Consider the following 54,021-nt stretch of genomic DNA (forward strand, 5'->3'; position numbering starts at 1 on the left):
GAGGCGCCGCTCGCCCTGGTCCGGGGCCGCTACCGCTTCCGGCTGCTGGTGAAGACCGAGCGCAACATCGACATGCAGACCTATCTGCGCGCCTGGATCGCCCGCGGCCCGAAGGTGCGCGGCAACGTCCGGGTCGCGATCGATGTCGACCCGCAGAGCTTTTTGTAAGACAGTGCGGCCACGGGCAGCGGACCCGCGGCCGGAACCCGGCGGCGGGACGCGTGCGGTTCCCGGAGGAGCGATCAGTGCTGAGCTATACCAAGACGCCGGACTCGAACGTCGCCGAGATCGTGGTCGACGGCAAGATCTCCGACGAGGAGATGAACGCCGCGATGAATGCCATGAAGGCGGACCTCGACAAGGGCGGCAAGATCAAGCTGCTCGAGGATATCCGCGCCTTCGAGGGCATGGAGCCGGCGGCCTTCTTCAAGGACCCGCGCTTCGGCATCTCGATGATGAAGAGCGTCAGCCACGTCGCCCTGGTGACGGATGCGCCCTGGCTGAAGGCGTTGGCCGAGACCTTCAACTTCGTCTCGCCGACCCAGATCAAGGTGTTTGAGCGCGCCCGCCTCGCCGAGGCGCGGACCTGGCTCGCCGGCGCCGCCTGACCGTCGTCAGTCGGCCTGCGCGGTGCGGTCGTTCCTGCGCCGCGCGGTCCAGCGGCCGGAGCACAGGGTGGCGACCTTCCAAGTGCCCGAGCCGGTGCCGGCCTGAAGCCGCCCGGTTCCAGTCCCGCTCGCCGTCCCGTTGGTGACGGCGAGCCCGACGCTGCCGTCGGCGCCGACATGGCCGCTCACCCGGGCCCCCGCCTCGCCCGAGACCAGCTGCACTTGGCCCCCGCGGATCGCCAGGGCGTAGGTGTAGCGGGCGCTGCACAGGCCGCTCTCGGTCACGAGTTCCACCGACCACGTCCCGTTGTTCGCGCCCTGTGCGGCATGGGCCGACGGCGATACGCCGGAGGACAGGCCGGCGGCGAGAGCCGCGGCGGCGACCAGCTTGATCATGCAGGTATCTCTTTCAGCAAAGCGCGTGCCGCCCGTCATGGCGCGCCGGGTCACACTCGTCGATGGAGGATGACACGATGCTGAATGAGAGAAGCGGCAAGAGTATGGCCGCACGTATTTTTGAGGTGAGATCAGGATCCGCGGGCGGATGGCGCAGGAATAGCCACGCTGCGTTTTGCGATTGCTTGGCGGTATTGGCGCAGCGGGCGGGCGTTCATGCGAACACCGTATCGTGAGCGATGCACATCCTGACTCGCGGCAATGGTCCGCCAGGTCAGCTCTCAGAGCTCAGATCGCTGATGGATGAAAGCCGTTGAGGCGCCCGCGTACCAACCTCCGGGGTTCCCGGTCGCACGCATCTCAGGATGCGGCGTGGGTCCCCCTCCCGTGCGGGAGAGGGACAGGGCGAGGGATGCGCCTTTTCCGGAAAGATTTCGTCTCTTACCCCAACCTTCTCGCGCACGGGATAAGGGGCACCCCGCGGCTGGCAGGAGCGCCTGTGCTTCAAGACCTGCTAGGCTGTAGTTCGAACAAGAAGCGAGAAGGAAACTGAGGCTCAAAGAGTAGCGCGGCCAAACCGATCCAGTTGCGTAATCCTGACCTCGGCCCTCAATCCGTCAGCGAGCGCGCCTCTTCCGGCAGCATGATCGGGATGCCGTCGCGGATCGGGTAGGCCAGCTTGGCCGAGCGGCTGATCAGCTCCTGGCGGGCGGAATCGTATTCGAGCGTGCCCTTGGTCAGCGGACAAACCAGGATCTCGAGGAGCTTGGGGTCCACGCGGGTCGCCTCGACGGTGGTTGTGAGGTCGTTGGTCATCGGTCGTGCGAGCCTATTGCATCGTCGGCTCGGGGCCGGAGCCGCGAACCAGTTCCATCTGCGTGACCGCGATCAGGATTTCCGCCCGGGTTTTCAGGTCGGGGGCCTCCAGCATCGCTTGCTTTTCGCGGACGCCGAACGGGCTCATCATGCAGAGGGCGTTGACCAGCGCCTCGTCCGGCGCTTCGTCGATCCCGTCCCAATCCACCTTCAGATCGTTCGATTCCACGAAGTCGCGCAACGCCTTGAGGACGCCGTCGCGGTCGACCTGTTCCTCGCCCGCCCGCGGCTCGAAGTCCACCGCGAAGTCTTCGTAGGAGACATGGCAGCGGCGGTAGGTGCTGGTGGAGGCCAGCTCGCTCTCGACCCGGAACCGGCTGATACCGGTCAGCGAGACGAGGTAACGGCCGTCGCCGGTCTCGGCGTATTGCGTGATCCGCCCGGCGCAGCCGACACGGTAGAGCTTGGGGTTCGCCGCCCCCGACCCTTCCGGATCGGGCTGGATCATCCCGATCACCCGATCCGTGCGCATCGCGTCGTCGATCATCGACAGGTAGCGCGGCTCGAAGATGTTCAGAGGCATCTGGCCGCGTGGCAGCAGCAGCGCGCCGGGTAGCGGAAAGACCGGGATGACGGCGGGGCAATCCGCCGGGCCCTTGTAGCTCGCATGGGTGCTCATGGCGCCTCCCGGATGGGCCTGATGCTGGGGCGGCATATCCGCCCCAGGGCGAGCCGTAATGTTACGAAAACAGGAGTGCCGAGAGCTTGCGCCGGCCCCGGATCGTGTCGGGATCCATCACGCCCCAGGCCTCGAAGAACTGCAGGAGCTGCTTGCGCGCCGCATCCTCGTTCCACTCCTTGTCGCGCTTGCGCAGCTCGATCAGGTGATCGACCGCCTGTCCACGCTCGCCCGCGGCGGCGAGACCCAGGGCGAGGTCGAACCGTGCCTGGTGGGCGTCCGGATTGGCCTCGACCTCCCGCTGCAGCCCCGCAAGGTCGCCGAGCGAGGCAGCCTGCTCGGCGAGTTCCAGGGCGGCACGGACGCCGGTGAGGGCCGGGTCGGCGGCCTTGGCCTCCGGGACCATCGCCAGCACGCGCTTGGCGTTCTCGATCTCGCCCGCGTCGAGCTGCATCTTCGCCAAGCCGGCGAGCGCCGCGACGTTGTCGGGCTGCTGCTCCAGGATTGCGGCGTAGATCTCGGAGGCGCCCGCGAGGTCGCCCTCCTCGATCAGGGCGGCGGCGTCTGCGAGCGCCAGCTCGACCGGATCCTGGGCTGGGCCCGCGACGCGGTCGATCAGCTCCTTGATCTGGCTCTCCGGCACCGCGCCCATGAAGCCATCGACGGGCTGGCCCTTCTGGAACACGATCACCGCCGGGATCGACTGGATTCCGAGCTGGCCCGCGATCGAGGGATGGTCGTCAATGTTCATCTTGACCAGGGCGACGGCGCCCTGAGCCGCCTTGACCACCTTCTCCAAGACGGGCGTGAGCTGCTTGCAGGGGCCGCACCACGGCGCCCAGAAATCGACCAGGACCGGCCGGTGCATCGACTCGGCGATGACGTCCTGCCGGAAGCCCGCGGTGGTCGTGTCCTTGATCAGGGCATCGGTGTCGCCGGCCAGGGCGGGGCCGCCGGCAAGGGTGTCATTCAGCATTGGCCTGGCTTCGGAACTTTTTTCGTGGAGCGCCTTAGATGGGGCTTCGAACGGGGTCTGACCAGCCCAAACTCACCGGGCAGGCGCCCCGGGTGTCCCCTTCTCCGCAGCTTTGGCGGCCGTCACGAAGGTTCCCGCGAAGGTGCGCCCGTCCGACGTGCTGGCCTCGCAGGTGATCGCGGTACGGCCCGGCTCCGGGGCGGAGAAGCGGCAGGCGCCGATCGCCAGCGTCGGCGTCCCGTCCTTGCCCACCATCACCAGGTTGATCGGCTGAAGCGGGTCGGTTTCCTCGGTCGCCTCCTGCTGGGCACCGTTGCCGCTGAAGCTGACGGTCTGGCCATCCTTGGCGGAGAAGTCGAAGCTCGTGCGGTTGCGGTTCACGGCGTTCATCAGCACGCCGCTGCAAGACGCGCTGAGATCCTGCCCGTTGACGATGAGCTTCTCGCACGACCCTTCGAGCCGGAGCGCGGCCTGCGCGTGCGCCGTACAGGGGAGGCCGAGGAGAGCGCAGAGCAATGCGAGGCGCAGTCGGTTTCTCATGGCGGGCAGGGTCTCCTCCGTTTGCCGTCGAACTAGGCGTTCGGAGCGGTCTGTCGAGGGAGGCGGGTCTGCCGGGCGTGATCGGTCTCCGTTCAAGCGAACCGAAGAGCACGATCGTTGGGCGTTGTAAGATCCAGTTCCGGACCGAGCGGTACGATCCTGGTCGGATTGATGCTCGGGTGGCTCTCGTAATAATGCCGTTTGATGTGCCTGAGATCGACCGTCGAGGCCACACCAGGAAGCGCGTAGATGTCGCGCAGATAGTTCGAGAGATTTGGATAATCCGCGATCCAGCGCCGGTTGCATTTGAAGTGCCCGACATAGACGGCATCGAACCGCACGAGCGTCGTGAACAAGCGGATATCGGCCTCGGTCAGCCTGGCGCCGCAAAGATAGCGGCCCCGATCGAGGCGCTCTTCCAGCGCGTCGAGTTCGGCGAACAGCGCCTCGAAGGCTGCCGCGTAGGCGTCCTGCGCGGTGGCGAAGCCGGCCTTGTAGACGCCGTTGTTGACCCGGTCGTAGACCCGCTCGTTGATCGCGTCGATCTCGGTGCGCAGGTCGTCGGGGTACAGGTCCGGCCCGGTTCCCCCGAACGCACCGTTGAGCATGCGCAGGATCTCGGCGGATTCGTTCGACACGATGGTGCCGCGCTCGCGGTCCCATAGCACCGGTACCGTGACGCGGCCGGTATAGGACCGATCCGCCGCCAAGTAGACTTCGTAGAGGCGGTTGGCGTGATGGATCGGATCCGGCGTCGCCCCCGGGGTGTCGCCGAACACCCAGCCCTCGGCGCCCATATGCGGATCCACCACCGAGACGGTGATCGCCTCCTCCAGGCCTTTGAGCGCGCGCCCGATCAGGGTGCGGTGGGCCCACGGGCACGCCAGCGAGACGTAGAGGTGGTAGCGCCCGGGCTCGCCCTTGAAGCCGCCCTCCCCTGAAGGACCAGGCGCGCCGTCGACGGTCACCCAATTGCGAAAGGACGAGGCCTTCCGCTCGAACCGACCTCCGGTCGAGGCGGTGTCGTACCACTGGTCGCGCCAGACGCCGTCGACGAGGAGGCCCATGGTGATGTCCCGGTTCAGATGGTCACCAGGGCGAGATGGGAGCCCGTGCGTCTGCGGAAAGGGGCAGGCGGCGTCCTCACGCCCGGTTCCGGTCTGCGCCCGAGCCTCGTGCAACGCAGGCTTGCGCACTTCCTTCTGTTGCAGCGCAACATAATCCGCCATTTTCCGGCCACCCGCCCGCTGCTGCGCAATCGCAGCGCTCATGGCCCGGCGGGAGACTGGATGGAGCTGAGAGATGTCGTTCGCGCTGGTGCCCGTCGCTGAGGCGGCCCTGTTCACCCTGGGGTGCCTGCTGATCCACACCCTTCGGCGGCATGCGGACGTGGTCACGGCGACGCTCGCCTGCGTTGCCACCCTGCTTGTGCTGATGATCGGGATCGCCTGCGCCCCCGAATCCTTCGTCAAGTATCAGGGGGCCAGCATCACCGAGTTCGCTAGACTGGATCCGGCGATCTACTGAGCTGCGGCGGCGCGCCCGGCGCCGTTCATCTGGGCGAGGCGCCCGCCGGTCCCGCGCTGGCCCGAGACCGCCACGTCGAAATCGTCCCGCGGGAGCCGCGCCAGGAATCGCTCGGCCAGTTCGAACAGCAGGATGTCGGGGCGCACGCGTTCGATGTAGCCCCAATCGAGGCTGGCCGACCAGACGAAGTGAACCTCGCGGAAGCTTTCGGCCAGCAGCCCGGTCAGCAGGAACGGGTCGAAATGTGCGCAGGAATCGCCGAACAGCACGAGGCGGCGTGGGTCGGCGTCCTCCGTCTCGTTCCGGAAGACGACGTGGGCGCCGACATGGGCTTCCCGGTCGCGCCCCTGCGCCTCGTAGGCGGCGAGCAGCGGGCCGATCTCGACCCGCTTGGCGTCGCGCAGCAGCATGAACCGCTCCAGCCGCTCCCGCGGACGTTCGCTGAGCTTCTCGCCGAGATCCATCACGGCTTCGGTGACGAGTTGCGGGCGCGCGCCGATATCGGCCGGCGGGATCGACCCGAGCGCGCGCATGATCTCGCGATAGGCCAGGAGGCAGCCCTGGATGGTCCAGTGCGTGTCGGTCCGGAGGTAGAGCGGAACCGGGCCGTCGCGCCCGGCCCGGAGGGGCGCCAGGAGATCGAGATAGGCCGGATGCCGGGCCAGGCGCCGAGCTAGGCGGCGGGTGGAAGCCTTGCCCGGGGCGTAGCGCAGCCCGTCGGTCTTGTCGTCGTAGACCGACAGCTTCTCCGGAACGATCACATGCAGGCAGCGGATCCCGAGGCGCTCCGCGCGCCGGGCCCGGGCTTCGATCAGTCGCGTCCAGCCGCGCAGCAGCAGCCAGTGCCGCAACCCGCCCCGGTAGCGGTCCAGGACGCGGTTGGTGCCGCCGATGAGGAACAGCCATCCGTCGCGGCCGACATGTACGCTCTCCCTGCCTGCAGCCATGGCGGTGCTTTAGAGCCGTTCCCGACCACCTTGCAATCGGGAACGGTGCCGGGCCGACGGCCCGACGAGCGCTTCGGCCGCACGCTGCCGGGGCGCCGAGGCCGGACCCGTCCGGGATCGCACGCGTTCGACCGACATGTCGTCCAGCGCCGCCCTGATGCCCGCCCCCTCGCCGGCCGAAAGCCGAGACTCGGCCCATACCCGTCCGGCCCGCCTCTGGCGTCCGCGCCGGGTGCTGGTGACCCCGGCCGCGCTGGATTTCGCGCATGGGCGTGCCATTGTGGCGCGGGCCGAGGCGATGGGGCTGCCGGTTGAGCGGCTCGCCGCAAACCGCCTCACCGGCCTACGCGACGCAGATCCGCGCCGGGCCTACACCGCCGCCAAGGCGACCCTCGCCATCACGGTAGCGCCGCCGACGAAGCTGCGGCTGCAGCCGATCCCGCCCTCGGCCGACTGGCGCTTCGACCTCGCGGAGGGCTGCCCGGCCCATTGCCAGTATTGCTACCTCGCCGGCTCGCTCCAGGGGCCGCCCGTGACCCGGGCCTACGCCAATCTCGATGCAATCCTGGACAACCTGGCGGCCTATGCCGGCCAGGGCGCCGTGACCTCCGCCTCAACGGAGCGCGCCCACGAAGGCACGACCTTCGAGGCGTCCTGCTACACGGATCCTCTGGGCATCGAGCATCTCACCGGCTCGCTCTCGGCGGCGATCCGGCATTTCGGTGCCTGGGACGCGCCGGTGCAGCTGCGCTTCACCACGAAATTCGCCGCCGTCGCCCCACTCCTCGACCTGCCGCACAACCGGCGCACGCGGATCCGCTTCTCGGTCAATGCCCGTCCCGCTTCCCGCTACGAGGGCGGCACCGACCCGCTCGACGCGCGGCTGGCCGCCATGGGCGCGATGGCCCGGGCCGGCTATCCAGTGGGCCTGACCATCGCGCCGATCATTCCGGTGCCCGATTGGGAGGCGGCCTATGCCGGACTGATCCGCGATGCCGCCGACGCGCTGGCCGGCATCCCTGATCTGGACCTGACCGCCGAACTCATCACCCACCGCTTCACGCCGATCTCGAAGGCGGTCCTGCGCGGCTGGTACCCGGGCTCGGACTTACCCCTCGACGAGGCCGACCGCGTGGAGAAGCGCACCAAGTTCGGCACCGTGAAGCACGTCTTCCCGAAGCCCCTGATGCAGGCGATGCGCGCGCATCTCACGGATCGCCTCGCCCGCGATCTACCGGCCGCGCGGGTGCTCTACTGGACCTGAGCCGGTTCGGGCTCCATGTCGCGTCTCATGCATGACGCGGCCCCCCTGATCCTGACGCTCGCCTTCGACGAGCCGACTTTCGCGCGATTCGACGGCGAGCGCCGACGCAACTTTCCGGAGGCCCTGAACTTCATTCCCGCTCATGCGACGCTGTTCCACCACCTGCCGGGGGACCGGGAGCGCGGCGTGATCGAGGCGGTGACGACGCTCGCCCGCACGGTTCCGGCCCCGGGAGTCGCCGTCACGGGTCTGCGCTTCACTGGCCGGGGCGTGGCCTACGTCCTCGAATCCGAGTCGTTGTCGCACTTCCGGGCGCGGCTGGCGAAGACGTTTGAGCCCTACCTCACCGCGCAGGACCGGCAGGGCTGGCGGCCGCACGTGACCGTGCAAAACAAGGTCACCCCCGACAAGGCCCGGGCGCTCCACGCCGACCTGGCGGCCGGCTTCGCGCCGTTCCACTTCACCGCGCCCGCGACGCGACTGTGGCGCTATCTCGGCGGTCCCTGGGAGCCCGTCGCCACGCTGGCCTTCGGGGAGAATGCCTGATGGTTCTCACGCTGACCGGCAGGGGAGCGCCATGAGGGCGCCGGGTGGCCTGCAGCGCAATCCGCTGACCGGACGTGCGATGTCGGTCTGGCTGCGCCTGCGACTGAACGAGGTCGGGCCCCTCGTGGCTCTGCTTGGGGTCAGCATCCTCGGCTACGGCTTCTTCTACCTCGCCCACGAGGTCGGCGAAGGTTCGACCGCGGCCCTGGACCGCAAGATCCTGCTGGCCCTGCGCAATCCCGCCGACCTATCCGATCCGATCGGGCCGCCCTGGCTCGAAGAGACGATGCGCGACATCACCGGGCTCGGCAGCGTCTTCACGGTGCTGTTCCTGACCTGCGCGGTGGCGGCCTACCTGGCGGTTTCCGGACGCCGGCGGATCAGCGTGTTCGTGCTCGCCGCGGTCGGCAGCGGTGAGCTGATCTCGACGGTGCTGAAGCTGTTCTACCAGCGGCCCCGGCCGGACCTTGTCCCGCACGGCATGGAGGTGTTCACGGCGAGCTTCCCGAGCGGCCACGCCACCATGTCGGCCATCGCGTACCTGACCCTGGCGACCCTGATCGCCCGGCTCGACCGCAATCGCAGCGCGAAGGCCCTGGTGCTCGGGCTCGGGGTCGGCCTGACGCTGCTGGTCGGGCTCAGCCGGATCTATCTCGGCGTGCACTGGCCGAGCGACGTCCTGGCCGGCTGGTGCATCGGCGCGGCCTGGGCATCGCTGTGCTGGTTCGTCGCCCTCCAGCTTCAGCGGCGGGGCGAGGTGGAGGCGCCCGATCCCCCGCCGCCCGCCTGACCGGGCGATTAAAGGAAACCGGAGGTTAAGGTGGGCCTCAGGGTGCCCTTGGGCCTGAATCGAGGTTGTCGGAACGACCGATAACCTGAGGACGGCGATCGTGATCGAGCGTCGCCAAACCGCCAGCCGCCGCGTCTGCCTGGGCGGACGCGTCCGGGTCGTCGCCTTCCTGCCAGACATCGACTGCATCGTGCGCGACGTTTCCCTCGGCGGTGCCAAGATCGGCATCCTGCCCGAGGTAAGGCTGCCGGATTGCTTCGACCTGTTCATCCCCTGCCGCAACGAGACCCGCCGCGCCTGGGTGGCGTGGCGGGCGGGCACGATGATCGGCCTCGGTTTCGAGGCGACGCGGGCGGCGTCCGAGCCGGAGGTCGTCGCCCGTCGTCTGGCCGACAGCGAGTCGGAGGTCGCGCGTCTGCGCGCCGCGCTGCTGTCTGGAAACGACCGGGCACCAGCCGGCGTTCACTGACGGGACAGCGTCGATCGCGGACGTTCGTGCCACGCGGCGGCGATTCGGTGTCGTGACCAGGATTCAGCGAAACGGCGAGGCTCATGGCGGACGACACCCGGCTCTCACGACGCACCCTCCTGGCCGCGGGAGGCGCCCTGGCTGGTGCCGGCCTCGGCAGCCCGGCCCAGGCGGCCCAGCCCGGCCCGGCGGTTCCGGCGGATACCGGGGCGGTTCAGGGCGGGCGCGTGATGTTCCCGAACTGGCGCGGCCCGGCCGATCGGCCGCCGGCACCGAGCCCGGCGCCGCAACCTCCGGGTCAGCGGGTCGGCTATTGCGTCGTCGGCCTCGGGCGTTTGAGCCTCGACGAGATCCTGCCGGCCTTCGGGGCTACCAAGCGCTCGCGGCTGGCCGCGGTGATGTCGGGCACCCCCGACAAGGCCAAGCTCGTGGCACGACAATACGGGCTGCCCGAGGATGCCGTCTACGGCTACGATGAGTGGGACCGGCTGAAGGCCAATGCCTCAATCCAGGCGGTCTACATCGTGACGCCCAACAGCGTGCACCGCGACAACGTCCTGGCCGCGGCGGCGGCCGGAAAGCAGGTGCTTTGCGAGAAGCCGATGGCGGTCGCGTCGCAGGAATGCCGCGACATGATCGCGGCCTGCAACCAAGCCAACGTCAAGCTGATGATCGCCTATCGCTGCCAGTACGAGCCGCACAACCGCGCGGTGATCAAGCTCGCCCGCTCAGGCGAGTTCGGGCGTCCCCGGATGATCCAGGCCTTCAACGGCCAGACCAGCGGGCTGCCCGAGCAGTGGCGGCTCAAGAAGGCGCTCGCGGGCGGCGGCTCGCTGCCAGATATCGGGCTCTACTGCCTCAACACCACCCGGGCGGTGCTCGGCGAGGAGCCCGACCTGATCCAGGCCCAGATCCACTCCCCGCCCGACGACCCAAAGTTCCGTGAGGTCGAGGAGACGGTGACCTTCACGATGCGCTTCCCGTCCGGGGTGATCGCGCAATGCACGTCGAGCTACGGCGTGTACGAGGCCCGCAGCCTGACTTTGCACACCGGCAGCGCCACGGTCGATCTGCAGAACGCCTTCGCGTACGAGGGCCAGCGCCTGTTCGTGTCCCACCGCGACGGCAAGAACGGCGCCCGCGACGAGAAGGTCTTGAGCCCCAAGAACCAGTTCGCCCTCGAGATCGACCACTTCTCCCGGTGCATCCAAGAGAATCTGCGGCCCCGCACCCCCGGCGAGGAGGGGCTGCAGGACCAGGTGCTGATGGAGGCGATCTACGAGGCCGCCCGCACCGGCGCGCCGGTGAAGGTCGGACCGCCCGCGGGGGCCGCCTCGGGCCTCGACGTGACCCGCGGGCCGGAGCCGGAGGAGGCGGGCTGAGCGCGTTCAGAACGGCAGCAGGATATCCACGATCTGCTGGCCGTAACGGGGCTGCTGCACGTCGGTGATCTGGCCGCGGCCGCCGTAGGCGATGCGGGCCTGGGCGATCTTGGTCGAGTCGATGGTGTTGTCGGACTCGATGTCCTCCGGCCGGACCACGCCGGCCACCACCATCTCGCGGACCTCGAAGTTGACGCGGATTTCCTGCTTGCCCTCGACCACCAGGTTGCCGTTGGGCAGCACCTGCGTGACCACCGCGGCGACGTTGGTGGTCACGGTCTCGGCCCGCTGGACCGAGCCGGCGCCGTCGTTGGCCGTGGCCGAGGTGGCGGCGAGCAGCGCGGTGCTGCCGACGCCGAAGGACTTGCCGACGGCGTTGTTCTCCAGCCCCAGGGCGTTCGGCAGGCCGAAGCTCTCGGTGTTGGCCCGGGACCGCTTGGTCTCGTTGTTGATGTTGGCCTTGTCGGTGACGTTGACCTTCACGGTCAGCAGGTCGCCGAGCCGGGCCGCGCGCTGATCCTTGAAGAACGCCCGGGAGCCGGTGCGCCAGAGCGAGTTCGGCGCGTAGGAGACCGGCTGCACGTCGGGCATCGGCATCCGGACCGGCTTGTAGCCCGGCTGGGTGGTCGGATCCTCGATCGCCGACAGCGCCGGGGTGGCGCCGACCTGGGACAGCCGGTCGGCGGTGTTGCAGGCCCCGAGGCCGGCAAACAGCACGGCGACGAGCGGGGTCAGGGCAAGGCGGCTGGTCATCGGGAAACTCGTTGACGCATCGGATAGGCGATCAGCGCAGGGACGCCGTCGCCTGGACTTGCGGGGCCGCGGCGGCCTGCTGAGCCGTGGGGGCGGGGCCGACCGAGACCCGGCCGGGGCCGATCACGGTGGCCTGGAGGACCTTCTTCGAGGCCACGTTCACGACGTTGACGACCGCGCCCATCCGACCGGCCTCGTTGGCGAGCCCCCGCATCGAAAGGCTGACGCTGGCGGTCTCGTACACGATGGTCACGCTCTCGCCCCGGGCGACCAGCTCCGGCAGGGCGGTGTCGGAGACCCGCAGTACCGTGCCGGCCGGGAGCGCGTGCTGGGCGACCTCACCCAGGACCGCCGCGGCGCCGGCCTGCGCGTCGGCCGCGACCATCTCGCGGGGGCGGCGCTCGACGACGAGGTCGCCGTCTCGCACCGGATCGCCCCGGTTGAGCGATCGGGTCAGCACCGCCACCTCGCGCAGTTCGACCACCACGCCCGAGACCCGGAGCGAAGCCTGCCGCTCGCCGAGGCTGACGAGCCCCGTGACCCGGCGGGAGCGCGGATCGTAGGTCAGGTCGAGGGCCGTGGCCTGTCCGGCGAGGTCGACCGGCGCCAGCAGGGTCGGGCCGTCGCCGTCGAAGCGGACGGCCACGCTGCGTGGATCGAGGCCGTAGCCCGTCTCCAGGGCGCGCTTGAGCGCGGCTTCCAGATCCGGCGGTCCCAAGCGTCGCGCGGCGCGCTGCACGGCGATCTGCATCCGGCCACCGGTCTCCAGGCCGGTGAGGCCCAGGGCGGCGGCGGCCTCGACGATGCGGCGGGTCTGGATCGTGCCGGTGGCGCCCAGCGCAGGCGAGCGGAACAACGGCCGCGCGGCGAGCGCGTCCGGCGCACCCTCGACGAGGTCGGACAGGGCGAGCACGTCGCCACGGGCGGTCACGTCGCCGCGCAGGCGCGGCTGCGCCTTCTGAGACTCGCTCTGCGGCGGTACGGTCTGGGCCATCGCCGGGATCGCCAGGGCGCCGATCGCCGCGAAGGTCAGGAAGGCGAGCGCCGCGCGCATCAGAACCGCGGCGCCGGGGAGCGCCACCCGCGGGCGGGCCCGGCGGACGATCGGGCTGAGGTCGCTCTCGTCCGTCGCCGTGCTGACGAGGGGCAGGTCGGCAAGATCGATCTGGGAGCCGGCATACATGATCGGAGACCTGAAGTGAGGGCAGGACGCGCGGTCAGCTGCGGAACATCTGCGAGGTGGTGGAGAGCATCTGGTCGGCGGCGGTCACGACCTTCGAGTTCATCTCGTAGGCGCGCTGCGCGGCGATCAGCGACGAGATCTCGGTGACGGCGTTCACATTCGCCTCTTCCAAATAACTCTGCTGAAGGTTACCGAACCCTTCCGCTCCCGGCAGGCCGCTGATCGCCGGCCCCGAGGCCGCCGTCTCGATGAACAGGTTGTCGCCGATCGATTCGAGGCCGACCTTGTTGACGAAGCGCGAGAGCTGGAACTGGCCCAGCGCCTGCGGCGCGGTCTGCCCGGGCAGCGTCGCCTGGACGGCGCCGGTGGCGCTGATCGTCACCGCGGTCGCAGTCTGCGGCACGGTGATCGCCGGATCGAGCAGGTAGCCGTCGCGGGTGACGAGCTGGCCGGTGGCCGACAGGTCGAACGAGCCGTCTCGGGAATAGGCGGTGCGGCCATCCGGCAGCGTCACCCGGAAGAAGCCCTCGCCGCGGACCGCGACGTCGTAATCCTTTTCGGTCGAGCTCAGCGTGCCCTGCGACATCACGCGGGCGGTCGAGGTCGTCTTCACGCCCGAGCCGAGGGCGAGGCCGGCGGGGAGCTGGGTGTTCTGCTCCGAGGTCGAGGAGCCGGCCCGGCGCAGGTTCTGGTAGAGCAGATCCTGGAAGTGCACCTGCTGGCGCTTGTAGCCGGTGGTCCGCAGGTTCGCGATGTTGTTCGAGATGACCTGGACGTTCAGTTCCTGGGCCGCCATGCCGGTGGCGGCTGAGTAGAGGGCGCGCATCGGTCGAGCCCCCCTTACGCGACGTCGGCGAGGCGGCGGATCGCCGTGCCCCGCAGGTCGTCGAGCCGGCTGATCATGCTCGACACCATGGCGTAGGAGCGGTTCACGTCCATCAGCCGGGTCATCTCGATCACCGGGCGCACGTTCGAACGCTCCAGCGCGCCGGATTCCAGGCGACCGTCGAGCCCGGCCGCGCGCGCCGGCTCGGGCGACGCGTAGAGGTTGCCGCCCTCGTTGGTGAGCCGCTGCGGGTTGGCGAAGGTGACGAGCTTGATTTTGCCGCGGATGCCGAGGTTGGTCGACACGGTGCCGTCGAGGCCGATCGTCAGCCCGGTCTCCTGCTGGTTGATGGTGATCGGCCCGCCGTCGCCGACGACCTTGTAGCCGTCGCTGGTCACCAGCGCGCCGGTCGGGTCGATCTCGAAGGCGCCGTTGCGGGTGTAGCGCTCGCCCTGCGGCGACTGCACCGCGATGAAGGCCGAGCCCTTCACGGCGACGTTGAGCGGGTTGCCGGTCTGCTCGATCGGCCCCTGCCCCAGGTCCAGGGTCGTGCCCTGGTCGATGACGTAGGAAAGGCGCCTATCGGGGCGGGCGAACGAATCCGCGCTCGCCACCGGCATCAGGTATTCCTGGAACCGCGTGCTCCGGCCCTTGAAGCCGGTGGTCGAGACGTTCGCCATGTTGTTGGAGATGACGTCCAGCTCGCGCTGAAGCGCCACTTGGCTCGACACGCCGACGAAGAGGGCATTCTGCATCGTGGACTCTGACACTCGCGTGCCGCGGTGGCGGCAACGATCCATTCAGCATCCGCTGTGCCAACGTCCGAAAAGACAAATTTGCTTGCAAGTGGAGCGATTTGCGCGAGGCGTCGGTAACCACCCGGATAGGTCGGGGCTGCGCCGCGGCAATCCTGGCCCGGCAGGATTTGCCCGCTTAACGACGCGTTAACCGTAATGCTCCGATATCCGGTCATACCCGGCACGCGGATATCCGCGAGAGAGTATTATTTCCCATGGCCAAGACGCCCAAAAAGGCCGCCGAAGAGGGCGAAGCCGGTGCCGACGCCGCGCCGAAGGGCAAGAAGAAGCTCATCATGATCGGGGCGGCCGCGTTGCTGGTCGTCGTCGGCGGCGGTGCCTTCATGATGATGGGTCATGGCGGCGGCGGTGAGGACAAGGAGGCTGCCGCGGGCGGCGGGCATGGTGGTGGTCACGGCGGCGGGCATGGTGACGCCGCCAAGGGCGTCGGCCCGGACGGCAAGAAGCCGATCGTGTTCGTCGAGATGCGCGAGATGCTGCTGAACCTCAGCCCCGACGCGCCGCAGGAGAAGGCCAAGTACGCCAAGCTGCGGCTCGCCCTGGAACTCAAGGATGCCGGGGTCGAGGACGAGGTGAAGCCCCTGATGCCGCGCATCGAGGACACCCTGCAGGTCTACATGCGCGAGCTGCGCGCGAGTGATCTCACCGGGTCGGTCGGGCTCTACCGGCTGCGCGAGGAGTTGCTGCGGCGCGTGAACGTCGCCGTCTATCCCGCCAAGGTCGAGGCGGTGCTGTTCAAGGACGTGATCGTCCAGTGACTCACCCGATGACCCTGGCGGTCACGGCGAACCAGGCCTTGAACGGACGCGCCTGATGGAACCCGAGGACGAACTTCCCGAAGACGATTGGTCGGCCGCCCTCCTGGAGCAGGGCGCCGAGGGCGGCGACACGTCGCTCGCCGAGGAATGGGGCGCGGCCCTCGCCGAGCAGGGCACCACGCGCAACGCTGGAGACGTCGCCGCCGAATGGGCGACGATGATCGAGGATGGGGAGAGCGACAACCTCCCCGAACTCGCCGGCAACGACCGGGTGCTGAACCAGGACGAGATCGACGGCGTCCTCGGCTTCTCCATGCGCGAGCTCTCGGCCTCAGGGGCCGGGGGCGTTCAGGCCATCGTCGATTCGGGCGTCGTCCAGTACGAACGCCTGCCGATGCTGGAGATCGTCTTCGACCGGATGATCCGGTTGCTGTCGACCTCGCTGCGCAATCTGTTCCAGGACAACGTCGAGGTGACGCTGGACAACATCACCTCGGTGCGCTTCGGCGACTATCTCAACGCGATCCCGCTCCCGACCCTGCTGGGCGTGTTCCGCGCCGAGCAATGGGAGAATTCCGGCCTCGTTACGGTCGATTCGAACCTCGCCTACGCGACCTTCGACCTGCTGCTCGGGGGCAAGCGCGGCGGCTCGTCGAGCCGTCTCGACGGACGGCCGTTCACGTCGATCGAGATGACGCTGGTGCGCCGCCTCGTGGAGATCGTGCTCGGCGACCTGGAGATGTCGTTTCAGCCGCTTTCGCCGGTGACCTTCGGCATCGACCGGATCGAGACCAACCCCCGCTTCGCCACCATCACCCGCCCCGGCAACGCCGCGATCCTGATCAGCCTGCGCCTCGACGTCGACGGGCGTGGCGGCATGCTGCAGATCCTGTTCCCCTACGCGACCATCGAGCCGATCCGGGAACTGCTGACCCAGAGCTTTATGGGCGAGAAGCTCGGCCGAGACCATGTTTGGGAGGGCCACCTCGCCACAGAGATCTGGCAGGCCGACGTCACGATGGAGGCGGTCCTCCATGAGATGATGCTGCCGCTCAAGCAGGTGATGCGCCTCAAGGTCGGCGACACCCTGATGTTCGACGCCAAGCCCTCCGACCTGATCGCGGTGCGGTGCGGCGACTGGGCCCTGACACAGGGGCGGATCGGCCAGGTCGACGGCAACATCGCTGTGCAGGTCACCCGACCCCTGCGCCGCTCGCGCACGACCATCCAGGCCTACGAGGCCTCGATGAACAGCCACACAGACGTCTAGCGTGCGATAGGTCCGGATCATGAGTCTCTTCGTCACGCTCGCCGCCGACATCCTGGTCGCCGTCCTCCTCGCGGCCACGATCGTCACCTGCCTGCGCCTGTCGCGCCGGATCAGCCAGCTCAAAGGTGACGAGGCGGCCTTGCGCCAGACCATCGGCGACCTGATGGTCGCCACCGGCACCGCCGAGCGCGCCATCGCGGGGCTGCGCTCGGCGATCGACGACGGCGACCGCACCCTGACCACACGGATCGAGGCCGCCACGGCCCGCTCCGCCGAACTGGCGGCGCAGGTGGAGGCCGGGGAGACCGTCGTGATGCGCATCGGCGCGATCGTCGCGCAGATGCGCGCCGCGCCGGTCCGGGCCGAGCCGCCGCCCGCCCCGCGGGCGGTCCCCGAGCCCGAGGTTCCCGTGACGCGCCGGTCCGAGCCCACAAGTCCCAACGGCGAGCGCCTCGGCGCCGCCGCCGCGGCCGCCCTGGCCATGAGCGAGCGCGCCCTCGCCCGCGTCCGGGCGCGCGCAGCATGACCGGCGTACCGGCCCCAAAGATCCCGCCGGCACCCAAGCCAATTCCGAAGGCGCCGCGCCCGGCCGCCACGGCCCTGCGTCGCTCGCGGCGGAAACCCGTGCGGCCGGTGCGGCTGCGCCTGATCGATGCCGTAGCGATCGCGGCCGCCGGCCTTCTGCTGCTCAAGCTGCTCACCCTGGCGCAGGTCGGCCTGCCCGGCGCCGGAACCCTGCCCGAATATGGCCGGGCGGTGGCCCGGGCACGCACCGGCTACGAGCCGCCTGATCCGGTTACCACCGGCTCGGTTGGCGCCAAGGAGGAGGCGGCCGCGGCACCCATCGAGAAGCCGCCGGAGATGCCCGCGCCCGAGCCAGCGAAGGCGGCATCCGGTTCCCCGACCGAACGCGCGCTGCTGGAAAAGCTCGGAGCCCGGCGTGACGCGCTGCGCCAAAAGAACGACGAGCTGGAACTGCGCGAGAAGATGCTCAACGATGCCGAGCGCAAGCTCGAGACCGGGCTGGGCGACCTCAAGCAGGCGGAGGAGAAGGTCGACGCGGCGGCTAAGGCCCGCGAGGATGCTGAGAAGCAGGGGCTCAAGAACATCGTCACGATGTATGAGACGATGAAGCCCAAGGACGCTGCCCGGGTGTTCGACCGCCTCGGCCACGACGTGCTGGTGCCGATCGTGTTGGCCATGAACCCGCGCAAGATGGCCGAGGTACTCTCGGCGATGCAGCCCGATACGGCCGAGCGCCTCACCGTCACTCTGGCAAACCGGGCGCGCGGGGTTGGTAGTGCGCAGGCGCAGGTCGGCGCGGCCCTCCCGGCGAACGAGTTGCCGGCGATCGATCCGGGGCCACCGCTGTCGCGATAGGCTCGCGAGGCCCATCGGTCTCAAGCCGATGCGGCAGCGCCTCCCGGGGGCCGCCTCGGTCCACGATGACGAATGGGGGCCGCCCGGTGTCCCGGTGTCGAAGGGCAGAGACAGGTCTTTCCTGGATGCCGGCACGGCGACAAATCCCCGAAGCAGACCCGGCTTTTTCGGCCTACAGCATCATCCGGCGGTTCGGGACCGATCTGAACCGGTCGCGACCGCATGAGATGCGCTGCGCCATGTCCTTGACATTATAGTAAAAACATTTAATTCGCTGCGCAAATTCATGTATCTGAGCCGGACGGTGATGACTTCCAAGGACTATCTCCTTTCCGGTGCGTCTAGCTTGGCCGGCAAGCTGTTCGACAATGTCTCCCTGCAGAAGATGTTATTCAACGCTCTCCGGCTCAACAGAAAGGAGGTGCGACGGTTCATATTAGATCGCGATGCGGCGTTCCTTGCGTATTGCCTGGCGCGGAGATCTCGGTCTAAATCGCAGATTTTGCAGGATCTATGGGTTTGCTTCGAGTTGGGCGAGAAGATCGGTGGCTACTTTGTAGAATTCGGAGCGACGAACGGCAGGAAGAACAGCAACACGTGGCTGCTCGAAAAAACACTGGGGTGGAAGGGGATTCTCGCGGAGCCGAATCCCATCTGGCATGCCGCGTTGGCGGCCGAGCGAGACGCCGCGATCGAGCACAGATGCGTTTCGTCCCGGTCGCACGAAACGGTCACCTTCATCGCGACCAACGACTCGGATCCCGAATTGAGCGGCATCGCCAGCTTCGCCGAGTCCGACCATTTCGCGGAAACGCGCAGTCGCGGGCAGCGCCTCGAGATCGAAACCATTTCCCTGGACGATCTGCTCGACGCCTACGCGGCGCCTCCTTGCATCGATTACCTGTCGATCGATACCGAGGGGAGCGAACTCGACATCCTGTCGGCTTACAGCTTCAGCCGCAAATTCAATGTCATGTCCGTCGAGAACAATCCGAAGAACGATGTCGCGATCGACACGCTTCTCGCGGCGAAGGGATATGTCCGGGTTTTCCGGCAGTTCTCTCAGTGGGATAGCTGGTACGTATCCGGTGAACTCAGGGCTGAAGGATCGGTGATCGTCGCAGCCCCGGATGCGTGATCGTCGTCCCTGATCGCGAACGGCGCAGCATATCCCGATCGATCACTGCCGGTCGTCCGGCTCGGTCGGGATACGCGTCACCGTGCTGTCGGTCGACGACCCTGCGAACGGGCATCAACTGGGCCGGTAGCGGTAGTGGCCGCAGAAATAGACGGGTCTGCCAGTCAGAAGCCTGTGCATCGTGGCCATGGTCCAAGCCACTGCGCCGCAGCGGCGCGTGATGTCGTCCGCCTCGACCAAAGCGAGGCCGGGCGCGATCTCCCCCACCGCCTCCGGCCGTGCCACCGCCCATAGAAACGACGCGCGAGTCTTGGCGATACTCGGGTTGCGCCGCGAATGCCGCACCACGACAGGGGACGCGAAGTCGGCGGCCAACTCGATCGAGGCTCTGTTGCGCCCCGCCCGCTCAACGAGCCCGCGTACAAGATCTTCGCCCAAGGCCGGCGCGAGATACATCGAGACACCTTCCGCCAGGACCAGAACTGGCCGTTCGGGAACCCAGTTGATGCCGTCCATCCAGGCAAGCGGCTCCGTCTCCATGACGGTGAGGGTCCGGACATTTGCGCGGCGGGCGATCAGGGTATCGCGGAGACGGACGACGTTTGCGAAGTCCGCGTCGATCCAGTCAAGCGTGGCGGGCAGCCGGATGCGCGCCGGACGGTCGTCAAGCCCCGAACCGATGCTGACGCACAAGCCCGATGGGTGGGACGTGATGAAGGTTTCGGTGATCCGGTCGAACCATTGGGCGCGGATCACCGAACCGCGCATGCTGCCCGTATCTCCGGCAAAGCGCGCGGGATCGAAACCCAGCGCGGCCCCGATCCGTGAGGCTTCGCTGTCCCTGAACTGAAGATCGGGATGGCGATCCTGTGCGATCATCCTGGCGGCCAGCGGAATCAGAAGCGTTTCTGGAACGATTCCTAAAGACTCGAGGCCGCGACTGTTCATAAAGGGCGCCGTCGTCACCTTTGCGAATGATCGAGATTGCCTCGCAGAAACGCCGCGCGCAACAGAAAACCTGTCCGTCGGAAAATCGTGCTGTGACGTTACTCTGACATCCGCCTGATCGCGGAGATTGCGTCCGCCAGATCGGGCCGCTTCTTCGGGTTCGGTTGCAGGCAGGCCTCTACAAGCGCCTGCAGCCTGTTCGGTACCGCGTTGCTGCGGTCCAGCAATTCGCTCATCAGGATCCCCACTGCCCGCACCTCGATCCGCTTCAACGCCGCACCGTCTTCGCCGGCAGGCAGCGCCGAGGCGGCGCCGAAATCGCTGAGCACGGCGCCGCCGGTCGCGGCATCCCACAGCGTGTTGTGAGCATAAACGTCGCCGTGAAGCAGGTTGCGCCCGTGCAGGTGGGCCACGGCGTCGGCCACTGCGCCGGCGATGCGCAGGGCATGCCCGGTGGCGAGCGTCAGAGCAGGGTCGTAGCAGTCGCGGCTACAACTCGCGAGGCTTGGCGGCCCGGCGAGAACGCGCCACTGCGATGGCAAGAGCCGGAGCAGCAAGCCCTGTGCGCCTTCGGGATGGTCGACGAGCCGACCGAGGGCACCCGTAAGTGCCGGATGAGTTCCGGCGGCGAGGCAGGCTTCCATCTCGCGCTCCGGCAGGCCGTCGCTGGTCATCGCGCCCTTGAACAGCTTCAGCGCCACCTCCTGCGGGCCGGACGGCCCACGCCAGACGGCCCGGTGGACCCGGCCCGAGGCCCCCTCCCCAAGCAAATCGCCGACCTCGAGCGCCGTCCACGGCACGGCCGCCGCCTGGGCAGGCTCCGTTGGCGGTTCGGCGGGATTGCCCGCGTAGGAGATCCAGGCGAGGCGCGGCAGGCGGGCCAGCCAGGGCGGCAGCGAGTCGAGCCGGTTGCAGGACAAGCGGATGAGTTCGAGGTTCTGCGCCTCCGCCAAGCTCTCGGGTAGATGCGCGATGCGGTTGCCCGACAGCATCAGCTTCTGCAGCAGCGGCCGCGCGCCCAGCGCATCCGGCAGCGTCTCGATCCGGTTGTCCGTGAGGGTGAGCCAGCGCAGGTCGCGCGGTAGCGCCTCCGCCGGCACCTCCCGGATGCCGCATCCGCGAAAGCCGAGCTGGCTCAGCGTCGGGCATTGGCCGAGGACTGGCGGCAGCCGCTCGAACGGATTGCCGGAGCAGAACAGCACCCTCAGACGCTGGAGGCGGCCGAGATCGCCCGGCAGGTCGGTGAGGCTGCCACGCCCGAGATCCAGCACTTCCAGGGTGTCTGCGAGGCCGAACACCTCCTGGGGGAATTCAACGAGTCCGTCCGGCAGCCGCAGTTCCCGGGCGCCCGCGAGCTCGCCGCGCCGCAGGGCCGCGAGGGTTTCGGTCCGATCCAAGATGTCAGCCCCGCTTGAAGAAGGCGTCGGCCGCGCCCTGGGCCGCCTGCTTGGCCGCCCGGGCAGCCTCGATCCGGGCGATCTCCTCTTGCAGCAGCGCGACGCGCGCATCGAGGTCGGAGAGCGACAGCGTGTCGAGGGGCTGCCCGATCTCGTGGGCGATGGCCTTGCGCGGCCGGTCGTCGTCGTCTCGCATGTCTCGGCTTCCTACAGGAACGATCGGCCGGCGCCGTCCCAGGCCAGGCCGAGATGGGCCGCGAGGGTGGCGCCGATGTCGGCGAAGGTGTCCCGCCGGCCGATCGATCGGGACGCGATGCCGGGCCCGAAAGCCAGGACCGGCACCTGCTCTCGCGTATGGTCGGTCCCCGGCCAAGTCGGATCGTTGCCGTGGTCGGCGGTGATCACCGCGAGGTCGCCGGGCCCGAGCGCCGACAGGATCTCTGGGATGCGGGCGTCGAACGCCTCCAGTTCCGCGGCGTAGCCGGGCACGTCCCGGCGGTGGCCGTGCTCCGTGTCGAAATCCACCAGGTTCACGAAGATCAGCCCACCCTCGGGTAGATCTTCCAGGGCGTCCAGGCCCGCCCTGAGGCAGGCCGCGTTCGCGCCCGGCTTGATCTCGCGGCCGGTGGCGCGATGGGCGAAGATGTCGCCGATCTTGCCGACGCTGACCACGGCCCGGCCCTCGGCCTGGGCCCGGTCGAGCAGGGTTTGCCCCGGGGGGGCGACCGCGAAATCCTTGCGGTTGCCTGTCCGGCGGAAGCCCGCCTCCGCGGACCCGACGAACGGACGGGCGATCACCCGGCAGACCCGGTAGGGATCGCACAGGCGGCGCGCGGTCATGCAAAGCGCGTAGAGCCGCTCCAGCCCGAACGTCTCCTGGTGGGCCGCGATCTGGAAGACGCTGTCGGCCGAAGTGTAGCAGATCGGCTTGCCGGTCCGGACGTGCTCGGCGCCGAGTTCGTCGATGATGGCGACGCCGGGCGCGTGCCGGTCACCCAGGATGCCGGGTAGGCCGCCTTCCGCGATCAACGCAGCGGTCAGCGCGACCGGGAAGGCCGGCCGGCTGTTCGGGAAATGGCCCCAGGGTTCGGGCATCGGCAGCCCGGTGATCTCCCAATGGCCGGACGGGGTGTCCTTGCCGGCGGCCGTCTCCACGGCGTGGCCGTAGGCGCCCTCCGGTTCACCCACGGGGGCGAGGTTCGGAGGCACGCGGCCCGAAGCTCCGGCGGCCGCCAGACCCAGACCGAGGCCCGCGAGATGGGGCAGGCGTAGCGGGCCGGCGCGCAGGCCCGTCCGGTCGCCGCGCCCGGCCGCGCAGGCCTCGGCGATGTGGCCGAGCGTATCGGACCCTTCATCGCCGTAGGCGGCGGCGTCCGGGGCGCCGCCGATGCCGACGGAATCGAGGACGATGAGGAGGGCGCGCGCCATGGTCAGGCGGGCTCCAGCTCTGCGGCGACATCGCTGTCGAGGGCGAAGGCGGCCTTGAACAGCGCCCTTGTGTAGGGTGTCTGCGGATCGGAAAAGATCGTCTCCGCGGGGCCTTCCTCGACCACCCGGCCGTTCTGCATCACCACCACGTAGTTCGCGAGCGCCCGCACCACCTTCAGGTCGTGGCTGATGAACAGGTAGGCCAGCCCGCGCTCGCGCTGCAGGTCGCGCAGCAGCGTCACGATCTGCGCTTGCACCGAGCGGTCCAGCGCCGAGGTCGGCTCGTCCAGCACGACGAAACGGGGGTTGAGCACCATCGCCCGGGCGATGGCGATGCGCTGGCGCTGGCCGCCGGAGAATTCGTGCGGGTAGCGGTCCATGGCGGCCGGGTCGAGGCCGACATCGGTGAGCGCCTTCGAGACCACCGCCCGCCGCTCGGCCCGGGACCGCGCGGTGCCCTGAACGATCAGCCCCTCGGCGACGATGTCGGCCACCGACATGCGCGGCGAGAGCGAGCCGTAGGGGTCCTGGAAGACCACCTGCATGTCCTTCCGGAGCGGGCGCATCTGCGCCACGGTGAAGCCGTCGATGGCCTGGCCCAGGAACACGATCGGGCCTTCGGAGCCGGTGAGCCGCAGCAGGGCGAGGCCCAGCGTGGTCTTGCCGGACCCGGATTCACCAACGACACCAACGGTTTCGCCCGCCTTCACCGTGAGCGAGACCCCGTCCACCGCCTTGACGTGGCCGGTGACGCGCCGGAACGCGCCCGCCTTCAGCGGGAACCAGACCTTGAGCGGGCCGGCCTCCACCAGGGGTGCCGCGTCGGCCGGGACCGGGTTGGCCCGGCCCTTCGGTTCCGAGGCGATGAGGCGGCGGGTATACTCATGTTGGGGGTCGGCGAAGACGCCGCCGGTCTCGCCGGCCTCGACGATCTTGCCCTTGAGCATCACGCAGACCCGGTCGGCGATGCGCTCGACGATGCCGAGATCGTGGGTGATGAACAGCAGCGCCATGCCGAGCCGCTTCTGGAGGTCGGCCAGCAGCGCCAGGATCTGGGCCTGCACCGTCACATCGAGGGCGGTGGTCGGTTCGTCGGCGACCAGCAGGTCCGGTTCGCAGGCCAGCGCCATGGCGATCATCACCCGTTGGCGCTGGCCGCCGGAGAGCTCGTGCGGGTAGGCGCCCAGGCGACGCGCGGCATCGCGCAGGCCAACCAGTTCTAGAAGCTCGAGAATCCGCGCCCGGGCGGGTTTGCCGGTGAGGCCGCGGTGGAGCCCCAGTACCTCGCCGATCTGCCGCTCGATCGTGTGGAGCGGGTTGAGCGAGGTCATCGGCTCCTGGAACACCATGGTGATGTCGGCGCCGCGCACGTCGCGCATCTGGCGTTCCGGCAGAATCGCCAAGTCCCTGCCCTTGAACAGGATTTTCCCGCTCTGGCGCGCCGCGCCGTCGAGCAGCCGCAGGATCGCCAGGGCGGTCACGGACTTGCCGGAGCCCGATTCGCCCACCAGCGCCACGGTCTCGCCCCGGCGGATCGTGAAGCCGATCGAGTCCACCGCCGCCGTCTCGCCTGCGCGGGAGCGGAAGGCGACGGACAGGCCCTCGACGGACAGGAGCGGCGGGGTTTCGGCCTCTGACATGGGAACCTTATAGCGCGGGCGGGACCCTAGCCTACCCGCCCGCGGATGCGCGATCATGCGCGGTGATCGCAGCGGAGGGACGCGCCATGCCCGGGATCGACGAAGAATTGGCCGCCCATCTTCGGCTTCCCTTCGAAGAGTCTTCGCGGCCTGCGGCCAGCCTTCGCGTTTCCGGGTCCGGCGCCCTGCCCTCCGCGTTCCGGGTGACCGACCTCGCCGCGGCCTCGATTGCAACCGCCGGCCTGGCGCTCGCGGAAGTTGCGAGCCTCGACGGGCCGATCGCGGTGGACCGGCGACTCGCTTCGTTCTGGTTCGCGACGTCGCTGCGGCCGGATAGCTGGCGGGTGCCGGCGCCCTGGGATCCGGTGGCCGGGGACTACCGGACCCGGGACGGCTGGATCCGGCTCCACACCAACGCCCCGCATCACCGGGCTGCGGCCGAGCGGGTGCTGGGATCCCGGGCCGACCGGGCCGGCATGGCGGGGGCGGTGGCCGGCTGGGACAAGGCGGACCTGGAGGCGGCGGTGGTGGCCGAGGGCGGTTGCGCGGCCGAGATGCGTGGATCGGAGGATTGGGTGGCCCATCCCCAGGGCCGGGCGGTGGCGGCCGAGCCCCTGGTGGCGTTCGATCCGGCCTCCGATCGGAGCGCGTCGCGCTGGCGGCCCCGGCCGGAGCGGCCGCTGGCGGGTTTGCGGGTGCTCGACCTGACCCGGGTGCTCGCCGGCCCGGTGGCGACCCGGTTCCTGGCCGGGTTCGGGGCGGACGTGCTGCGGATCGATGCGCCCGACTGGGACGAGCCGGCCCTCGTTCCCGAGATGACCTTGGGGAAGACCTGCTCCCGCCTCGACTTGCGCCGGGCCGCGGACCGGGCGACCTTCGAGGCGCTGCTGGCGGGGGCGGACGTGCTGGTCCACGGCTACCGCCCCGGCGCCCTCGACCGCCTCGGCTACGGCCCGGAGGCGCGGCGGGCCCTGGCCCCGGGCCTGATCGACGTATCGCTCGACGCCTATGGCTGGACCGGCCCCTGGGCGGGCCGGCGCGGCTTCGACAGCCTCGTGCAGATGAGCTGCGGCCTCGCCCAGGCCGGGCAGGCCTGGCGGCAGGCCGAGGCGCCGGTGCCCCTCCCGGTCCAGGCGCTCGATCACGCCACCGGCTACCTCATGGCGGCCGCCGCGCTCCGCCTGCTGGCCCGGCGGCTCCGCGACGGCACCGGCGGCCGCGCCCGCCTGTCGCTGGCCCGGACGGCGGGGTTCCTGATCGCGGCCGGCCCGGCCGAACCGGAGCCGGCCTTAGCCCCCGAGACCCCGGCGGATCGCGCCCCGGAGGTCGAGGCGACCTCGTGGGGGCCGGCGCATCGCCTGCGCCCACCGCTGCATGTGGCGGGCGCCGCGATGCGCTGGGACCGGGCCGCCCGGCGGCTCGGGGACGACGCGCCGGCTTGGGCGGGTGAGCCGAGGGCGGGTCTGCGGTAGGAACAGGGTCCGGGGTCAGCCCGCGCAAGGTGTTGAGATCGGGTCGCGATCGGGCAGCCGAGGCGGCCCAATCTCCCGTCGGGACCAGCGTTCACGCGCGGCCTCGGTCGCGTGGTACCGCGAAGTTCGCCTCCATGGGGCGCCGCGCGCCGGCGGACTGCCGCAGACCGACCCGATCCGGTCAATCGGCCTGCGACGCCGTGATGTTTGCGATCTGGCCAAGCGGTCCCAGGCGCGGAAGATTGATCGTGAACCGATCCACCTGAGACACGTCGGCAATAGTGATCGTCGGAGTGAGATTTAGGTTCCAAGACCAGTCATTTGAGCTTGACATTTAACGTAAATCAAATAAAAACACTTCAAGTCGGCATCAAAATACAAAAATTGCAACATTCAGAGATGCGTATACTCTGGATGCATGGGTGGAAAGCAGAAGCGGCGGACCCCCAGCCATCGCGCGCCTAACTTTGCAATAACGGGTGCCTCATGAAAGCAATGCGAACGACCGCTCTCACGATGCACAAGATCTTTCATCGCATTGCGCAATGGCCGTCCAAAACAACACATTCGGTCTACTCGCTTGGTCCGATCAAACGCAGATCGATCGATAACCGGGCCTCTTTCATCAAGGCCTACAGTCACGAATTGCCGACCTTGACGCATCAAGAGACGTCACTGGCGCAGGCTTTGAATGAGCAGGGCTTCTGCAGGGCCGACATGGATTCATTCGAGTCCTTCAAGGCGAGCCGATTTCGCGCAGCCGCCAATGAGATTTATGATCTGACGGAACGAACCTACATCGCAACAGGCAAGAATATCGATGTCATAAAGCTGCTCGGCGCACATCCATCTTTGATGGATCAATTCAAGACCATTTTCTGCGCCGGGTTGGATATCAAGTTTCTAAAAATTATTGAGCATTATCTGAAGCTCCCCGTTGCGTTCGGGGGCGTAGATATATTCTTCACTGTTGCCGATGGTTTAGAGAGGGGCGCGAGAACTTGGCATAAAGATAGCGAAGACAGCCCGATGGTGAAAGTTGCCATCTACCTGAATGATGTCGGCGACGACGACGGTCCGTTTGAAATTCTTCATTTGCAGCATAAGACCCCCGATTTCGAAAAATCACGAGGCTTCAAGCAGCAAACATTGATACATGCTCAAAACGAGGGCAAGATCGATTTCGACATCACAACCTTCACGGGCCCGGCGGGGTCCGTCATATTTTGCGACACATCGAAATATTACCACAGGGGTAAGCCTGCGACAGGCAAAAATCGCAGGGCCTTGTTTTATAACTACTATGCCAGCCGGCCCTTGACCCCGTACTTTTGCCCAAATCCACCGTTCTCCCCGGATAAAATGAGAGATCTGGTTTCCGATCTATCGCCGACACAACAAGCAGCGGCGTTGTGGCGCGAGAATTTACCGCGGTTTGATAAAGTGGTAACCAAGAGAAAGCCATATCTGAACGTATAACGTGTCGCATCTTTGGGTTCGGTGAAATTGACAGGCTTTTGCCGGGAAATGGAATTTCCCCGTGGCGGCAGGGACCGGGCGCAGACAATCCTCGAGGGTGCGGCCGAGGCGACAGCCGTTCAGGGCGGCTAATGGCGCGGCCGACGAACGAAGCTCGGTCACGAGCAGTGTAGTGTTTTCAAAAAACAAGAACGGATTGAAATTCGTCTCCTTTATATTGAAGTATCAAGTAAAAATTTGCGCATATCGGCGTTCGCGCGCATGTTGCAGAGCAACCGAGGCTCCGAGCGCGCGTCGCCGAGGAGGATACGGGTTCGGCGGCGCGCGTTGAGTCACGGAGTGAGAGCCCGCCGTTTCAAGGTGTTCGCAACGGGTTGGATAGGGAGCGTCCCGCCTGTCCAACGCGCAAGATGTTCACCGAGGCCGTTCCGACAGCAACCCGGTCATCCCGGGGCGCCGCGCTGAACGCCAGGACGGAGCGGGTCGCGTCATCCGGCCGGAGCCGGATTCATCCCGGGCGCCGTGTCGCGGCCCCGGGGTGACGCGGCGGGTGTCCGGGCGGCTTGAGCAATTTCCCGTCACGGCCGCACGGCGGTGACCTCGATCTCCACCAGCCAGCCCGGATTGGCCAGAGCCGCGACCTGCACGGCCGAGCGGGTCGGCAGGTTCGGCTGGGCCGCCGTACCGAACCTCTCGCGGTAGGATTCCATCAACCCGGCGAAATCCATCCGCCCGCCCTTGGCCGGGTCGCCGACCAAAAAGACCGTCATCTTCACCACGTCGCGCAGCGACAGGTTCCGGCGCTTCAGGGCCGCCTCGATGGAGGCCAGGGTCGAGGCGGTCTGGGCGCGGGTATCCCCGAAGGCGGCGACCGTGTTCTTCTCGGCGTTGGGATCGGTCACCGCCGGCCCGAAGCCGCTGAGATAGACGGTGGCGTGTCCGGCCGGCACCTCCACCGCCTCCGAGATCGGGAAGTCCGAGCCCGGGATCGGGTGCCGGGTGATGTCCTCGGCCGAAGCCGGCCCGGCCAGCAGGGCCAGCGCGAGGGTTGTGGAAATCAGGGTCCGTTCGATCATGGCCGTGCCGCTTTCACATCCTCGGGGGCGACCGCGTCGCCGTAAGGGTTGTCGAAATGGGTGCGGACGTAGTTCACCACCTCCGCGACCTGGGTGTCGCTCATCATGCGCCCGAGCGGGGGCATGCCGCGCAGGCCGTACAGCATCACCGTGACGGGATAGCCGGCGCTGGCGAGTTTTTGGTTGTGCCGGAGCGCCGGATAGGCGGCGGCGCCGACCGCGCCCTCCCCGCCCGCCTGGTGGCAGGCGGCGCAGACCTGGGCGTAGAGCGCCGCGCCCCCGGACTCCATGAAGGTCTTGCCCTCGCTCATCGCCGGGCCGGCCGACGGGACGGCCGCGTGGAGGGCGTGCTCCTGCGCGGCGGCGGCGGTGCCGGTGGCGAGGAGCAGCGCCAGGATTCGGGTGATCGAAGACACACTCATGCCGCCAGGACCCTCTTGTGAAGCCGCGTGACCGCGTCGAGCGCCGAGAGGATCGCGCCCTCCTGCCAGGCCGGGATGTACGAGGCGTGCTCGCCGGCCAGCATGATCCGCCCGTCGATCGCGCAGAGGTTGTCGTAGTGCTGGGCCCGCGCCTCGTCGGTCCAATCGCCGGCGCAGCCCAGGGTGAACGGCACCCGGTGCCAGGCCACCGCGATCCCGGTCTCGAACTCGGTGCGGTATTGCGGGTGGATCTGGCTGCCGTAGGCCACCGCCCGGCGCACCCGCTCGGCGGGGCTGAGCGCCGTGAATTCGTAGGAGTTCGGCCCGTTCCAGGTATAGGCGCCGAGCAGAACGCCCTTGCCGCCGGCATTGTAGCCGGTCGCGGGATAGGCGATCTGGCGGATCGGCAGGTCGGTGTAGGAGATGCCGCCGAAGATGTGCTCGTCCTCCTCCCAGAACCGCCGCTTGAATTGCAGCCCGACCTTCACGGACGAGGCGTAGGGCACCGCGTCGATGGCGGCCTTCATCTTCGGGCCGACCTGGGTCGGGATCTGGCTGAGCACCGTCAGCGGCAGGGTGCAGACGCACCAATCCGCCCGGGCCTGCCGCACCGCGCCGCCCTGGGCGAGATCCTGGTAGGTGGCGGTGACGCCGTGGCCATCCTGGGCGATCTGCGTGACCTTGGCGCCGTACCGGATCGTGTCCGGCGGCAGGGCGCGGGCGAAGGCCTCGCCGATCCGGCCCATGCCGCCGACCGGCTGGAACATCGTGGTCTGGAACTCGTAGAGCAGGAAGTTCTGCAGGCCGCGCCAGAGCCGCGAGGTCAGGATGTCGTGCAGCGCCATCGGCTCGCCGTCGACCGGGCGCGCCGAGAGGCCGCCGCCCGGATCCTGGGCGAAGCCGCGGAACTCCGAGGAATCCGGGCCGGCGCGGTAGGCGAGGTTCTCGTCGAGCCCGCCGAGCGACCGCAGGGCCTCGATCAGGATCTCCTGGTCCTCCTTGGAGACCTGCGCGTCCAGCGCGCCCTTGCGGGTGGCCTTGGCGAGCAGCTCGGCGGTGGCGCCGTCGAGATCGGTCTTGACCGTGCGGATCCGCTGCGGCTTGCCGCCGAAACCGGTCGCGCTGTGCACGAAGGCGTTGTGGTTGAGCTGGATGAACGGCTCCAGGGCCACGCCGAGCCGGCGGCAGTAATCGAGCACGCCGTGGTGGTGGTAGGGAATCCGCCAGGGGCCGGGGTTGAGGTAGAGGCCGGCGTCGAAGGCGCAGCGCTGGGTTTCGCCGCCGAGTTCCGTGTAGCTGTCGCCGCCGCGCAGCGTCCAGTTCCGGCCGCCGGCGCGGGTGTTGTATTCCAGGATCTGCACCCGGTACCCGGCCCGGTGCAGCTCCAGCGCCGTGGTCATGCCGGCGAGCCCGGCCCCGAGGACCAGCACCGAGGCGCCCTTGGGATCGCCGTCGAGCCGGATCGGCCCGCGATAGGGCGATTCCTCGGCGAACCCGAGGCTGGTCATCACCTGATAGGCCGCCCCGCTCCCGGCGGCGGCGCCGACCATCGCAATCAATTTGCGCCGACTGAACCCCGATGCCTCTGCCATCTCGCTTCCCGTCTCCCGATCCGGATGCGTCCAGGACGGGGCAGGCTAAGCAAGTCGGAGGCCAAGTTTGGAGCCATGCAAATGAAGCGCGCCGGACGCAGCGTCCAGTCGATGGAATGCGCCCTCGGCCTTGCAACTTAAGCGGATGTGAGACGCGGAAAAATCATCGTCCCCGGTGGTCTTGCTTCGGATCGCGCCGGGATCGACTGAGATAGTCTTTCCGGTCCGGGTCCTCATCCCGAGATGCGGCGGCGTCGCCACGGCCACGAAGGAGCCCGCCGGCCGGCCGCGCGATCCCCGGAAGGCGCCTTCGCGGTTCGCCGCGCTCGCGGTGCGGGCCGGCGATGCCCAGCGCGTCATCACTCCCCAACCGTACGGATTGATCCGCCCGTGCGCCCCGCTACAAGCGGTTGCGTGATCGCCCCCCGCCTGCGCCTCCTCGCCCTCCTCCCGCTGCTCTGCGCCGGCCCGGCCGCGGCGGCCCCGTCCGAGGGGGCGACCGAGACCGTCGAGCAGGCTTTGTGCCGCCTCATCGACGAGTCCGCCAAGGCGCGCGGGCTGCCGGTGCCGTTCCTGACCCGGCTGATCTGGCGCGAGAGCAGCTTTCGCGTCGGCGTGGTGAGTTCGGCCGGCGCGCAGGGCGTCGCGCAGTTCATGCCCGGCACCGCCCGGGAGCGCGGCCTGCTCGACCCGTTCGATCCCGAGCAGGCGATCCCGCACGCCGCCCACCTGCTGGCCGACCTGAAGACGCAGTTCGGCAACCTCGGGCTCGCGGCGGCGGCCTATAACGGCGGTGCCGGCCGGGTGAGCAAGTGGCTGTCCGGCGAGGGCGGCCTGCCCGCCGAGACCCGGGCCTACGTCGCCGCCATCACGGGAATGCCCGCCGAGGATTGGCGCGGCGGCACCGCCGGGACGATCACGTATCCCGAGGGCGGCGCGCCGGAGGCCAAGGCCAAAGAGACCAAAGAGACCAAAGAGACCAAACCCGAGGCGCCGGTCACCTGCCTGCAGGTCACGGCCAGCCTGCGCATCCCGTCGCGCGGCGACCGCTTCGCGCTGGGGCCGAACGAGGGGCCGGCGGCGCCGTGGGGCATCCAGCTCGCGGGCAACTTCTCCAAGGCGCTGGCCCTGCAGAGCTTCAACCGCGCGCGCAGCGCCTATGCCGGGGTGATCGGCGAGGCCCGGCCGATGATCATCGGCACCCGCCTGCGCAACCGCGGCACCCGGGCGTTCTACCGGATCCGCCTCCCCGCACAGAGCCGCCAGGCCGCCGACGACCTGTGCGGCCGCATCCGCAAGGTCGGGGGCGCCTGCATCGTGCTGCGGACCTGATTTTTTAGCCGCTGCCCCGCTCGCGTCATCAATCCGCCCCGAGCGGAGCCCTGAATGGGCCAATCAGGGCAACCGGACGGGATATGACACGGCTCCTCATCGCGCTTGCCAGCCTCCTCGGCCTCGGCCTCGCGGCGTACGCTTTCACCGCCGCCTCGCCGCTGACCCTGTTCGACGCGATCGGCCCGCGCGACGCCGGCGGCCGCCTCGCGGCGCGCGACCAGGCCTTCGGCGAGGGGCCGCGCCGCCGGCTCGACGTCTACGTCCCCACGGTGGCGGCCGAGAAGGCGCCCGTGCTGGTGTTCTTCTACGGCGGCTCCTGGCAGAGCGGCTCCAAGGACGACTACGCCTTCGTCGGCCACGCGCTGGCCGCCCAGGGCTTCGTGACGGTGCTGCCCGATTACCGGCTCTACCCGGAGGCGCCGTTCCCCGGGTTCCTCGAGGACGGCGCCGCGGCGATCGCCTGGGTGCGGGACAACATCGCGGCCTTTGGCGGCGACCCCCGCCGCATCGTGCTCGCCGGCCATTCGGCCGGGGCGTACAACGCCGTGATGCTCGGGCTCGATCCGCGCTACCTCAATGCCGCCGGTGTCGACCCCAAGGTGATCAAGGCGGTGGCGGGCCTGTCCGGCCCCTACGACTTCCTGCCCCTCGACCAGGACACCACGACCAAGGTGTTCGGGCAGGCCCCCGACCTGCCGCTCACTCAGCCGATGACCTTCGCGGGCCCGCTCTCGCCGCCGACCTTCCTGGCCTCCGGCGATTCCGACACCGTGGTGAAGCCGAGGCACACGGTCAGCCTCGCCGCCAAGCTGCGTGCCGCCCACGTGCCCGTGCAGGAGCGGGTCTATGCCGGGCTCGACCACAAGGACACGCTGCTCGCCCTCTCGGTGACGTTCCGCTCCAAGGCCCCGGAACTCGCCGAGATGGCCTCGTTCCTGATGCGCCAGGCCGCCGGGCGGTCGCAATACACGATGCGGCGGTAGGGCCGCACCGCTCAGCGCCGGCCCGGAATCTCGACCGTCCGCGCGATCCCGATGGCGCGCAGGAACGCCGGATCGTGGCTGACCACGAGCAGCGCGCCGTCATAGCCCCGCAACGCCCCCTCCAGCAGCGCGACGGACTCGATGTCGAGGTGGTTGGTCGGCTCGTCGAGGATCAGCAGCCAGGGCGCCTCCTTCCGACCGAGGAGGGCGGCGAGCCCGGCGCGCAGGCGCTCGCCGCCCGAGAGCGTGTCCACCCGCCGCCCGGCCTCGCGGTTGCGGAAGGCGAAGCGGGCGCAGACCGCATAGGCCTCCCGTTCACTCAGACCCTCGTTCAGGCGGCGGACATTGGCCAGGATGCTGGCGGCGGGGTCGAGCAACCCGACATGCTGGTCGAGCATGGCGACCCGGCCCTCCGCCCGCCGCACCCGGCCCTTGACCGGCATCGTTGAACCCGCCGCCACCGTCAGCAGGGTCGTCTTGCCCGCGCCGTTCGGGCCCTCAACCGCCACCCGCTCCGGACCGGTGATCGCGAGCGTCCAGGGACCGAGCGGGCCGTCGCCGGGATCGGCGACGACATCCTCCAGGGCGAGCAGGTCGGCCCCCGAGGGCAGCCCGCTCGGCGGCAGGGAAATGGTCAGCGGCGCCAGCACCTCGACCCGCCCCCGCGCCGCCTCGGCCCGGGCGGCGGCATCCCCGATCAGCCGCTCGCCGACGGCGCGGACGCGGGCGCCGGTCTTCTCGGCGCGCTCTGCCCGGGCGCCGAGCAGGATCTTCGGCTCCGATCCTTTGGCCGCCGCGGCGCGGCCGGCCCTGTCGCGCCGGGCCTTGGCTTCGCGTTCCTGCCGTGCGGCCTCGCGCACGTCGCGCAACTGGATGTCGGCCCGCTCCAATTCGGCGGCGGCGCGGGCCCGCTCGGTCTCCCGCCAGGCCGCGAAGGCGGACCAGCCGCCACCGACGATCCGAACCCCGAGGGGCGTCAGTTCGACGATGCGGTCGACATGCTCCAGCAGAGCGCGGTCGTGGCTCGCCACCAGCACCCCGCCGCGCCAACCGCGCAGCAGCGACTGGATCGCGTCCCGCCCGGACCCGTCGAGATTGTTGGTCGGCTCGTCGAGCAGGATGAGATCGGGCGTCTCGGCCAGAAGGCGCGCGATGCCGACCCGCGTGCGCTCGCCGCCCGACAGCGTACCCATGCGGCGGTCGAGGGGCCATCCGGGCAGGCCGGCTTCCGCGAGCGCGGTCGCGATGCGCGATTCCAGGGTCCAGTCTGCGGCATCGAGGTCGTCGGGGCTGCCGGTTCCGGCCAGCACCCGCTCCAGCGTCGCCAACCGGGCGGCGATCCCGAGCGCGTCCGCGAGCGTGCAGTCGCCCGGCCAGTCCTGTCGGAGCAGGCCGACCGAACCCGAGCGTTGCAGGCTACCGGCGGCGGGCTCGGCCTCACCCGCGACGACGCGCAGGAGCGACGACTTGCCGGAGCCGTTGCGGCCGACCAGCCCGACCCGCTCGTTCCCGAGCGACAGACTCAGATCGTCGAAGAGGGTCTGGCCCTCAGGGCTGCGGAGGGCGAGACCGTCCAGGGTGAGGAATGCGGACATAACGAGCCGGGAGCGTGGACGAGACGGGGCGAAGAGTGGTGTTCGTCCTGTCGTTCACGGCGGCGCACTCCTTCTGGGCTCCAGAGGAAAGCTAGAACCGCCGGGCTGGGTGGCGCAACCCGGGGCCGACGATCGCCGCGCGCGCAAGGGCGCGATGTGGCGTGGCGGTCACGCCAGCACCGGCACGTGCGGGGCGCAGGTCCGGGGCAGGACGCCGGTGAGGCGCGGATCGGGTGCGACTTCGACCGCGACGGCGCAGGGCGTGAAGCCGGAGCGGCGGTAGAGACCGAGCGCCCCGGGATGGTCGAACGTGCAGGTATGCACCCAGAACCGCCGGATCGGGTGCGACCAGGCTCTGCCGATCGCCGCGTCGATCAGCGGGCGGCCGAGCCCCTGCCCGACCGCGCTCGGGATCAGGCCGAGGAAGGCCAGCTCGCAGGTGTCCGGTTCGCGGAAGTCGAGTTCCAGCAGGCCGAGATCCGTGCCGTCCCGGCGCAGCGCCAGGATCTCGACGCGCGGATCGTCGAGGATCGTCTGCAGCGCCGCGTCCGGCAGGGTCAGGCGCGAGAACCACAGCCAGTCCGCCCCGACGGCCCGATACAGCCTGCGGTAGGTCTCGCAATCCGGCCGGACGAGGCGGTGCAGCGCCGTCCCGGCCGGGAAAGGCCGCGCTGGCCGCGGGGCCGGCGGCTCGACCATCTCGAGGCTGGTGACGATGGCCGCGATGTGGCCCGGCGGGACCGCGGAAAAGCCCGGCGGCAGCTCCGGCGAAGACGGGTTGGTTGGCATCGGCTCGGAGCTGTGGCGACCGCGAGGCCGCCACCCTATCCGATTCCCGGCCCTCAGATCTGGATGCAGATCTTGCCGAAATGGCGGTTGCTCTCCTGGTGCCGGAACGCCGCCACGATCTCGTCCAGCGGGTAGACGCTGTCCACGACCGGCCGTAGGCCGCACGCCTCGATGCCGCGGATCATCGCAATCTGCTGGCTCCGGCTGCCGACAAGCACGCCCTGGAGCCGGATCTGCCGGATCAGCGCCGGCACCAGCGGCAGCGGCCCGGCCACGCCGGTCAGGATCCCGATCACCGAGACGTGGCCGGCGACCCGCACGGCCGCCATCGACTGCTCCAGGGTGCCCGGACCGCCGACATCGAGCACGTGGTCGACGCCGCGCCCGTCGGTCAGGCGCCTTGCGGTGTCGCCCCAGGCCGGGTCGGCGCGATAGTTGATCAGGTGGTCGGCACCGAGGGCGCGCAGGCGCTCGAGCTTCGCGTCGCTGGACGAGGTGGCGATCACGGTCGCGCCCGCCGCCTTGGCGAATTGCAGGGCGAACAGGGACACGCCGCCGGTGCCCTGCACCAGCACCACGTCGCCGCCCTTGAGCCCGGCATCGGCGTGGAGCGCCCGCCACGCGGTGAGCGCGGCCGTGGTCAGGGTCGCGGCCTCGGCATGGTCCCAGCCCCGGGGGGCGTGGGTGAAGGCGGTCGCGGGCGCCGTCACCCGCTCGCGGGCGTAGCCGTCGACCCCGTCGCCCGGCACGGTGCCGAAACCCTCGACGAGCGGCGTGCCGTCGAGCCAGGTCGGGAAGAAGGTGCTGACCACCCGGTCGCCCACCGCGAACCCGTCCACGCCGGGGCCCACGGCCTCGACCTCCCCGGCGCCGTCCGACATCGGCACGCGCGCCTCGCTCGGCCCCCACAGGCCGCTCACCACGGCGTAGTCGTGATAGTGGAGCGAGCTCGCCCGCAGCCGCACGGTGATCGCGCCGGGGCCCGGCTCAGGCACGGGACGCTCGCCGAACCCCACCGCGTCGAAGCCGCCGCCGGGCTGGACGATGACCGCCCGGGATGCCGATTGGGTCATGGTGCACCTGTTGTCTGCGCGGGGCCGGCGGGTGTTCCCGCGATCCCGACCGGATCGAACTGGCCGCCACGCCGGATGCAGGAGCGGCGGCAAGAGCATGCTGCTCGACGGAGCGTCACATCCAGAAAGTCGTGCCTCAGAGAATCCCTGCCTCAGCGGATCAGCGCGATCGTGACACCGGCGGCCCCGGCGATGTCCGGCCAGCGCCGCTCCGCCGTGAGGGCGGGTACGCCTTCTCGCTTCGCCAGAGCCAAGCAATAGCGGTCCCCGAGCGACAGGCCGCCTTCGAGCGTGATCGAACGTAAGAGGCCCGCGTCGTAGGACAATGCCGCATCGACGGGAAACAGGCGGATCGGCAGGGGCCGCAGCAGCATCTCGATGTCGTGGCGTCCAGCACCGAGCTTGGCGTAGTAGCTGATCACCTCGGCGAGGTTGACGGTCGTCATGACAGAACCGTCGAGCCCGGCCTTGACCGTGTCGGCCCCCCGCTCTCCGAGCAGGAGCGCGAGGAGAGCCAAGGCATCGAGGACGAAGCGTGTCACTCGCGCTCGGCCTCGCGGGCGCGGTCGGCCAGGAAATCCTCGACCGAGGCGCCGACGTGGCCGCCGATCAACCGGCGGCTCATATCCTGCGCGCGCGCCACCACCTGATCCAGCGTCCGGAGCACGATGGCGTCCCCGACATCTTCGACGATGACCTCGCCACCATTGCCGAGCCCATGCCTCTTGCGGAGGTCGGCGGGCAGGCTCATCCGTCCATCAGGCATGACCTTGGCCCGCATGGGGTATCTCCACGTTATGCCGTGCGTGGATCTATACGCCAGGAGGTATCTCCGATGCCAGATCTGTCATCTTGAGCCGTCGCCTTCGCAGGCCCCCTCCTGCGTTCGCCTCCGCTAAGGTTATCGCCAGATCTTCCGCTGCAACGGCTGGTCGCCCCATCGCCCCGGCCTCCGCACCCGCTACAATGGATGCGCGCCGCATCCCGCGGCCCCTGAGTGGAACGGCATGGCTTCGGCGGACGCGGCGATCGGGATCCCGGCCGGGACGGCTCAGGACGGCGTGGCCGGGCGCGACCTGCCGGATGTCGTGCGCGTGCTCCTGAACGGGGCGGTGTTCGTCCTGCTGTGGAACCACGACTGGCTCAAGGACCTGTCCGACCGGTCTTCGCTGGCGGCCTCCGAGGATGGCAGCCTGCTGACCCAGGTGCTCTTCCTAGCGGCGGGCCTCGGCATGGCGGCGGCGCTCCACCGGATCGGGTTCCGCCACCTGCGGCCGCTCGCGACCTGGCCGCTGATGCTGTGCGGCGCCTGGCTCGGGCTCACCGCGCTCCTGTCGGTGGAGCCGAGCCTGTCGCTGCGCCGGCTCGCCCTGCTCGGCATCGCCACGATGCTGTCGGCGGGCGTGCTCTTGGTCGCGCGCTCGCCGCGGCAGCTGGCCCTGACCATGGCCTGGTCCGCGCTGGTGATCCTGGTCGCCTCGTACCTGGCGGTGGCCCTGGTGCCGGATCTCGCGATCCACTCGGCCTTCGACGTGAATTCCGATCCGAGCCATCCGGGCCTGTGGCGGGGCATCTTCCCGCAGAAGAACGAGGCCGGGGCGGCCATGGTGATCCTGGTGATCGTCGGGCTCTACGTCGCCGCGGCCGCGAGCCGGGTGCTCGGCTGGATCATCGTGCTCCTGGCCCTCGGCTTCCTGGTGGCCAGCGGCTCCAAGACCGCGATCCTGCTGCTGCCGGTGATCCTGGCGGTCACCGGCCTGTGCCGGATCCTGACCGGGCGGGGCCTGCGGGCGCTGCTGCTGCTCGGGCCGATCGCCGGGTTCTCGCTGGTCTCGATCGGCTCGATCCTGGTCCCGGCGATCCAGGACGCGGTCGGCACGCTCCTGACCGACGCCACCTTCACGGGGCGCAGCGAGATCTGGCAGTTCGCCCTGGACAACATCATGGTCCGCCCCTGGCGGGGCTGGGGCATCGGCGCGTTCTGGATGACCGAGCGGACCATGTATGGCGGCTCCGAGGAGCTGACCTGGGTCAACACCGCCAACCACTCGCACAACGCCTACCTCGACACGGCGCTGATCGGCGGATTCCCGTTCCTGGCGCTCACCGTGGTGGCGTTCGTGCTGGCGCCGGTCCGCGACCTGCAGCGCGTCGCCGGCGGGCGCGGCCTCGATGCCGAGACGCTGCTGTTCCTGCGCCTGTGGTTCCTGGGCCTCGTCTCGGCCTCGTTCGAGACCGTGCTGTACAACGGCAACAACGCCACCTGCTGCATGTTCATGATGGCGGTGTTCGGCCTGCGGCTGCGGACGCGCTACGCCTTGGCGGGGTAAGACCACAGCACGGCCCGGGCGTTCTCGCGGGTGTCCTGCTACCATCCGATTGATCGGAAGCGGCATCGCGAGCGGCAGATGCGTCTGATCACGCCGCACGATGTCCTGCCGGCCTATTCCCGGGGCGCGATCGGCTCGGGCGAGGCTATCGTGGCGCTCGGCGTGAACGGCTTTCTCGACCTGATCGTCGCGATGGCCGATGCAGGGCATCGCCTCCCGCGCCCGGCCGAGGCCGCAATCGAGGCCCAGCTGGACACGGCGATGCCGTTGCCGCTGTTCGTTCTCGACGACGGCGGTGGCGGTGCTTGATCGTGTGATCCCGGATACGGGACCGCTCATCACCCTGGCGCCGCCGACGATCGCGCCGGTGCCGATCTCGGGGAACTCCGGCGACAGGGGCTGATTGACCTGAGGACGAGACGGCTCACGATCCTCGACTTGCCCCGCCTGCGGGCGCTGGCGGAGTTCCGGCCGAATTACCTGCACCGAATTACCTGCACCTTGGAGACCAAGCGGCGGCATGACTCTGCGCCTGCAACCCATCCAAGTCGCGACGGGCAGCTACGACACCGAGGGTCAGCTGGTCTTCGCCGATGGGTTCCTCGCGGCGGTGCTGGTGAAGCTCTCGGGATTCCACCAGGACATGGCCGGGATGTGGTTCCTGGAGGCCGGCTTCGGCCGGGTCGACACCGCGAACCGGCCGACGTTCTCCGACCTCGACGAGGCGCAGGACTGGATCACGCGGCAGCTGGAACGGGTGCGCTGATGCCGCCCGCCGCAACGCATGATCAGGTCCGCGAGAACGGGCCGTTGGCCGGTTCGATCTGGTCCCGATCCCCGAGGACGCGCCGCGCGGAGGCGAGGATCTGGATCACGCCCCGGCTGTCGCATTCCTGCCGGGCCACCGCCTCCAGGTCCCGCAGGTAGGCGATCACCGGCTCGCGCGCCCGCGGCCCCTGCCGCAGGACGGGTTCGACCTTCGTGGCGACATGCACGGCCAGGCCGTCCCAGAAGTCCGGATCCTTCGAAGACCCATCCGTCATCCAGCGTGCTCCGTTCCGGGAGGGCGGCCCCGTTGACCATGGACCGAGGGGGCGGAAGACCATGATCGACGGGACCGACCGGAGAGGATCCGGCGCGCCCGATTTGGCGCAGGAGCGGCGGCGACGAAATCACCTGGGTTGCGTCACCCGCCCGGTGCGACAGTGCCGTCCATGCGCCGCGCCCACCGGGCCCGGCGTCGGGGTTGCCAGGCCCGGCCTACGCCTCCGGCACCGGGCGCGGGCGGCGGTCGTCGCCGATCGCCACGAAGGTGAAGGTCGCCTCCGTGACCTTCATGGTGGTCTCGCTCGCCCGCTCCCGGCGCCAGACCTCGACCTGGATCCGCAGGGACGAGCGCCCGACCGTGATCAGCCAGGCGTAGAGGCTGACCTCGTCGCCGACGAAGACCGGGTGGTGGAAGGTGATCGCGTCGACCGCGATGGTGGCGCAGCGCCCGCGCGAGCGCCGGGCCGCGACGCTGCCGGCCGCCAGATCCATCTGCGCCATCAGCCAGCCGCCGAAGATGTCGCCCGCCGGGTTGGTGTCGGCCGGCATCGCGATGGTGCGGATCACCGGCGCGCCGCGATGGCTCGGCTGGCCATCCGCGCCGTCCCTGCCCTGCTCCTGCGTCATCGTCCGGACGAATCCCCGCCGCCAAAGGTTGGAACTCCTCCAGTCAAGCTCGGCGCGCGTCAATCGGGGAGCGCGAAGACCAGCAGTGCGTCGCCGGTGCCGAACCCGGCCGCCTTGGTGAAGGACGCGCCGCCGGCCGCCACCGCGAGGTACTGCTTGCCGTCCAGCGCGTAGGTCATGGCCGGGCCGCTGATGCCCGCGCCGCATTGGAACCGCCAGAGCAGCGTGCCGTCGCGCGCATCGTGGGCCTCGAGATGTCCGTCCTCCGCGCCGGAGAAGACCAGGCCGCCCGCGGTGGCGAGCGTCCCCCCGGAGAGCCGGCTGTCGGACCGCAGGGTCCAGGCGATCGTGCCGCCGTCTGCGAGGTCCACGGCGGTCAGCGTGCTGAAGGACGGCTCGCCCTTCGCCTCGCTGGTCTCGGTGTAGCGGATCTCCGGCCGGTCGCCGGAGGCCGGCACGGTCTTGATCGTGTAGGTCGTGGCCCCGTGGCGGACCTGCACGTAGGCGCGGCGCCCGTCATAGGCGGTGGGCGGCCACGACACGGCCCCGAGCGGCCCCGGCGCCACCACGGTGCCCTGCGGGGTCGGCGGCGCGAACAGGTTTTTTTGCTCGATCAGCGGGGCCGAGCGTTCGAGCAGCTTTCCGGTGGCGCGATCGTGGACGTAGATCCAGCCGGTCTTGCTGGCCGAGGCCACGGCCTTGGTGCCGTTCGGCCCGTCGAGCAGGAACGGCGGCGCTGCGACGTCGTAGCCCCACTCGTCGTGCGGCACCTGCTGCGAGTACCAGCGCAGCTGCCCGGTGCGGACGTCGAGGGCCACGAGGCACATCGTGTAGAGGTTGTCCCCCGGCCGCGACGCGCCGAAATTCTGCGGCGCCGGGTTGCCGGTGCCGAGGAAGATCAGGCCGAGATCCGGGTCGTAGGCCGGGGTCATCCAGAGCGAGCCGCCGCCGACCCGCCAGGCCTCGCGGTTGGCCGGGGCCGCCGCCTTCTCGGCGGCGATGTCGCGTTGGAGCGGCACGCCGTCCACCGTCTGGCCGACGAAGCCGCCCTCCCAGCCCTCGGACGGGGTGACGTACCAGCGCCAGCGCTCGGCGCCGGTCCTGGCGTCGTAGGCCGCGAGCCAGCCGCGCCGTCCGTAACCGCCCTCGATCCCGACCACGGCGCCGCCGTCGAGCCCGCCGGCCGCGTCCTCCAGATGCAGGCCGTAGCCCGCCCCCGTGACGCCCACGATCACCAGCCCCTCGGCCACCAGCGGCGGCATCTTGAACCCGAGCCGGCTCGAGCCCTGCACCGGCTTGCCGCCGAGCTTGCCCGCGAGATCCGAGGCGGTCTCGCTCTCGCCCTCCTCCGGGCGCACCGCCTCCTTGTCCCACACCACCCGGCCGGTCTTGGCGTCGAGCGCGATCAGCCGCCCGTCCATGGTCGCCTCGAACACGAGGCCGTCCGAGACCGCGACCCCGCGGTTCGAGGGCGGCCCGAAGATCTTTTCCGTGCGGGGCTTGTGCGTGTAGGTCCAGAGCGGCCGGCCGGTGCGGGCATCGAGCGCCGCGACGTTGTTCTGGGTCGTGGACGTGTAGAGCGCGCCGTCGACCATCACCGGCTGGGCCTGGTAATAGCCGGTCACCCCGGTCTGGAAGATCCAGGCCGGCCGCAGCCGCGCGACGCTGGCGCGGTCGATCTGGGTGAGGTCGGAGAAATTGCGGTTGCTGTGGTCGTGCCCGAAGGCCGGCCAGGGGGTCTCGGCGGCGCGGGCGGCGGCGGGCAGGAGGATCGCGACGGCGATCAGCGCGGGGCGAAGTGCGGTCATGGGCGGCACGGCGTTTCCTTCGATCGATGTCTGTTCTGATTTTGAAGGCGCCGTGGCCGCTTTGATGATCTTCTGGCTCGGGCTGCGCAGGCAAGAACCAATCATTGCCGGAACGCCTGTGTCCAGGCAGATCTTCGAAGAAGGGTTCCCCTGCGACACGGATCAAAGTCGCCCGCCTTCCGATGGTTCGCCATCGGCCCGTATGCTATCCTGCGATCATGATGGGCGTTGAGATCACCCCTGCCTTACATGAGGCCATCGATGCGATCGTGCGCGCGCAGCTCGGTCGCTTCGGAGTGCGTGATGTCGAGGCGATCGCGGATGAGGATGCGGGTGGAGATCCGATCATCCAGGTCAGGGTCCACTATAACGATTCCGCGTCCGAGCCTGACCCTCGAATCGCATCCGAGACGCTTACGAAGCTGAACGACAGGCTGTTCGAGTTGCGGGAACCGCGATTCGCCTATTTACGGCACATGGTTCCGGAAGCGACCCCGAGCCCGCGTCCCCGCTAATGAGCCGGGAGCTTCTCGGAACGGCACGACGGCTCGCGAAGGCCAGTGTCGGCAGGCCGCGGCAATCGGATCTGAAGCGGGCGATCAGTACCGCCTATTACGCGCTCTTCCATGCGCTCGCGCGGGATTGTGCGGACAGACTGGCCGGAACGGGGCGGGACCGGCCAGACAAAGCGTGGCGCCATACGTATCGCGCGTTGAATCACGGAGATGCCAGAAGCGCATGCAAACAATTGCGCAGTTTTGGTTTTCCCAATGACCTGATCCGGGTTGGCGATGTCTTCCAGGGTCTTCAGGTGCAGCGGCATAGCGCCGACTACGATCCCACACACCGTGTGACCCGTGCCGATGCCTTGACGGCGATCGCGCAGGCCGAGGACGGTATCGCGAAACTGGAAGCGACCGCCTCCAAGGATCGCATTGCGTTCGCCGTCCAACTTTTGCTGAAGCAGAGGATGTCGTGATCGCGAGGGCAAAAGATTGGCATTGCTCTCCGTATCCAGCCCCCTTCGTCGAAAGATCCCTCACCCCGCCTTCCGTGCCGCCGCGTCGAGCTGGCCCGGGGTCGCCTGGGCGCCCATGGCCCGGGCCATGTCGGCGGCGCTCTGGCCGGCGGCATCGCGAAAGTCCGGGTCGGCGCCGTGCTCCAGCAGCAGCGCCACCATCTCGGTGCGGTCGAACATCGCCGCGGTCATCAGGGCGGTCCGGCTGCCGGTGCCGGTGCCGTCCACGGCGGCGCCGTGCTGGAGCAGCAGCCGGGCGATGGCGATGTCGTTCTTGAACGCCGCGCCGGCCAGAGGCGTCTGGCCGCGATCGTTGGCGAGTTCCGGGTCGCCGCCGGCCTCCAGGATCACCCGGGTGGCGTCCGCCTGGCCGTTATAGGCCGCGAGCATCAGCAGGCTGTCGCCCTTGTCGTTGCGCAGGTTCGCCGGCAGCCCCTGCCCGAACAGCTCCGCCAGCTCGTCGGCATGGCCCATCCGGGCGAACTGGAAGACCCGGCCCGCGAAGGCCAGGGTCGCGTCGTCGAGGGCCGGGGGCGTGTTCGTCTCGGAATTCATCGTCGCTCGCCTGCTTCACTCACCGGCGGATCTGGGATGGGACCCATCTCCGTCCGGCACCCCACGGGAACGTTTTCCCCCGGATGCTCGTTGCAGCCGCCACCCGGGCCGTGATGGCCCGATCCGTCGCCGGAGCGAGCATGCCGCGCCCCTATGAGCCCTTCGCCGATGCGTTGCGCATCGCCCGCGACATCGTCCGCGACCGGGTCGGTGCGGTGACGCGGGCGGCCGTGCAGGCGGATCCCCATGCCTACGACGAGGCCTGCGACGCCCTGGCGCTCCGGATCGCCGAGGCGCTGGTGGACGAGGGCGAGGCGGTGGCGAGCCGCTATGCCGGTTGGGACGACCGGGCCGCCTGAAGTCCGCACGGTCAGTCGCGCTTGCGGCCGCCCCCGCCCTTGTATTTCGGCTTCTGGCCGCCGAGGCCCTGCGTCGAGCGCGGCTTGGGCCGCTCCTGCCAGGCCACCGCGTTCGCCGGCATCTCGCGGTCGGTGCCCGGGCCCATGTTGTCGAGTTCCGGCTTCGAGATCCGGGTCGCCCCGGCGCCGCGCGGCGCCTTGCGGCCGTACTTGCCGGCCTCGCGCTCGACGTCGCCCTGCCGGGCCATCGGGTCGTCCGAGACCAGCAGCTCCGTGGCCTGGAGGCGCTTGAGTTCGTCGCGCAGGCGCGCGGCCTCCTCGAAGTCAAGATCGGCGGCGGCCGTCCGCATCCGCTTCTCCAGGTCGGCCAGCACCGCCTTGAGGTTGTGGCCCACCGTGATCGCGTCCTTGGCCAGGCCGGTATCGACCTGGACGTGGTCGCGCTCGTAGACGCTGTTGAGGATGTCGCTGATCCCGCGCTTCACGCTCTGGGGCGTGATGCCGTGCTCCTCGTTGTAGGCGAGCTGCTTGGTGCGACGCCGCTCGGTCTCGGCCATCGCCCGCTCCATCGAGCCGGTGATGGAATCGGCGTACAGGATGCAGCGCGCGTCGGCGTTCCGGGCCGCCCGGCCGATGGTCTGGACCAGGGAGGTCTCCGAGCGCAGGAACCCCTCCTTGTCGGCGTCGAGGATCGCCACCAGGGCGCATTCCGGGATGTCGAGACCCTCGCGCAGCAGGTTGATGCCGATCAGCACGTCGAAGGCGCCGAGCCGCAGGTCGCGGATGATCTCGATGCGCTCGAGGGTGTCGATGTCGGAGTGCATGTAGCGCACGCGCACGCCGTTCTCGTGGAGGTACTCGGTGAGGTCCTCGGCCATGCGCTTGGTCAGCGTGGTCACGAGGGTCCGGTAGCCGGCCAAGGCGACCGCCTTGACCTCACCCAGCAGGTCGTCGACCTGAGCCCGCGCCGGGCGGATCTCGATCACCGGGTCGACCAGGCCGGTCGGGCGGATCACCTGCTCGGCGAAGACGCCGCCGGTGCGCTCCATCTCCCATTTGCCGGGCGTGGCCGAGACGTGGACCGTCTGGGGCCGCATCGCGTCCCATTCCTCGAAGCGCAGCGGCCGGTTGTCCAGGCAGGACGGCAGGCGGAAGCCGTACTCGGCCAGGGTCGCCTTGCGGCGGAAGTCGCCCCGGTACATGCCGCCGATCTGCGGCACCGTGACGTGGCTCTCGTCCGTGAACACCAGGGCGTTGTCGGGCAGGTACTCGAAAAGGGTCGGCGGCGGCTCGCCGGGGCGGCGGCCGGTGAGGTAGCGGGAATAGTTCTCGATGCCGTTGCAGGCGCCGGTGGCCTCGATCATCTCGATGTCGAAGGTGCAGCGCTGGTCGATGCGCTGGGCCTCGATCAGCCGGCCCATCTTCGTCAATTCCTCGATCCGGCCGTTCAGCTCGTTCTTGATGCCCTTGATCGCCTGCTGCAGCGTCGGCCGCGGCGTGACGTAGTGGGAGTTGGCGTAGACCTTCACGAATTTCAGCTCGGCGATCTTCTTGCCCGTGAGCGGGTCGAACTCGACGATCGACTCGATCTCGTCGCCGAACATGCCGATCCGCCAGCCGCGATCCTCAAGGTGGGCCGGCCACAGCTCGATGGAATCGCCCCGCACCCGGAAGGTGCCGCGGGCGAAATCCGCCTGGATCCGCTTGTACTGGAGGGCCACGAGGTCGGCCACGAGTTGGCGCTGCTCGATCTTCTCGCCGAGCGTCACCGTGAACGACATCGCCGTGTAGGTCTCGACCGAGCCGATGCCGTAGATGCACGACACCGAGGCGACGATGATCACGTCGTCCCGCTCCAGCAGGGCGCGGGTGGCCGAGTGGCGCATCCGGTCGATCTGCTCGTTGATCGACGATTCCTTCTCGATGAACGTGTCTGAGCGCGGGACGTAGGCCTCGGGCTGGTAGTAGTCGTAATAGGAGACGAAATACTCGACGGCGTTGTCCGGGAAGAACGACTTGAATTCGCCGTAGAGCTGCGCCGCCAGGGTCTTGTTCGGGGCGAGGATCAGCGCCGGGCGCTGGGTCTGCTCGATGATCTTGGCCATCGTGAAGGTCTTGCCCGAGCCGGTGACCCCGAGCAGGACCTGGTCGCGCTCCATCGCGCTGATCCCGCCGACCAGTTCGGCGATGGCGGTGGGCTGGTCGCCGGCCGGCTCGAACTCGGATTTCAGCGTGAACCGGAGGCCGCCCTCGGATTTCTGCGGCCGGTCCGGCCGGTGCGGCACCCAGGTCTGGCCGTCCTTGAACAGCGGGTTGCCCTCGATCAGCAGCCGCTCCAGCGCCGTCACGGTCGCGGAGGCGCCGCCGTCGCCGCCCGGATCCGGCAGGTCGGCGCCCTCGGGCGCGGGCCCGTCCTCGGGCGGGGTCAGCCCGAGGGCCTGGGCGAGGCGCGGATCGACCTCGGCCGCGTCGCCGAGGGCGTAGCCGGATTGCGGCGCCTCGGCGAAGCCGTCTCGGGCGATCTCGACCTTGCGGCTGGCCGCCTTGCCGACCGGCTCCTTGGCGGGCCGTCCCTTGGGCTTGCCCGGACGCGGCTTCTCCGGTTCCGGCGCGATCGGCGGCGGCCGGTTGCGGTTCAGCGCCGGGTTGAGCAGTTCCGCCAGGTAGGTGTCGAGCGGTTTCAGCTCGGGCTTCGACGCCTTGGCCGACGAGGCCGAGACGGATACGGCGCGCGGCTTCTTCGGAGCGGGCGTGTTCTTCGGAGCAGGCATGGCACCAATATGGGCCCCGCACGCGCCGCGAGAAACCCTCGGGGCTGCGGAGTTTTCAAGCTTTCACGGGGGAGCCCGCCGATGACCGCACCGATCCATCCCGAGACCCGCATCGGGCACGTCCACCTCAAGGTGGCCGACCTCGACCGGGCGCTGGGCTTCTATTGCGGAATCCTCGGCCTCGGCCTGACCCAGCGCTACGGCGAGCGCGCCGCCTTCGTCGCGGCCGGGGGCTACCACCACCATATCGGCCTCAACACCTGGGAGAGCCTCGGCGGTCCGCCGCCCGCGCCGGGGACCACCGGCCTGTACCACCTCGCCCTGCTCTACCCGACCCGGGCCGCCCTGGCGGATGCCCTGCGCCGGGTCGAGGCGGCCGGCATCCCCCTCGACGGCGCCAGCGACCACGGGGTCAGCGAGGCCCTGTACCTGCGCGATCCGGACGGCAACGGCGTCGAGCTCTACCGGGACCGGCCGGAGGCGGAGTGGCCCCGCGATCCGGACGGCGCCCTGCGGATGGTCACGGCCCCGCTCGATCTCGACGCTCTTCGCCGCGAAAATGGATAATTACAACTCTTAGGTAGAATTCACCGTGCTTTGGCCTGGACCGGCACGGTCGATGCTGAGAAAATTCGGTCCCATCGACCGGTGAATTGGCTTGCGGCGGCCGGAGCCCGCCGGTACTTTGCGGTGCAAAGCATGATGCAGGGCGGGGGCTGAAGCTCATGCAGGACCTGGACAAGGCGCTGGCCGACATCGTCGCGATCCGGTCGCAGATCGCCCGCGATACCGCGTTCCGCGGCCTGGGCGCGGCCACCGTGGCGGGGACCGGCGGCCTGTCGCTCGCCTGCGCGGTGGGCCAAGCCCTCTGGCTCGGCGATCCCGCGGCCCGGCCGGCCCTGTTCTTCGGCCTGTGGATCGGTGCCGCCCTGGTGGCGTTCGCCCTGATCGGGGTCGAGGCGGTCCGGCGCAGCCGCCGGCTCCATTCCGGCCTCGCCGACGCGATGGTGTGGAACGCCATCGAGGTGTTCATGCCGGCCGCCGGCACCGGGGCGTGCCTGGCCCTGGTGATCGCCCGCTTCGCTCCGGAAGAGGTCTGGATGCTGCCCGGCCTGTGGCAGGTGCTGGTCGGGCTCGGCCTGTTCGCCTCGGCGCGGATCCTGCCCCGGGCGGTCCAGGGGGTCGGCGCCTGGTACCTGCTCACCGGCCTCGCCGCGCTGGCGATCGCGGCCGAGACCCGCACCCTGTCGCCCTGGACCATGGGGCTCCCCTTCGTGGTCGGCCAGATCTGGCTGGCCGGCCTCATCCATCGCGGCGCCCGGGCCTTCGATGATGACCTCTGACCGCGACGACGGACGGTTCTCCTACGAGGGGCTGGACCGGATCATCCACGAGCGGGCGCGGCTCAGCGTGCTCACCTCCCTGGTGGCCCACCCCAAGGGCCTGCCCTTCCCCGACCTCAAGCGCCTGTGCGGGCTGACCGACGGCAACCTGAGCCGCCACCTGGCCGTGCTCAGCGAGGCCGACCTGGTGAGCCTCGAAAAGGGGTTTTCGCTCAACCGGACGCAGACGGTGTGCCGGATGACGCCGACCGGGCGCCGGCGCTTCATCTTCTATCTCGGCGTGCTCGAGCAGGTGGTGCGCGACGCGGCGGCGGCGGCCGAGCGAAGTCCGGACGGCGGGGTGCGCGGCCTCGATCCGGCCACGAAACCGGCCTGAGAACGCCGGATCGCGCAGAGACTCTCAACGCAAACCGAATAAACCTCAGCGATACGCCCATGCCGGGAGACTTTACGATGCAAAGCGAAGCGGGGCCGGGGGGGCTGCACGCCGCGATCATCATGGACGGCAACGGGCGCTGGGCGACGCAGCGCGGCCTGCCGCGTCTGGCCGGCCACCATCGCGGCGTCGAGGCGATCCGGCGCACCGCCGAGGCCTGCCCGGATCTCGGCATCGGCACGCTCACGCTCTACGCCTTCTCGGCCGACAACTGGCAGCGCCCCGACGACGAGGTCGGCGGCCTGATGCGGCTGCTGCGCTCCTACCTGCGCAACGAGACCCAGCGGCTCGCCCGCACCGGCACCCGGCTCAGCGTCGTGGGCCGGCGCGACCGCCTGCCCCGGGGCATCCCGGAGGCGATCGCGGCCGCCGAGGCGGCCACGGCGGCCGGCACCCGCCTGCACCTGCGGATCTGCGTCGACTATTCCGCCCGGGACGCGATCATCGCGGCGGCGCAGGCGCTCCAGGGCGGCGACGCCTCCCGGGAGAGTTTCGGCGCGCTGGTGGCCGGGCAGATGCACGGCTCGCCGGTGGACGTGGACCTCGTGATCCGCACCGGCGGCGAGCAGCGCCTGTCGGATTTCCTGCTGTGGGAGGCGGCCTATGCCGAACTCCACTTCACCGACCGGATGTGGCCGGATTTCGGCCCCGACGACCTCGCCACGGCGATCGCCGACTTCGCCCGCCGGGATCGCCGCTTCGGCGGCCTGAAGGCGCCCGCGGTTCCGGCGGCGGCCTGACCCCCGGCCCGCTTGACGGGCGCGCCGGCTCAGGCAGAGGCTTTTCGCCATGACCGAGACCCGCACGACTGAAACGCTCGCCAACCGCCGCGTCCTCCTCGTCATCGGCGGCGGCATCGCGGCCTACAAGGCCCTCGACCTGATCCGGCGCCTGCGCGAGCGGGGCGCCAGCGTCTGCCCGGTGCTGACTGCGGGCGCGCAGGAATTCGTGACGCCGCTCGCCGCCGCGGCGCTCGCGGGCGAGCGGGCCCATACCGACCTGTTCGACCGGGCCGAGGAGGCCGATATCGGCCACATCAAGCTGGCCCGACAGGCGGATGCCGTCGTGGTGGCGCCGGCCACCGCCAACCTGATGGCCCGGATGGCGGGCGGCCACGCCGCCGACCTCGCGACCACGATCCTGCTGGCCACAACCCTGCCGATCCTGATCGCGCCGGCCATGAACGTGCAGATGTGGGCGCATCCGGCGACCCGCCGCAACCGCGCCACCCTGGAGGGCGACGGGATCCGCCTCGTCGGGCCCAATGCCGGCAAGATGGCCGAGGCGGAGACCGGCCCCGGCCGCATGGCCGAGCCCAACGAGATCGCCGACGCCGTCGAGCGGATGCTGGGCGAGGCGGGCGCCGGGGCCCCGGGCCTCGGCTTCCTGTCGGGCCGCCAGGGCGCGCCCGCCCGCCCCCTTGCCGGAAAGCGGGTTCTGGTGACCTCCGGGCCGACCCACGAGCCGATCGATCCGGTGCGCTACCTCGCCAACCGGTCCTCCGGGCGCCAGGGCCACGCGATCGCGGCCGCGGCCGCCCAGGCCGGCGCCCGCGTGACGCTGGTCTCCGGGCCGGTCTCGATCCCGGATCCCGCCGGCGTCGCCGTGGTGCGGGTCGAGACCGCCCGGGACATGCTCGCGGCGGTCGAGGCCGCCCTGCCCGCCGACATCGCGATCTTCGCGGCCGCGGTGGCCGACTGGCGCCCCGAGACGGAGGCCGGCGCGAAGAAGATCAAGAAGGACGGCGCCGGCCCGGTGCCGATGCCGCTGGTCGAGAACCCCGATATCCTCGCCACCGTCGCGCGTCTGGAGGCCGGGCGCCCCCCCCTGGTGGTCGGCTTCGCCGCCGAGACCGACACGGTGCTGGACCACGCCCGGGCCAAGATCGTCCGGAAGGGCTGCGATCTGATCGTCGCCAACGACGTCTCGGCCGCGGGCGGCGTCATGGGCGGGACCGACAACACGGTCCACCTGATCCACCGCGACGGCGCGCTGGAGACCTGGCCGCGCCTCGGCAAGGACGAGGTCGCCCGCCGGCTCGTCGCGCATCTGGCCGGCCTGCTGGCGCGCTGAGCCGGCCTCGGACCCGCAGAACCGGCCGCGCGAAGCCGATTTCGCCGCGGGTGTGGCGGCGAATCCTCGCCCGTCTTGACGCCGCGCGGGCTTCCCGAAGCCCGCGCCGGAGCAAGACGCAGCGGACGAAGACCGATGCGAATGCGGTCACGGTGGGCCTTGCTGGGCGGGGATTGTCCGCCCGTCGCTCTATCGGCCGCCTCGATCTCTGTATCGATCGATGAAAGCGTATTGAAAATCGATTATCCGCCGCTCGACATTTCAAAATGATCCAAACTAAGTCTCGCTGGCGAATTCAAGGTCTCTGACGTTCCAAGATAAGTCGCCCTCAAAAGCTTGCAATCTGCGGTTTTACCAGGCTGTAACCCCATGGCGCCGAACAGAACACTGTCGGCTCGGGGGCGTTATGGATCATGGAACGTAGACTTCTTTCGGGATGGGCGGCCACTCTGCTTGTCATCGCGGCCGGTCCTCTTGTCGGAACGGCGCAGGCACAGCCTTCGGCGCCTCGAAATACGGAAGAATCGACGATCCTGCCGGATCCGAATGCGCCGCAGCGCCTCCCGCTGGATCGGCCGTCGACGCCCGCGCCGGACACCCGCCCCGCCGTCGGCTCGGTGGATCCGCGCAACGTCGGCCCGAAATTCGGCCTGCTCGGGAATCTCGGCGGCGTCCGCGACCGGCTCTGGGAACACGGGATCCTGCTCAACCTGGGCTACGTCTACGAGGGCGCCACGAACGCGGCCGGCGGGGACCGCACGCTGGCGCGCGGTGCCGCCCAGTTCGTCGCCAAGGGCCTGTTCGACTTCGAGAAGATGTTCGGCCTGGAAGGCGGGTCGGGCGTGGTCACGCTCAGCCACAGGCACGGCCGCGACCTGACCCAGGACGCGCATCTCGGCACCCAGACCAGCGTCGAGGAGATCTACGGCCGCGGCCGCATCTGGCGACTGAGCCAGTTCTGGTACGATCAGAAGTTCGGCCCGTTGGTGGACCTGAAGATCGGTCGGATGCCGTCGAGCGACGACTTCGCCGGCTTCGCCTGCGAGTTCCAGCTCAACGCCCTGTGCGGCGCCCCGACCGGCAAGATCGCCGGCAACTACATCTACAACTATCCGGTCAGCCAGTGGGCGACCCGCCTGCGGGTCGGCACGGCGGACACGGCCTACGTCCAGGTCGGCGCCTACCAGGTCAATCCGGACAACCTCGTCGACGGCTTCAGCTTCAACTTCAGCAAGGACACCGGCGCCCTGATCCTGTCCGAGGCGGGCTGGTTCCCGAAGGTCGGCGGCGCGGGCTACGCCGGCAGCTACAAGGTCGGCGGCTGGCACGAGACCAGCGGCGGCAACGACGTCTACCTAAACGACCGGCGCCTGCCCTTCCCCATGTACCGGGGACAGCCGCTGCATCACGACGGCCGGGACGGCCTGTATTTCGTCGGCGTCCAGGAGGTCTACCGCCCGGATCCCGCCAACACCGTCCGCAACGTCTCGGCCTTCGTCCGGGCCGTGGCCAGCGACCGGGACACCTCGGTCTACTCGGCCCAGGTGACGGGCGGGTTCGTCTACAAGGGCTGGTGCGCGGAGCGTCCCAACGACTGGATCGGCTTCGGCGTCGGCCAGACGACCCCGAATCCCCGGGCGGTCGAGGCCATCGCGCTGAGCAACCTGGTCGGCCGGACCAGCCGGCGGCTGCCGTGGCAGGAACGCTTCGTCGAGGCGTTCTACAGCATCGCGGTGACCGACAACGTCGTCGTCCGACCCAACATCCAGTACATCACCCGGCGGGCCACGCCGGAGCAGAAGCCCGACGTCGTGGTGTTCGGCCTGACCTCGCTGATCACCTTCTGAGTGCCCCGCCGCCCGGTTCCCGTCGCACGGCGGGCCGGGCCGACGAAGGCCTTGAACGCCCCCGCGGTGGGGAGGGGCCGGGGGTGGAGGCCGCAGGATCGCGCGGAGACGCGCCATCCGAACCACCCCCACCTCCACTTCCCCCGCCAGGGGAGGAGAGAGCCCTCGGCGCACCCTGCGTGGCCATCGTAACCCGCACGGCGGTGGCGCATCATGGAACGCCCCACCCCGGCGCGAAGATCAGTGACCCGCCGGAATGCGAGCGTAAAGACAACGTTAAACAGCTTTCAATTGAAACGAAGTCGACAAAATTCTCCGACCGATGCGGTTTCGACACGGAATAGTTCAAGCACCGATTGTCATCCAGCGACACAGTTAAGAGTGAGATCAAGAAGTTTCACGGCCGTAACATTCGACAAATGGTTCCGTATCGGACATGACCGCGCGACCGTCGGGTTTCTGGAGTTGTGCGATGATCCGCCTGCAAAATATTTCGATCCGCACGACGATGAGCGTGGTGTTCTTCGTATTGGGTCTGATCATCTTCACCTATGCGACGACCGCGCTCATCGGGGCGCGGACGGAGGCCGTCCAGGCCGAGGCGGGCATCTCGCTCGTGCGGGCGAGCCGCGCGCTGCTCCAGACCCTGTACGCGACGCGGCTGGAGCGGGGCGCCACCCTGCAGTTCCTGGCCGCCGACCAGCCGATGGATGCCGAGACCCTGTCCGGGCTCTACACGGAGCGGCAGCGGGCGGTGGCCGGCATCGCCGCGGCGACGGCTCTTGTGGGCGACCTGGATCTGCCCTCCGTCCGGGCGACGCTCGGTCAGCTCCAGGCGTCCCGCGAGCGTGTCGAGCGCCTCCGCCCCCGGGTGGATGACGCCCTGAAGGTGTCCAAGGCCCAGCGTGACGCCGCCGTCACCGCGGAGGCGCAGACGGCCCTCCTCGCCATGCTCGACACCCTGACGGCGACGACGGATGCGATCGATGCCGCGATCCCGCGCTCCGACACCGTCCTGGAGCGCGATCTCTCCCTCAAGCGCGCGGCCTGGGCGACCCGCATGGCGCTCGGCGCCATCGCGCTGCGGATCCAGACGTCCCTGTCGGCCGGGACGCCCTGGTCGCCCGCCGAGACCGTCGCGGCCGCGGAGGAGCGGGGGCGGCTCGACGCCACGTGGAAGCTCGCCGCGGAGACGGCGGCGAACCTCATGGGCCCGGTCCGGACGGCCTTCGACAAGGCGCGCACCAACAATTTCGAGGGCGCGCCCCTCGACCGGCGCATGGCCGTCTCGACCGCGCTGGCCCAGCATCAGCCGCCCGGGGTCACGCTCCAGCAGGCGCGCAAGCTCGACACCCCGGAACAGGCCACCCTGGTGGACCTCGCCTACGCCGCCCTCGACGAGATGATCGCGCGCGCCGAGACCCTGGCCCAGGAGGCGCGCGGCGTCCTGATTCGCAACGTGGCGGCGCTGGTGGTCTCCGGCCTGCTCGTGGCCCTCGGCCTCGTCGCCCT

At 69.5% G+C, this 54,021-nt stretch carries 59 protein-coding genes and 1 pseudogene (2 of these 60 running past the window's edge); 31 read left to right on the plus strand and 29 right to left on the minus strand.

The window, feature by feature from the left end:
- Both FV233_RS00875 and FV233_RS00880 read left to right on the plus strand, forming a co-directional pair.
- Positions 1-168, plus strand: the 3' portion of a protein-coding gene (locus FV233_RS00875) for a primosomal protein N' (RefSeq protein WP_147896355.1). 2,019 nt of this gene lie to the left of the window's left edge; the window shows 168 of its 2,187 coding nt (coding positions 2,020-2,187); its start codon lies beyond the left edge, outside the window; it ends in the stop codon at positions 166-168.
- A gap of 77 nt (positions 169-245) precedes the next feature.
- Positions 246-608, plus strand: a complete 363-nt coding sequence (locus FV233_RS00880) for an STAS/SEC14 domain-containing protein (RefSeq protein WP_147854795.1) — start codon at positions 246-248, stop codon at positions 606-608.
- Between the two features lie 6 nt (positions 609-614).
- On the opposite strand, the gene FV233_RS00885 is transcribed toward FV233_RS00880, so the two are convergent.
- From FV233_RS00885 to FV233_RS00910, 6 genes are all read right to left on the minus strand, one after another.
- Positions 615-1,004 carry a hypothetical protein gene (locus FV233_RS00885; RefSeq protein ID WP_147854794.1) on the minus strand — a complete coding sequence of 130 codons (390 nt, stop codon included), beginning with the start codon at positions 1,002-1,004 and terminating at the stop codon, positions 615-617.
- A 609-nt stretch (positions 1,005-1,613) separates the two neighbouring features.
- Positions 1,614-1,820 (minus strand): Trm112 family protein, encoded by a 207-nt coding sequence (locus tag FV233_RS00890; RefSeq protein ID WP_147854793.1) that lies wholly within the window; start codon positions 1,818-1,820, stop codon positions 1,614-1,616.
- Between the two features lie 13 nt (positions 1,821-1,833).
- The gene (locus tag FV233_RS00895; protein ID WP_147854792.1) at positions 1,834-2,499 is read right to left on the minus strand and encodes an LON peptidase substrate-binding domain-containing protein; all 666 of its coding nucleotides are present in this window, start codon (positions 2,497-2,499) and stop codon (positions 1,834-1,836) included.
- 61 nt (positions 2,500-2,560) lie between these two features.
- Positions 2,561-3,475 (minus strand): thioredoxin, encoded by a 915-nt coding sequence (trxA, locus tag FV233_RS00900; protein ID WP_147854791.1) that lies wholly within the window; start codon positions 3,473-3,475, stop codon positions 2,561-2,563.
- Between the two features lie 72 nt (positions 3,476-3,547).
- Positions 3,548-4,015, minus strand: a complete 468-nt coding sequence (locus FV233_RS00905; RefSeq protein WP_147854790.1) for a hypothetical protein — start codon at positions 4,013-4,015, stop codon at positions 3,548-3,550.
- A gap of 92 nt (positions 4,016-4,107) precedes the next feature.
- Complete coding sequence (locus tag FV233_RS00910) at positions 4,108-5,082, minus strand: glutathione S-transferase family protein (protein WP_147896356.1); 975 nt, start codon at positions 5,080-5,082, stop codon at positions 4,108-4,110.
- Positions 5,083-5,317: 235 nt separating this feature from the next.
- Here FV233_RS00910 and FV233_RS00915 point away from each other — a divergent pair, with 235 nt between their 5' ends.
- Positions 5,318-5,542 (plus strand): hypothetical protein, encoded by a 225-nt coding sequence (locus tag FV233_RS00915; protein WP_147854788.1) that lies wholly within the window; start codon positions 5,318-5,320, stop codon positions 5,540-5,542.
- Here the strand turns inward: FV233_RS00915 and FV233_RS00920 are convergent.
- Positions 5,536-6,489, minus strand: coding sequence for a hypothetical protein (locus tag FV233_RS00920; protein ID WP_147854787.1), 954 nt, complete (start codon positions 6,487-6,489; stop codon positions 5,536-5,538). The genes FV233_RS00915 and FV233_RS00920 overlap by 7 nt on opposite strands.
- A 157-nt stretch (positions 6,490-6,646) precedes the next feature.
- Between FV233_RS00920 and FV233_RS00925 the strand changes: the two genes are divergently transcribed.
- The 5 genes from FV233_RS00925 to FV233_RS00945 all read left to right on the plus strand — a co-directional run bounded on the left by FV233_RS00925 (position 6,647) and on the right by FV233_RS00945 (position 10,940).
- Positions 6,647-7,753, plus strand: coding sequence for a spore photoproduct lyase family protein (locus FV233_RS00925; protein ID WP_147896395.1), 1,107 nt, complete (start codon positions 6,647-6,649; stop codon positions 7,751-7,753).
- Between the two features lie 27 nt (positions 7,754-7,780).
- On the plus strand, positions 7,781-8,299 hold the full coding sequence (locus FV233_RS00930; protein ID WP_147854796.1) for a 2'-5' RNA ligase family protein: 519 nt from the start codon (positions 7,781-7,783) through the stop codon (positions 8,297-8,299).
- 31 nt (positions 8,300-8,330) lie between these two features.
- Positions 8,331-9,089 carry a phosphatase PAP2 family protein gene (locus FV233_RS00935; protein WP_147854786.1) on the plus strand — a complete coding sequence of 253 codons (759 nt, stop codon included), beginning with the start codon at positions 8,331-8,333 and terminating at the stop codon, positions 9,087-9,089.
- A 100-nt stretch (positions 9,090-9,189) separates the two neighbouring features.
- Positions 9,190-9,558: a PilZ domain-containing protein gene (locus FV233_RS00940; protein ID WP_147896357.1), complete on the plus strand. Its 369-nt coding sequence runs from the start codon at positions 9,190-9,192 to the stop codon at positions 9,556-9,558.
- Between the two features lie 83 nt (positions 9,559-9,641).
- Positions 9,642-10,940, plus strand: a complete 1,299-nt coding sequence (locus FV233_RS00945; protein ID WP_147896358.1) for a Gfo/Idh/MocA family oxidoreductase — start codon at positions 9,642-9,644, stop codon at positions 10,938-10,940.
- A 6-nt stretch (positions 10,941-10,946) separates the two neighbouring features.
- Here FV233_RS00945 and flgH read toward each other — a convergent pair whose 3' ends face one another.
- The 4 genes from flgH to flgF are packed head-to-tail and all read right to left on the minus strand — an operon-like array spanning position 10,947 to position 14,457.
- Positions 10,947-11,693: a flagellar basal body L-ring protein FlgH gene (gene flgH / locus FV233_RS00950; RefSeq protein ID WP_147855644.1), complete on the minus strand. Its 747-nt coding sequence runs from the start codon at positions 11,691-11,693 to the stop codon at positions 10,947-10,949.
- Between the two features lie 31 nt (positions 11,694-11,724).
- Entirely contained in the window at positions 11,725-12,876 is a 1,152-nt protein-coding gene (flgA, locus tag FV233_RS00955; protein WP_147896359.1) for a flagellar basal body P-ring formation chaperone FlgA, read from the minus strand.
- 34 nt (positions 12,877-12,910) lie between these two features.
- Positions 12,911-13,702 (minus strand): flagellar basal-body rod protein FlgG, encoded by a 792-nt coding sequence (gene flgG / locus FV233_RS00960; RefSeq protein ID WP_007564701.1) that lies wholly within the window; start codon positions 13,700-13,702, stop codon positions 12,911-12,913.
- A 14-nt stretch (positions 13,703-13,716) separates the two neighbouring features.
- Positions 13,717-14,457, minus strand: a complete 741-nt coding sequence (flgF, locus tag FV233_RS00965) for a flagellar basal-body rod protein FlgF (RefSeq protein ID WP_147896360.1) — start codon at positions 14,455-14,457, stop codon at positions 13,717-13,719.
- Positions 14,458-14,714: 257 nt separating this feature from the next.
- Here flgF and fliL point away from each other — a divergent pair, with 257 nt between their 5' ends.
- From fliL to FV233_RS00990, 5 genes are all read left to right on the plus strand, one after another.
- Positions 14,715-15,278 carry a flagellar basal body-associated protein FliL gene (gene fliL, locus FV233_RS00970; RefSeq protein ID WP_147896361.1) on the plus strand — a complete coding sequence of 188 codons (564 nt, stop codon included), beginning with the start codon at positions 14,715-14,717 and terminating at the stop codon, positions 15,276-15,278.
- 52 nt (positions 15,279-15,330) lie between these two features.
- Complete coding sequence (gene fliM / locus FV233_RS00975; RefSeq protein WP_147855648.1) at positions 15,331-16,548, plus strand: flagellar motor switch protein FliM; 1,218 nt, start codon at positions 15,331-15,333, stop codon at positions 16,546-16,548.
- Positions 16,549-16,567: 19 nt separating this feature from the next.
- On the plus strand, positions 16,568-17,074 hold the full coding sequence (locus tag FV233_RS00980) for a DUF6468 domain-containing protein (protein ID WP_147896362.1): 507 nt from the start codon (positions 16,568-16,570) through the stop codon (positions 17,072-17,074).
- Positions 17,071-17,928, plus strand: a complete 858-nt coding sequence (locus FV233_RS00985) for a hypothetical protein (RefSeq protein ID WP_187278026.1) — start codon at positions 17,071-17,073, stop codon at positions 17,926-17,928. Before FV233_RS00980 ends, FV233_RS00985 begins: the two co-directional genes overlap by 4 nt.
- Before the next feature lie 307 nt (positions 17,929-18,235).
- A complete protein-coding gene (locus FV233_RS00990) occupies positions 18,236-19,066 on the plus strand; it encodes an FkbM family methyltransferase (RefSeq protein WP_147896363.1) in 831 nt (276 codons plus the stop codon).
- A 114-nt stretch (positions 19,067-19,180) separates the two neighbouring features.
- Here the strand turns inward: FV233_RS00990 and FV233_RS00995 are convergent, their stop codons facing one another.
- From FV233_RS00995 to FV233_RS01015, 5 genes are all read right to left on the minus strand, one after another.
- The gene (locus FV233_RS00995) at positions 19,181-20,014 is read right to left on the minus strand and encodes a class I SAM-dependent methyltransferase (protein ID WP_147896364.1); all 834 of its coding nucleotides are present in this window, start codon (positions 20,012-20,014) and stop codon (positions 19,181-19,183) included.
- A 98-nt stretch (positions 20,015-20,112) separates the two neighbouring features.
- Positions 20,113-21,411 (minus strand): leucine-rich repeat-containing protein kinase family protein, encoded by a 1,299-nt coding sequence (locus tag FV233_RS01000; RefSeq protein ID WP_187278030.1) that lies wholly within the window; start codon positions 21,409-21,411, stop codon positions 20,113-20,115.
- 4 nt (positions 21,412-21,415) lie between these two features.
- A complete protein-coding gene (locus FV233_RS01005; RefSeq protein ID WP_147857656.1) occupies positions 21,416-21,607 on the minus strand; it encodes a DUF1192 domain-containing protein in 192 nt (63 codons plus the stop codon).
- Positions 21,608-21,618: 11 nt separating this feature from the next.
- A complete protein-coding gene (locus FV233_RS01010) occupies positions 21,619-22,839 on the minus strand; it encodes a phosphopentomutase (protein ID WP_147896366.1) in 1,221 nt (406 codons plus the stop codon).
- 2 nt (positions 22,840-22,841) lie between these two features.
- Positions 22,842-24,479 (minus strand): ABC transporter ATP-binding protein, encoded by a 1,638-nt coding sequence (locus FV233_RS01015; protein WP_147896367.1) that lies wholly within the window; start codon positions 24,477-24,479, stop codon positions 22,842-22,844.
- An 86-nt stretch (positions 24,480-24,565) separates the two neighbouring features.
- Between FV233_RS01015 and FV233_RS01020 the strand changes: the two genes are divergently transcribed.
- Positions 24,566-25,951 carry a CoA transferase gene (locus FV233_RS01020; protein ID WP_147896368.1) on the plus strand — a complete coding sequence of 462 codons (1,386 nt, stop codon included), beginning with the start codon at positions 24,566-24,568 and terminating at the stop codon, positions 25,949-25,951.
- Between the two features lie 516 nt (positions 25,952-26,467).
- Complete coding sequence (locus tag FV233_RS01025) at positions 26,468-27,430, plus strand: hypothetical protein (RefSeq protein ID WP_246689882.1); 963 nt, start codon at positions 26,468-26,470, stop codon at positions 27,428-27,430.
- A 578-nt stretch (positions 27,431-28,008) separates the two neighbouring features.
- Here the strand turns inward: FV233_RS01025 and FV233_RS01030 are convergent.
- The 3 genes from FV233_RS01030 to FV233_RS01040 are packed head-to-tail and all read right to left on the minus strand — an operon-like array spanning position 28,009 to position 30,520.
- Entirely contained in the window at positions 28,009-28,506 is a 498-nt protein-coding gene (locus FV233_RS01030; RefSeq protein WP_147896370.1) for a RidA family protein, read from the minus strand.
- Positions 28,503-28,928, minus strand: coding sequence for a cytochrome c (locus FV233_RS01035; RefSeq protein WP_147896371.1), 426 nt, complete (start codon positions 28,926-28,928; stop codon positions 28,503-28,505). Before FV233_RS01035 ends, FV233_RS01030 begins: the two co-directional genes overlap by 4 nt.
- The gene (locus tag FV233_RS01040) at positions 28,925-30,520 is read right to left on the minus strand and encodes a flavin monoamine oxidase family protein (RefSeq protein ID WP_147896372.1); all 1,596 of its coding nucleotides are present in this window, start codon (positions 30,518-30,520) and stop codon (positions 28,925-28,927) included. The genes FV233_RS01035 and FV233_RS01040 overlap by 4 nt, the downstream gene beginning before the upstream one ends.
- 414 nt (positions 30,521-30,934) lie before the next feature.
- On the opposite strand from FV233_RS01040, the gene FV233_RS01045 reads away from it, so the two are divergent.
- Together FV233_RS01045 and FV233_RS01050 are read left to right on the plus strand one after the other, a co-directional pair.
- Positions 30,935-31,852 carry a lytic transglycosylase domain-containing protein gene (locus tag FV233_RS01045; protein WP_147896373.1) on the plus strand — a complete coding sequence of 306 codons (918 nt, stop codon included), beginning with the start codon at positions 30,935-30,937 and terminating at the stop codon, positions 31,850-31,852.
- Positions 31,853-31,935: 83 nt separating this feature from the next.
- On the plus strand, positions 31,936-32,838 hold the full coding sequence (locus FV233_RS01050; RefSeq protein WP_147896374.1) for an alpha/beta hydrolase: 903 nt from the start codon (positions 31,936-31,938) through the stop codon (positions 32,836-32,838).
- Positions 32,839-32,849: 11 nt separating this feature from the next.
- Here the strand turns inward: FV233_RS01050 and FV233_RS01055 are convergent, their stop codons facing one another.
- The 5 genes from FV233_RS01055 to FV233_RS01075 all read right to left on the minus strand — a co-directional run bounded on the left by FV233_RS01055 (position 32,850) and on the right by FV233_RS01075 (position 37,076).
- On the minus strand, positions 32,850-34,433 hold the full coding sequence (locus FV233_RS01055) for an ABC-F family ATP-binding cassette domain-containing protein (RefSeq protein ID WP_147896375.1): 1,584 nt from the start codon (positions 34,431-34,433) through the stop codon (positions 32,850-32,852).
- Between the two features lie 168 nt (positions 34,434-34,601).
- Positions 34,602-35,222, minus strand: a complete 621-nt coding sequence (locus FV233_RS01060) for a GNAT family N-acetyltransferase (protein ID WP_147896376.1) — start codon at positions 35,220-35,222, stop codon at positions 34,602-34,604.
- A 53-nt stretch (positions 35,223-35,275) separates the two neighbouring features.
- Positions 35,276-36,295 carry an NAD(P)-dependent alcohol dehydrogenase gene (locus FV233_RS01065; protein ID WP_147896377.1) on the minus strand — a complete coding sequence of 340 codons (1,020 nt, stop codon included), beginning with the start codon at positions 36,293-36,295 and terminating at the stop codon, positions 35,276-35,278.
- Between the two features lie 152 nt (positions 36,296-36,447).
- Entirely contained in the window at positions 36,448-36,837 is a 390-nt protein-coding gene (locus tag FV233_RS01070) for a PIN domain-containing protein (RefSeq protein WP_147896378.1), read from the minus strand.
- Positions 36,834-37,076: an AbrB/MazE/SpoVT family DNA-binding domain-containing protein gene (locus tag FV233_RS01075; RefSeq protein ID WP_147855093.1), complete on the minus strand. Its 243-nt coding sequence runs from the start codon at positions 37,074-37,076 to the stop codon at positions 36,834-36,836. Before FV233_RS01075 ends, FV233_RS01070 begins: the two co-directional genes overlap by 4 nt.
- A 226-nt stretch (positions 37,077-37,302) precedes the next feature.
- On the opposite strand from FV233_RS01075, the gene FV233_RS01080 reads away from it, so the two are divergent.
- The 4 genes and pseudogenes from FV233_RS01080 to FV233_RS01095 all read left to right on the plus strand — a co-directional run bounded on the left by FV233_RS01080 (position 37,303) and on the right by FV233_RS01095 (position 39,391).
- On the plus strand, positions 37,303-38,625 hold the full coding sequence (locus FV233_RS01080) for an O-antigen ligase (RefSeq protein ID WP_147855092.1): 1,323 nt from the start codon (positions 37,303-37,305) through the stop codon (positions 38,623-38,625).
- Positions 38,626-38,703: 78 nt separating this feature from the next.
- Complete coding sequence (locus FV233_RS01085; protein ID WP_147896379.1) at positions 38,704-38,934, plus strand: hypothetical protein; 231 nt, start codon at positions 38,704-38,706, stop codon at positions 38,932-38,934.
- A 66-nt stretch (positions 38,935-39,000) separates the two neighbouring features.
- Positions 39,001-39,111: pseudogene (locus tag FV233_RS31050) on the plus strand (Crp/Fnr family transcriptional regulator); the annotation flags it as partial.
- 34 nt (positions 39,112-39,145) lie between these two features.
- The gene (locus FV233_RS01095) at positions 39,146-39,391 is read left to right on the plus strand and encodes a hypothetical protein (protein WP_147855090.1); all 246 of its coding nucleotides are present in this window, start codon (positions 39,146-39,148) and stop codon (positions 39,389-39,391) included.
- A 22-nt stretch (positions 39,392-39,413) separates the two neighbouring features.
- Here the strand turns inward: FV233_RS01095 and FV233_RS01100 are convergent, their stop codons facing one another.
- The 3 genes from FV233_RS01100 to FV233_RS01110 form a co-directional block, all read right to left on the minus strand.
- On the minus strand, positions 39,414-39,668 hold the full coding sequence (locus tag FV233_RS01100; RefSeq protein WP_147855089.1) for a hypothetical protein: 255 nt from the start codon (positions 39,666-39,668) through the stop codon (positions 39,414-39,416).
- 217 nt (positions 39,669-39,885) lie between these two features.
- Positions 39,886-40,299 carry an acyl-CoA thioesterase gene (locus FV233_RS01105; protein WP_147896380.1) on the minus strand — a complete coding sequence of 138 codons (414 nt, stop codon included), beginning with the start codon at positions 40,297-40,299 and terminating at the stop codon, positions 39,886-39,888.
- Between the two features lie 59 nt (positions 40,300-40,358).
- Positions 40,359-42,107: a PQQ-binding-like beta-propeller repeat protein gene (locus FV233_RS01110; RefSeq protein WP_147896381.1), complete on the minus strand. Its 1,749-nt coding sequence runs from the start codon at positions 42,105-42,107 to the stop codon at positions 40,359-40,361.
- Between FV233_RS01110 and FV233_RS01115 the strand changes: the two genes are divergently transcribed.
- Positions 42,106-42,339 (plus strand): hypothetical protein, encoded by a 234-nt coding sequence (locus FV233_RS01115; protein WP_147855846.1) that lies wholly within the window; start codon positions 42,106-42,108, stop codon positions 42,337-42,339. The two genes, FV233_RS01110 and FV233_RS01115, sit on opposite strands and share 2 nt — an antisense overlap.
- Before the next feature lie 282 nt (positions 42,340-42,621).
- Complete coding sequence (locus FV233_RS01120) at positions 42,622-43,086, plus strand: hypothetical protein (protein WP_147855847.1); 465 nt, start codon at positions 42,622-42,624, stop codon at positions 43,084-43,086.
- A gap of 60 nt (positions 43,087-43,146) precedes the next feature.
- Here FV233_RS01120 and FV233_RS01125 read toward each other — a convergent pair whose 3' ends face one another.
- Positions 43,147-43,680: an ankyrin repeat domain-containing protein gene (locus FV233_RS01125; protein WP_147855848.1), complete on the minus strand. Its 534-nt coding sequence runs from the start codon at positions 43,678-43,680 to the stop codon at positions 43,147-43,149.
- 140 nt (positions 43,681-43,820) lie between these two features.
- Between FV233_RS01125 and FV233_RS01130 the strand changes: the two genes are divergently transcribed.
- Positions 43,821-44,039 carry a hypothetical protein gene (locus FV233_RS01130; RefSeq protein ID WP_147855849.1) on the plus strand — a complete coding sequence of 73 codons (219 nt, stop codon included), beginning with the start codon at positions 43,821-43,823 and terminating at the stop codon, positions 44,037-44,039.
- Positions 44,040-44,050: 11 nt separating this feature from the next.
- On the opposite strand, the gene uvrB is transcribed toward FV233_RS01130, so the two are convergent.
- Positions 44,051-46,810 carry an excinuclease ABC subunit UvrB gene (gene uvrB / locus FV233_RS01135; protein ID WP_147896382.1) on the minus strand — a complete coding sequence of 920 codons (2,760 nt, stop codon included), beginning with the start codon at positions 46,808-46,810 and terminating at the stop codon, positions 44,051-44,053.
- 81 nt (positions 46,811-46,891) lie between these two features.
- Between uvrB and FV233_RS01140 the strand changes: the two genes are divergently transcribed.
- The 7 genes from FV233_RS01140 to FV233_RS01175 all read left to right on the plus strand — a co-directional run.
- Complete coding sequence (locus FV233_RS01140; RefSeq protein WP_147896383.1) at positions 46,892-47,377, plus strand: VOC family protein; 486 nt, start codon at positions 46,892-46,894, stop codon at positions 47,375-47,377.
- 158 nt (positions 47,378-47,535) lie between these two features.
- Complete coding sequence (locus tag FV233_RS01145; protein ID WP_147896384.1) at positions 47,536-48,153, plus strand: hypothetical protein; 618 nt, start codon at positions 47,536-47,538, stop codon at positions 48,151-48,153.
- The gene (locus FV233_RS01150; RefSeq protein ID WP_147857943.1) at positions 48,140-48,529 is read left to right on the plus strand and encodes a transcriptional regulator; all 390 of its coding nucleotides are present in this window, start codon (positions 48,140-48,142) and stop codon (positions 48,527-48,529) included. The genes FV233_RS01145 and FV233_RS01150 overlap by 14 nt, the downstream gene beginning before the upstream one ends.
- A 77-nt stretch (positions 48,530-48,606) precedes the next feature.
- Positions 48,607-49,329, plus strand: coding sequence for a di-trans,poly-cis-decaprenylcistransferase (locus FV233_RS01155; protein ID WP_147896385.1), 723 nt, complete (start codon positions 48,607-48,609; stop codon positions 49,327-49,329).
- 49 nt (positions 49,330-49,378) lie between these two features.
- On the plus strand, positions 49,379-50,662 hold the full coding sequence (gene coaBC / locus FV233_RS01160; protein WP_147896386.1) for a bifunctional phosphopantothenoylcysteine decarboxylase/phosphopantothenate--cysteine ligase CoaBC: 1,284 nt from the start codon (positions 49,379-49,381) through the stop codon (positions 50,660-50,662).
- A 617-nt stretch (positions 50,663-51,279) separates the two neighbouring features.
- Positions 51,280-52,509 carry a carbohydrate porin gene (locus FV233_RS01170; RefSeq protein ID WP_187278027.1) on the plus strand — a complete coding sequence of 410 codons (1,230 nt, stop codon included), beginning with the start codon at positions 51,280-51,282 and terminating at the stop codon, positions 52,507-52,509.
- Between the two features lie 472 nt (positions 52,510-52,981).
- Positions 52,982-54,021 carry the start of a HAMP domain-containing methyl-accepting chemotaxis protein gene (locus FV233_RS01175; RefSeq protein WP_187278028.1) on the plus strand. It continues 1,060 nt past the right edge of the window, so the window shows 1,040 of its 2,100 coding nt (coding positions 1-1,040); the start codon lies at positions 52,982-52,984; its stop codon lies off the right edge, out of view.

It is taken from the genome of Methylobacterium sp. WL7, assembly GCF_008040085.1.
GTDB classification, from domain to species: Bacteria; Pseudomonadota; Alphaproteobacteria; order Rhizobiales; family Beijerinckiaceae; genus Methylobacterium; species Methylobacterium mesophilicum.

What these genes read in the sequence shown, in the direction of transcription:
- FV233_RS00885 (WP_147854794.1), bottom strand. Translation starts at nt 1,004, where the DNA reads ATGATCAAGCTGGTCGCCGCCGCGGCTCTCGCCGCCGGCCTGTCCTCC.
- FV233_RS00890 (WP_147854793.1), bottom strand. Translation starts at nt 1,820, where the DNA reads ATGACCAACGACCTCACAACCACCGTCGAGGCGACCCGCGTGGACCCC.
- FV233_RS00895 (WP_147854792.1), bottom strand. Translation starts at nt 2,499, where the DNA reads ATGAGCACCCATGCGAGCTACAAGGGCCCGGCGGATTGCCCCGCCGTC.
- trxA (WP_147854791.1), bottom strand. Translation starts at nt 3,475, where the DNA reads ATGCTGAATGACACCCTTGCCGGCGGCCCCGCCCTGGCCGGCGACACC.
- FV233_RS00905 (WP_147854790.1), bottom strand. Translation starts at nt 4,015, where the DNA reads ATGAGAAACCGACTGCGCCTCGCATTGCTCTGCGCTCTCCTCGGCCTC.
- FV233_RS00910 (WP_147896356.1), bottom strand. Translation starts at nt 5,082, where the DNA reads ATGGGCCTCCTCGTCGACGGCGTCTGGCGCGACCAGTGGTACGACACC.
- FV233_RS00915 (WP_147854788.1), top strand. Translation starts at nt 5,318, where the DNA reads ATGTCGTTCGCGCTGGTGCCCGTCGCTGAGGCGGCCCTGTTCACCCTG.
- FV233_RS00920 (WP_147854787.1), bottom strand. Translation starts at nt 6,489, where the DNA reads ATGGCTGCAGGCAGGGAGAGCGTACATGTCGGCCGCGACGGATGGCTG.
- FV233_RS00925 (WP_147896395.1), top strand. Translation starts at nt 6,647, where the DNA reads ATGCCCGCCCCCTCGCCGGCCGAAAGCCGAGACTCGGCCCATACCCGT.
- FV233_RS00930 (WP_147854796.1), top strand. Translation starts at nt 7,781, where the DNA reads ATGCATGACGCGGCCCCCCTGATCCTGACGCTCGCCTTCGACGAGCCG.
- FV233_RS00935 (WP_147854786.1), top strand. Translation starts at nt 8,331, where the DNA reads ATGAGGGCGCCGGGTGGCCTGCAGCGCAATCCGCTGACCGGACGTGCG.
- FV233_RS00945 (WP_147896358.1), top strand. Translation starts at nt 9,642, where the DNA reads ATGGCGGACGACACCCGGCTCTCACGACGCACCCTCCTGGCCGCGGGA.
- flgH (WP_147855644.1), bottom strand. Translation starts at nt 11,693, where the DNA reads ATGACCAGCCGCCTTGCCCTGACCCCGCTCGTCGCCGTGCTGTTTGCC.
- flgA (WP_147896359.1), bottom strand. Translation starts at nt 12,876, where the DNA reads ATGTATGCCGGCTCCCAGATCGATCTTGCCGACCTGCCCCTCGTCAGC.
- flgG (WP_007564701.1), bottom strand. Translation starts at nt 13,702, where the DNA reads ATGCGCGCCCTCTACTCAGCCGCCACCGGCATGGCGGCCCAGGAACTG.
- flgF (WP_147896360.1), bottom strand. Translation starts at nt 14,457, where the DNA reads ATGCAGAATGCCCTCTTCGTCGGCGTGTCGAGCCAAGTGGCGCTTCAG.
- fliL (WP_147896361.1), top strand. Translation starts at nt 14,715, where the DNA reads ATGGCCAAGACGCCCAAAAAGGCCGCCGAAGAGGGCGAAGCCGGTGCC.
- FV233_RS00980 (WP_147896362.1), top strand. Translation starts at nt 16,568, where the DNA reads ATGAGTCTCTTCGTCACGCTCGCCGCCGACATCCTGGTCGCCGTCCTC.
- FV233_RS00985 (WP_187278026.1), top strand. Translation starts at nt 17,071, where the DNA reads ATGACCGGCGTACCGGCCCCAAAGATCCCGCCGGCACCCAAGCCAATT.
- FV233_RS00990 (WP_147896363.1), top strand. Translation starts at nt 18,236, where the DNA reads ATGACTTCCAAGGACTATCTCCTTTCCGGTGCGTCTAGCTTGGCCGGC.
- FV233_RS00995 (WP_147896364.1), bottom strand. Translation starts at nt 20,014, where the DNA reads ATGAACAGTCGCGGCCTCGAGTCTTTAGGAATCGTTCCAGAAACGCTT.
- FV233_RS01005 (WP_147857656.1), bottom strand. Translation starts at nt 21,607, where the DNA reads ATGCGAGACGACGACGACCGGCCGCGCAAGGCCATCGCCCACGAGATC.
- FV233_RS01010 (WP_147896366.1), bottom strand. Translation starts at nt 22,839, where the DNA reads ATGGCGCGCGCCCTCCTCATCGTCCTCGATTCCGTCGGCATCGGCGGC.
- FV233_RS01015 (WP_147896367.1), bottom strand. Translation starts at nt 24,479, where the DNA reads ATGTCAGAGGCCGAAACCCCGCCGCTCCTGTCCGTCGAGGGCCTGTCC.
- FV233_RS01020 (WP_147896368.1), top strand. Translation starts at nt 24,566, where the DNA reads ATGCCCGGGATCGACGAAGAATTGGCCGCCCATCTTCGGCTTCCCTTC.
- FV233_RS01025 (WP_246689882.1), top strand. Translation starts at nt 26,468, where the DNA reads ATGCACAAGATCTTTCATCGCATTGCGCAATGGCCGTCCAAAACAACA.
- FV233_RS01030 (WP_147896370.1), bottom strand. Translation starts at nt 28,506, where the DNA reads ATGATCGAACGGACCCTGATTTCCACAACCCTCGCGCTGGCCCTGCTG.
- FV233_RS01035 (WP_147896371.1), bottom strand. Translation starts at nt 28,928, where the DNA reads ATGAGTGTGTCTTCGATCACCCGAATCCTGGCGCTGCTCCTCGCCACC.
- FV233_RS01040 (WP_147896372.1), bottom strand. Translation starts at nt 30,520, where the DNA reads ATGGCAGAGGCATCGGGGTTCAGTCGGCGCAAATTGATTGCGATGGTC.
- FV233_RS01050 (WP_147896374.1), top strand. Translation starts at nt 31,936, where the DNA reads ATGACACGGCTCCTCATCGCGCTTGCCAGCCTCCTCGGCCTCGGCCTC.
- FV233_RS01055 (WP_147896375.1), bottom strand. Translation starts at nt 34,433, where the DNA reads ATGTCCGCATTCCTCACCCTGGACGGTCTCGCCCTCCGCAGCCCTGAG.
- FV233_RS01060 (WP_147896376.1), bottom strand. Translation starts at nt 35,222, where the DNA reads ATGCCAACCAACCCGTCTTCGCCGGAGCTGCCGCCGGGCTTTTCCGCG.
- FV233_RS01065 (WP_147896377.1), bottom strand. Translation starts at nt 36,295, where the DNA reads ATGACCCAATCGGCATCCCGGGCGGTCATCGTCCAGCCCGGCGGCGGC.
- FV233_RS01075 (WP_147855093.1), bottom strand. Translation starts at nt 37,076, where the DNA reads ATGCGGGCCAAGGTCATGCCTGATGGACGGATGAGCCTGCCCGCCGAC.
- FV233_RS01080 (WP_147855092.1), top strand. Translation starts at nt 37,303, where the DNA reads ATGGCTTCGGCGGACGCGGCGATCGGGATCCCGGCCGGGACGGCTCAG.
- FV233_RS01085 (WP_147896379.1), top strand. Translation starts at nt 38,704, where the DNA reads ATGCGTCTGATCACGCCGCACGATGTCCTGCCGGCCTATTCCCGGGGC.
- FV233_RS01095 (WP_147855090.1), top strand. Translation starts at nt 39,146, where the DNA reads ATGACTCTGCGCCTGCAACCCATCCAAGTCGCGACGGGCAGCTACGAC.
- FV233_RS01100 (WP_147855089.1), bottom strand. Translation starts at nt 39,668, where the DNA reads ATGACGGATGGGTCTTCGAAGGATCCGGACTTCTGGGACGGCCTGGCC.
- FV233_RS01105 (WP_147896380.1), bottom strand. Translation starts at nt 40,299, where the DNA reads ATGACGCAGGAGCAGGGCAGGGACGGCGCGGATGGCCAGCCGAGCCAT.
- FV233_RS01115 (WP_147855846.1), top strand. Translation starts at nt 42,106, where the DNA reads ATGGGCGGCACGGCGTTTCCTTCGATCGATGTCTGTTCTGATTTTGAA.
- FV233_RS01110 (WP_147896381.1), bottom strand. Translation starts at nt 42,107, where the DNA reads ATGACCGCACTTCGCCCCGCGCTGATCGCCGTCGCGATCCTCCTGCCC.
- FV233_RS01120 (WP_147855847.1), top strand. Translation starts at nt 42,622, where the DNA reads ATGAGCCGGGAGCTTCTCGGAACGGCACGACGGCTCGCGAAGGCCAGT.
- FV233_RS01125 (WP_147855848.1), bottom strand. Translation starts at nt 43,680, where the DNA reads ATGAATTCCGAGACGAACACGCCCCCGGCCCTCGACGACGCGACCCTG.
- FV233_RS01130 (WP_147855849.1), top strand. Translation starts at nt 43,821, where the DNA reads ATGCCGCGCCCCTATGAGCCCTTCGCCGATGCGTTGCGCATCGCCCGC.
- uvrB (WP_147896382.1), bottom strand. Translation starts at nt 46,810, where the DNA reads ATGCCTGCTCCGAAGAACACGCCCGCTCCGAAGAAGCCGCGCGCCGTA.
- FV233_RS01140 (WP_147896383.1), top strand. Translation starts at nt 46,892, where the DNA reads ATGACCGCACCGATCCATCCCGAGACCCGCATCGGGCACGTCCACCTC.
- FV233_RS01145 (WP_147896384.1), top strand. Translation starts at nt 47,536, where the DNA reads ATGCAGGACCTGGACAAGGCGCTGGCCGACATCGTCGCGATCCGGTCG.
- FV233_RS01150 (WP_147857943.1), top strand. Translation starts at nt 48,140, where the DNA reads ATGATGACCTCTGACCGCGACGACGGACGGTTCTCCTACGAGGGGCTG.
- FV233_RS01155 (WP_147896385.1), top strand. Translation starts at nt 48,607, where the DNA reads ATGCAAAGCGAAGCGGGGCCGGGGGGGCTGCACGCCGCGATCATCATG.
- coaBC (WP_147896386.1), top strand. Translation starts at nt 49,379, where the DNA reads ATGACCGAGACCCGCACGACTGAAACGCTCGCCAACCGCCGCGTCCTC.